This is a genomic window from Paenibacillus sp. FW101-FHT12H11, assembly GCF_058790355.1.
Genome location: NZ_JBYTCO010000006.1, coordinates 460,082 through 517,752, shown reverse-complemented (window position 1 = coordinate 517,752; position 57,671 = coordinate 460,082). Strand labels below are relative to the sequence as shown.

At 45.0% G+C, this 57,671-nt stretch carries 52 protein-coding genes and 1 other RNA gene (1 of these 53 cut by a window edge); 16 read left to right on the top strand and 37 right to left on the bottom strand.

The window, feature by feature from the left end; translation table 11 throughout:
• From AC3WTJ_RS22155 to AC3WTJ_RS22140, 4 genes are all read right to left on the bottom strand, one after another.
• Window positions 1–4,653, bottom strand: partial view of a PKD domain-containing protein gene (locus AC3WTJ_RS22155; protein WP_492523683.1) — the 5' portion only. 2,301 nt of this gene lie to the left of the window's left edge; only the first 4,653 of its 6,954 coding nucleotides appear in the window; it begins with the start codon at window positions 4,651–4,653; its stop codon lies off the left edge, out of view.
• 66 nt (window positions 4,654–4,719) lie between these two features.
• Entirely contained in the window at window positions 4,720–5,763 is a 1,044-nt protein-coding gene (locus tag AC3WTJ_RS22150) for an S-layer homology domain-containing protein (RefSeq protein ID WP_492523652.1), read from the bottom strand.
• A gap of 179 nt (window positions 5,764–5,942) precedes the next feature.
• The gene (locus AC3WTJ_RS22145; protein ID WP_492523651.1) at window positions 5,943–6,695 is read right to left on the bottom strand and encodes a pseudouridine synthase; all 753 of its coding nucleotides are present in this window, start codon (window positions 6,693–6,695) and stop codon (window positions 5,943–5,945) included.
• A 6-nt stretch (window positions 6,696–6,701) separates the two neighbouring features.
• A complete protein-coding gene (locus tag AC3WTJ_RS22140; RefSeq protein WP_492523650.1) occupies window positions 6,702–8,213 on the bottom strand; it encodes an RsmB/NOP family class I SAM-dependent RNA methyltransferase in 1,512 nt (503 codons plus the stop codon).
• A 146-nt stretch (window positions 8,214–8,359) separates the two neighbouring features.
• On the opposite strand from AC3WTJ_RS22140, the gene AC3WTJ_RS22135 reads away from it, so the two are divergent.
• Window positions 8,360–8,869 (top strand): thioredoxin family protein, encoded by a 510-nt coding sequence (locus tag AC3WTJ_RS22135; RefSeq protein WP_127454514.1) that lies wholly within the window; start codon window positions 8,360–8,362, stop codon window positions 8,867–8,869.
• A 42-nt stretch (window positions 8,870–8,911) separates the two neighbouring features.
• Here the strand turns inward: AC3WTJ_RS22135 and AC3WTJ_RS22130 are convergent, their stop codons facing one another.
• From AC3WTJ_RS22130 to AC3WTJ_RS22060, 15 genes are all read right to left on the bottom strand, one after another.
• The gene (locus tag AC3WTJ_RS22130; RefSeq protein WP_492523649.1) at window positions 8,912–10,009 is read right to left on the bottom strand and encodes a GerAB/ArcD/ProY family transporter; all 1,098 of its coding nucleotides are present in this window, start codon (window positions 10,007–10,009) and stop codon (window positions 8,912–8,914) included.
• An 11-nt stretch (window positions 10,010–10,020) separates the two neighbouring features.
• A complete protein-coding gene (locus tag AC3WTJ_RS22125) occupies window positions 10,021–10,254 on the bottom strand; it encodes a hypothetical protein (RefSeq protein ID WP_492523648.1) in 234 nt (77 codons plus the stop codon).
• A 4-nt stretch (window positions 10,255–10,258) separates the two neighbouring features.
• Window positions 10,259–11,458, bottom strand: a complete 1,200-nt coding sequence (locus AC3WTJ_RS22120) for a Ger(x)C family spore germination protein (RefSeq protein WP_492523647.1) — start codon at window positions 11,456–11,458, stop codon at window positions 10,259–10,261.
• Window positions 11,459–11,472: 14 nt separating this feature from the next.
• Window positions 11,473–13,068: a spore germination protein gene (locus AC3WTJ_RS22115; protein WP_492523646.1), complete on the bottom strand. Its 1,596-nt coding sequence runs from the start codon at window positions 13,066–13,068 to the stop codon at window positions 11,473–11,475.
• 157 nt (window positions 13,069–13,225) lie between these two features.
• Window positions 13,226–14,011 (bottom strand): ABC transporter permease, encoded by a 786-nt coding sequence (locus AC3WTJ_RS22110; RefSeq protein ID WP_492523645.1) that lies wholly within the window; start codon window positions 14,009–14,011, stop codon window positions 13,226–13,228.
• Between the two features lie 19 nt (window positions 14,012–14,030).
• Window positions 14,031–14,846 (bottom strand): ABC transporter permease, encoded by an 816-nt coding sequence (locus AC3WTJ_RS22105; RefSeq protein ID WP_407871489.1) that lies wholly within the window; start codon window positions 14,844–14,846, stop codon window positions 14,031–14,033.
• A complete protein-coding gene (locus AC3WTJ_RS22100; protein WP_492523644.1) occupies window positions 14,843–15,847 on the bottom strand; it encodes an ABC transporter ATP-binding protein in 1,005 nt (334 codons plus the stop codon). Before AC3WTJ_RS22100 ends, AC3WTJ_RS22105 begins: the two co-directional genes overlap by 4 nt.
• Entirely contained in the window at window positions 15,840–16,265 is a 426-nt protein-coding gene (locus AC3WTJ_RS22095) for a DUF309 domain-containing protein (RefSeq protein WP_492523643.1), read from the bottom strand. The genes AC3WTJ_RS22100 and AC3WTJ_RS22095 overlap by 8 nt, the downstream gene beginning before the upstream one ends.
• 3 nt (window positions 16,266–16,268) lie before the next feature.
• Window positions 16,269–17,066: a GTP diphosphokinase gene (gene yjbM, locus AC3WTJ_RS22090; RefSeq protein WP_127454532.1), complete on the bottom strand. Its 798-nt coding sequence runs from the start codon at window positions 17,064–17,066 to the stop codon at window positions 16,269–16,271.
• Between the two features lie 26 nt (window positions 17,067–17,092).
• Window positions 17,093–18,190 carry a quinone-dependent dihydroorotate dehydrogenase gene (locus AC3WTJ_RS22085; RefSeq protein WP_157322616.1) on the bottom strand — a complete coding sequence of 366 codons (1,098 nt, stop codon included), beginning with the start codon at window positions 18,188–18,190 and terminating at the stop codon, window positions 17,093–17,095.
• A 152-nt stretch (window positions 18,191–18,342) separates the two neighbouring features.
• Window positions 18,343–19,176 (bottom strand): PRD domain-containing protein, encoded by an 834-nt coding sequence (locus tag AC3WTJ_RS22080; protein WP_157322619.1) that lies wholly within the window; start codon window positions 19,174–19,176, stop codon window positions 18,343–18,345.
• Between the two features lie 58 nt (window positions 19,177–19,234).
• Entirely contained in the window at window positions 19,235–20,683 is a 1,449-nt protein-coding gene (locus AC3WTJ_RS22075) for a PTS transporter subunit EIIC (RefSeq protein WP_492523642.1), read from the bottom strand.
• Between the two features lie 138 nt (window positions 20,684–20,821).
• Entirely contained in the window at window positions 20,822–21,661 is an 840-nt protein-coding gene (locus AC3WTJ_RS22070) for a carbohydrate ABC transporter permease (RefSeq protein WP_492523641.1), read from the bottom strand.
• A 46-nt stretch (window positions 21,662–21,707) separates the two neighbouring features.
• Complete coding sequence (locus tag AC3WTJ_RS22065) at window positions 21,708–22,613, bottom strand: carbohydrate ABC transporter permease (protein ID WP_127454540.1); 906 nt, start codon at window positions 22,611–22,613, stop codon at window positions 21,708–21,710.
• 87 nt (window positions 22,614–22,700) lie between these two features.
• Entirely contained in the window at window positions 22,701–24,065 is a 1,365-nt protein-coding gene (locus AC3WTJ_RS22060; RefSeq protein WP_326061632.1) for an ABC transporter substrate-binding protein, read from the bottom strand.
• Window positions 24,066–24,434: 369 nt separating this feature from the next.
• On the opposite strand from AC3WTJ_RS22060, the gene AC3WTJ_RS22055 reads away from it, so the two are divergent.
• Entirely contained in the window at window positions 24,435–24,569 is a 135-nt protein-coding gene (locus tag AC3WTJ_RS22055; protein ID WP_258567649.1) for a hypothetical protein, read from the top strand.
• A 163-nt stretch (window positions 24,570–24,732) separates the two neighbouring features.
• On the opposite strand, the gene AC3WTJ_RS22050 is transcribed toward AC3WTJ_RS22055, so the two are convergent.
• The 7 genes from AC3WTJ_RS22050 to AC3WTJ_RS22020 form a co-directional block, all read right to left on the bottom strand.
• The gene (locus tag AC3WTJ_RS22050) at window positions 24,733–26,292 is read right to left on the bottom strand and encodes a L,D-transpeptidase (RefSeq protein WP_492523640.1); all 1,560 of its coding nucleotides are present in this window, start codon (window positions 26,290–26,292) and stop codon (window positions 24,733–24,735) included.
• Window positions 26,293–26,418: 126 nt separating this feature from the next.
• Window positions 26,419–28,038 carry an NHL domain-containing protein gene (locus tag AC3WTJ_RS22045; RefSeq protein ID WP_492523639.1) on the bottom strand — a complete coding sequence of 540 codons (1,620 nt, stop codon included), beginning with the start codon at window positions 28,036–28,038 and terminating at the stop codon, window positions 26,419–26,421.
• A gap of 23 nt (window positions 28,039–28,061) precedes the next feature.
• Entirely contained in the window at window positions 28,062–29,849 is a 1,788-nt protein-coding gene (locus AC3WTJ_RS22040; RefSeq protein ID WP_492523682.1) for a FecR family protein, read from the bottom strand.
• 32 nt (window positions 29,850–29,881) lie between these two features.
• Complete coding sequence (locus AC3WTJ_RS22035; RefSeq protein WP_492523638.1) at window positions 29,882–31,729, bottom strand: CHASE2 domain-containing protein; 1,848 nt, start codon at window positions 31,727–31,729, stop codon at window positions 29,882–29,884.
• Between the two features lie 164 nt (window positions 31,730–31,893).
• Window positions 31,894–32,127 (bottom strand): ferredoxin, encoded by a 234-nt coding sequence (locus tag AC3WTJ_RS22030; RefSeq protein WP_127454548.1) that lies wholly within the window; start codon window positions 32,125–32,127, stop codon window positions 31,894–31,896.
• A gap of 66 nt (window positions 32,128–32,193) precedes the next feature.
• Window positions 32,194–32,700 carry a molybdopterin-guanine dinucleotide biosynthesis protein B gene (mobB, locus tag AC3WTJ_RS22025; protein ID WP_492523637.1) on the bottom strand — a complete coding sequence of 169 codons (507 nt, stop codon included), beginning with the start codon at window positions 32,698–32,700 and terminating at the stop codon, window positions 32,194–32,196.
• A gap of 7 nt (window positions 32,701–32,707) precedes the next feature.
• Window positions 32,708–34,009, bottom strand: a complete 1,302-nt coding sequence (locus AC3WTJ_RS22020) for a DNA polymerase IV (protein ID WP_492523636.1) — start codon at window positions 34,007–34,009, stop codon at window positions 32,708–32,710.
• Window positions 34,010–34,222: 213 nt separating this feature from the next.
• Between AC3WTJ_RS22020 and cimA the strand changes: the two genes are divergently transcribed.
• Complete coding sequence (cimA, locus tag AC3WTJ_RS22015; RefSeq protein WP_492523635.1) at window positions 34,223–35,842, top strand: citramalate synthase; 1,620 nt, start codon at window positions 34,223–34,225, stop codon at window positions 35,840–35,842.
• Between the two features lie 61 nt (window positions 35,843–35,903).
• Here cimA and AC3WTJ_RS22010 read toward each other — a convergent pair whose 3' ends face one another.
• The gene (locus tag AC3WTJ_RS22010; protein ID WP_492523634.1) at window positions 35,904–36,437 is read right to left on the bottom strand and encodes a TlpA family protein disulfide reductase; all 534 of its coding nucleotides are present in this window, start codon (window positions 36,435–36,437) and stop codon (window positions 35,904–35,906) included.
• A gap of 133 nt (window positions 36,438–36,570) precedes the next feature.
• Here AC3WTJ_RS22010 and AC3WTJ_RS22005 point away from each other — a divergent pair, with 133 nt between their 5' ends.
• Together AC3WTJ_RS22005 and AC3WTJ_RS22000 are read left to right on the top strand one after the other, a co-directional pair.
• Complete coding sequence (locus AC3WTJ_RS22005; RefSeq protein ID WP_492523633.1) at window positions 36,571–37,890, top strand: MFS transporter; 1,320 nt, start codon at window positions 36,571–36,573, stop codon at window positions 37,888–37,890.
• Between the two features lie 43 nt (window positions 37,891–37,933).
• Window positions 37,934–38,359: a M67 family metallopeptidase gene (locus AC3WTJ_RS22000; protein ID WP_492523632.1), complete on the top strand. Its 426-nt coding sequence runs from the start codon at window positions 37,934–37,936 to the stop codon at window positions 38,357–38,359.
• Here AC3WTJ_RS22000 and AC3WTJ_RS21995 read toward each other — a convergent pair.
• The 3 genes from AC3WTJ_RS21995 to AC3WTJ_RS21985 are packed head-to-tail and all read right to left on the bottom strand — an operon-like array spanning window position 38,353 to window position 41,638.
• Complete coding sequence (locus AC3WTJ_RS21995) at window positions 38,353–39,087, bottom strand: exonuclease domain-containing protein (RefSeq protein WP_492523631.1); 735 nt, start codon at window positions 39,085–39,087, stop codon at window positions 38,353–38,355. The genes AC3WTJ_RS22000 and AC3WTJ_RS21995 overlap by 7 nt on opposite strands.
• Window positions 39,088–39,131: 44 nt before the next feature.
• On the bottom strand, window positions 39,132–40,214 hold the full coding sequence (locus AC3WTJ_RS21990) for a DUF294 nucleotidyltransferase-like domain-containing protein (protein WP_492523630.1): 1,083 nt from the start codon (window positions 40,212–40,214) through the stop codon (window positions 39,132–39,134).
• A gap of 38 nt (window positions 40,215–40,252) precedes the next feature.
• Window positions 40,253–41,638 carry an ammonium transporter gene (locus AC3WTJ_RS21985; RefSeq protein WP_407871471.1) on the bottom strand — a complete coding sequence of 462 codons (1,386 nt, stop codon included), beginning with the start codon at window positions 41,636–41,638 and terminating at the stop codon, window positions 40,253–40,255.
• Between the two features lie 311 nt (window positions 41,639–41,949).
• Between AC3WTJ_RS21985 and AC3WTJ_RS21980 the strand changes: the two genes are divergently transcribed.
• Both AC3WTJ_RS21980 and AC3WTJ_RS21975 read left to right on the top strand, forming a co-directional pair.
• Window positions 41,950–42,390: a MerR family transcriptional regulator gene (locus AC3WTJ_RS21980; RefSeq protein ID WP_127454568.1), complete on the top strand. Its 441-nt coding sequence runs from the start codon at window positions 41,950–41,952 to the stop codon at window positions 42,388–42,390.
• 21 nt (window positions 42,391–42,411) lie between these two features.
• Window positions 42,412–43,104, top strand: coding sequence for a zinc metallopeptidase (locus tag AC3WTJ_RS21975; protein ID WP_127454570.1), 693 nt, complete (start codon window positions 42,412–42,414; stop codon window positions 43,102–43,104).
• A 53-nt stretch (window positions 43,105–43,157) separates the two neighbouring features.
• On the opposite strand, the gene gltC is transcribed toward AC3WTJ_RS21975, so the two are convergent.
• Window positions 43,158–44,042, bottom strand: a complete 885-nt coding sequence (gltC, locus tag AC3WTJ_RS21970) for a glutamate biosynthesis transcriptional regulator GltC (protein ID WP_492523629.1) — start codon at window positions 44,040–44,042, stop codon at window positions 43,158–43,160.
• Window positions 44,043–44,202: 160 nt separating this feature from the next.
• On the opposite strand from gltC, the gene tpx reads away from it, so the two are divergent.
• Complete coding sequence (gene tpx / locus AC3WTJ_RS21965) at window positions 44,203–44,721, top strand: thiol peroxidase (RefSeq protein ID WP_492523628.1); 519 nt, start codon at window positions 44,203–44,205, stop codon at window positions 44,719–44,721.
• A gap of 48 nt (window positions 44,722–44,769) precedes the next feature.
• Here the strand turns inward: tpx and AC3WTJ_RS21960 are convergent, their stop codons facing one another.
• Complete coding sequence (locus AC3WTJ_RS21960; protein ID WP_127454576.1) at window positions 44,770–45,159, bottom strand: DUF1499 domain-containing protein; 390 nt, start codon at window positions 45,157–45,159, stop codon at window positions 44,770–44,772.
• Window positions 45,160–45,304: 145 nt separating this feature from the next.
• The gene (locus AC3WTJ_RS21955; RefSeq protein ID WP_492523627.1) at window positions 45,305–46,654 is read right to left on the bottom strand and encodes an Nramp family divalent metal transporter; all 1,350 of its coding nucleotides are present in this window, start codon (window positions 46,652–46,654) and stop codon (window positions 45,305–45,307) included.
• Between the two features lie 161 nt (window positions 46,655–46,815).
• Here AC3WTJ_RS21955 and AC3WTJ_RS21950 point away from each other — a divergent pair, with 161 nt between their 5' ends.
• The gene (locus AC3WTJ_RS21950) at window positions 46,816–47,316 is read left to right on the top strand and encodes a GNAT family N-acetyltransferase (protein ID WP_492523626.1); all 501 of its coding nucleotides are present in this window, start codon (window positions 46,816–46,818) and stop codon (window positions 47,314–47,316) included.
• Window positions 47,317–47,450: 134 nt separating this feature from the next.
• Window positions 47,451–48,983 carry a xylulokinase gene (gene xylB, locus AC3WTJ_RS21945; RefSeq protein ID WP_492523625.1) on the top strand — a complete coding sequence of 511 codons (1,533 nt, stop codon included), beginning with the start codon at window positions 47,451–47,453 and terminating at the stop codon, window positions 48,981–48,983.
• Between the two features lie 71 nt (window positions 48,984–49,054).
• Here xylB and ssrS read toward each other — a convergent pair.
• The 3 genes from ssrS to cshA all read right to left on the bottom strand — a co-directional run bounded on the left by ssrS (window position 49,055) and on the right by cshA (window position 51,942).
• Window positions 49,055–49,236, bottom strand: a non-coding RNA gene (ssrS, locus tag AC3WTJ_RS21940) — 6S RNA.
• 50 nt (window positions 49,237–49,286) lie between these two features.
• Window positions 49,287–50,126, bottom strand: a complete 840-nt coding sequence (locus tag AC3WTJ_RS21935) for a YesL family protein (RefSeq protein ID WP_407871465.1) — start codon at window positions 50,124–50,126, stop codon at window positions 49,287–49,289.
• A 208-nt stretch (window positions 50,127–50,334) separates the two neighbouring features.
• Window positions 50,335–51,942 carry a degradosome RNA helicase CshA gene (gene cshA, locus AC3WTJ_RS21930; protein WP_127454586.1) on the bottom strand — a complete coding sequence of 536 codons (1,608 nt, stop codon included), beginning with the start codon at window positions 51,940–51,942 and terminating at the stop codon, window positions 50,335–50,337.
• 291 nt (window positions 51,943–52,233) lie between these two features.
• On the opposite strand from cshA, the gene AC3WTJ_RS21925 reads away from it, so the two are divergent.
• The 5 genes from AC3WTJ_RS21925 (at window position 52,234) to AC3WTJ_RS21905 (ending at window position 55,174) form a co-directional block, all read left to right on the top strand.
• Entirely contained in the window at window positions 52,234–52,770 is a 537-nt protein-coding gene (locus AC3WTJ_RS21925) for a DUF4178 domain-containing protein (protein ID WP_315954173.1), read from the top strand.
• Between the two features lie 51 nt (window positions 52,771–52,821).
• Window positions 52,822–53,511, top strand: a complete 690-nt coding sequence (locus AC3WTJ_RS21920; protein WP_492523624.1) for a DUF4247 domain-containing protein — start codon at window positions 52,822–52,824, stop codon at window positions 53,509–53,511.
• Window positions 53,512–53,660: 149 nt separating this feature from the next.
• Complete coding sequence (locus tag AC3WTJ_RS21915; protein ID WP_127454592.1) at window positions 53,661–54,485, top strand: YitT family protein; 825 nt, start codon at window positions 53,661–53,663, stop codon at window positions 54,483–54,485.
• Window positions 54,486–54,611: 126 nt separating this feature from the next.
• Complete coding sequence (locus tag AC3WTJ_RS21910) at window positions 54,612–54,806, top strand: hypothetical protein (RefSeq protein WP_079413795.1); 195 nt, start codon at window positions 54,612–54,614, stop codon at window positions 54,804–54,806.
• Between the two features lie 131 nt (window positions 54,807–54,937).
• Window positions 54,938–55,174 carry a Sec-independent protein translocase subunit TatA/TatB gene (locus AC3WTJ_RS21905; protein ID WP_407871463.1) on the top strand — a complete coding sequence of 79 codons (237 nt, stop codon included), beginning with the start codon at window positions 54,938–54,940 and terminating at the stop codon, window positions 55,172–55,174.
• A 44-nt stretch (window positions 55,175–55,218) separates the two neighbouring features.
• On the opposite strand, the gene AC3WTJ_RS21900 is transcribed toward AC3WTJ_RS21905, so the two are convergent.
• Window positions 55,219–56,376 (bottom strand): MFS transporter, encoded by a 1,158-nt coding sequence (locus tag AC3WTJ_RS21900; RefSeq protein ID WP_492523623.1) that lies wholly within the window; start codon window positions 56,374–56,376, stop codon window positions 55,219–55,221.
• A 103-nt stretch (window positions 56,377–56,479) separates the two neighbouring features.
• Here AC3WTJ_RS21900 and AC3WTJ_RS21895 point away from each other — a divergent pair, with 103 nt between their 5' ends.
• Window positions 56,480–57,664: a putative glycoside hydrolase gene (locus AC3WTJ_RS21895; RefSeq protein ID WP_407871461.1), complete on the top strand. Its 1,185-nt coding sequence runs from the start codon at window positions 56,480–56,482 to the stop codon at window positions 57,662–57,664.
• Window positions 57,665–57,671 lie beyond the last annotated feature (7 nt).

Below are 57,671 nucleotides of genomic sequence, written 5' to 3'. Positions count from 1 at the left end.
ATAGCTGGACAAGCCACTTTTTCCATCACCGGCATCCAAAAATTTCACCGAATTCGTGTGCTCATATTTCCATTTGTCTTTAACAATCAGATGCGGGTCGTTCTCTGGGTCCTCATAAGTTGTCCCATACGTCAGTTCTTCCCCTGCTATTCCTATATCGCTTATTATCGTATTATCAGCGATGGGTATTTTCACATAAACATTACGAAAATGAGAACCAAAGCCACCGATAAAAGCTCCATAAGTCCCTGAAGTGAACGTAGAGTCCGACGTTTCAAAAATGGGAAGCTGACCTAATCTAACCTTCAATTTCGACCCTCTAACTGAAACTTTGACGTTTACAAAATCTTTCGTGCTCAGACTAATAGGGCTGCTTCTCAGGACTGTACGATCCCCGTTCACTATTTTGCTAAGAGAAATCCAATTTGATGTAAATTCCAGCCTATACATATTTCTATTGTTCTGTGCCCTAAAAATAAACCCCGACGGTGAAATCATGCTGTAATTCAAATTCGTTTGCATAAAGTCAAAGGAGTAATCCCCATCACTTATATCCGTATCTTTCTTTAAAACTTGGCCGACCTCAGATGATGCATACAATCTGGGACTGGCAACGGCCCCCTTTATGGTGTAAGAATAATACTTATTAAACGAACCTGATGAATCTTCGTCATAATTTGAGACGTAACTGCCAACACTGCAGCTTCCACAAGATTCCCACACAAAATTATACCTTCGCAGCTTATGATAGCGTTCCTGGAGCTGCAGATAGTACTCACCGTCAGCCCCAAATCCTGATGATGCAATCGTAAACTGCCTATTTTCATATAAAGATTGTTCATTACTTGAGTAGTACATGGGACGTAAATTTGCCGTCGTGAATTCTGCAACTTTTGTGGCAAATTTATCAGCGACTGTTATTTTATTAAACCCATCTACGATGTATATATAGCCATCCTCAGAAACATCCCATTTTACTTGCACGATCGAGCTTGTTGTATGATCTGAGCCTTCTCCTCTAATGATACTGCCCTCTCGGGATTGGCTGCTGTCGTCTCGACTGACCGTACTGATATCTAATCGCTTCGTAACACCCGTTTGTTTGTTGTATGAAGTCAGGTAATTGGTATAAATCCCTTTGTGAGCTGAGTTACTGCCACTATTTGAATTGCTAGAATTACTATAAGTGCTCTTATAATCTTGATGCACATAAACAGCTGCCTCGGAATCTTCATAAACCGCTCCATCTCCCGATTTTGGCCTTGTTATTGTTGCCGAAGGCACTTCAAAACCCGTTTCCACATCATACCACTTTGAAAGATCAACACCACCGCAATAAGAGCAATAATTAGGATTAAAAAGTACATAAGGTATTTTTATTTTCGTGCCATCATCATTAATTTCCATGTTATTTGCATTGCCAATATGATTAGGCTGTGTTGGTAGAGCAAAAAAATTGGCAACCGAAGAACTGTTACTCTCGAAGCTTTTCACCCACGAAACTTGACCAGATACATTTTTCCTCGTATAGTCGCACCACCAATGATAAACATCGTCATCGCTTGGGTTGTATTCATAATAATATTTACAGGATAAACTATAGCTTCCTCCTTTGGCGTCAAATGTTAAATAATTGCCCGTATTGCTTGCTGTCGGCGTCCCAATACCACTGAGTTGGGTAGTTGTAGGTTGACCATTCAAATTACCTTGCCAATCAATCATTTGCTCTGTGTAGGGGATTGCACCGCGAACGGCTACTCCGCTTTTATTACCTAAATATTGAGTACCAAACAAAGGTGGCATGCTAAAGCTGCTTCCCACGTCAAGTCCAACGGTTGCTACAGCCTTAGTAAAAATTAAATTACTGGCAGGCGCTTTATAGGGCGACTTTCCAAAATGAGAAGTGAAACCTTTCGTAATAGGATTGTACGTGAAACCAATATCCTTTGTTTTATGTAAATTCGAATTTGTAAGTGTCGAACCTTCCCATTGATCCCCAAACGCCATAAACAATTCGTTCTCAGTTACGGTTTGAAACAAGGGAGGTTCTGGATTTGCGCTAGTTACCGTGAATGCGACCTCAGGCGAGTCATTTTTGATATCGATCACAAAAAATTTAGTATCAGTTAGCCCCCAATCTTCCTTGGTTTTAACGGTAAGTTTATACTTCCCTATCTTCGCAGCCGGCAGCTGTGCCGTTCCACCTACTGCAATAGGTAGATTGAGTGGCATGTGATCATTAAAAATTCCATCATTATTACTGTCGTAGACATAGTTAATCGTAGTTTCAACAATGACATCCCCATCAGGGCTAAATGAAATATCCCGAAATGGAATGTTTCCACGAACCGCGAAAAGCGGAAGGTTAATGACGGCAACAGGAGGTTTATCCTCGACGACATTGATGTTTTTGATCGCTTTATTTTCTGGTAGACTCCGTACGCCATAGCTATCTTTGACTTCCAGAGTAACGGTTTCCATACCGACATTAGGATAAACTGAAAGATTATTCGTCCAAAAATACTCTGTAATTGTCCTGTTCTTAGCCGGTCGGCTGCAAGCGCCATTGATGGCATTAGGCGGAAGCGGCCGATTTTGCACGACACGAGTTGGAACATTTATGCAAGGGACTGGCTCCGGACGCATGATTGTTATCGTCGTTTCATTTTGCGTACAGGCTCCTTTGTCATCGCACATTTTTGCCGAAATTGTATGATCTCCGGCTGTTGATGCCGTAAGCCATGTGAGTTTATCCTCTCCTTTTAAATAGCCCATGGAAGGAAAACTTTGGATCCAAGGACTTGAGCTGTTCGCGAACAACCACTCAAAAGAAACGGAATCATCATCAGGATCATAATGGTTCTGCGCAATTTCCGGCAGCAATCGTACATTCAGTTTGTCTCCAACTACCGCTTCTGACAGGGATGTGCGAGTGTAATAATCGTTGACCGGAAACCATCCGATTTCGAACTGTGGCGGTCTATTGGGAGGCTTAGGACCCACTGTAAATTTCCCCCGATAAAAATAAGAAGTTCCTCCACAACTGTCCTCAAGCTGGTAAGCAATATCGACTTGCCCGCTTTGCATGTTGCCAGGATAACCAATGAAACCCATCATCCCATAAGCAAAAATAGACATATCATTCACTGAAGTACTGCCTAGTGTACTCCAACCATATTGAACATTCTCCCCGGTTGCTTGGGATAAAATAAAACGTCCTCTAACCGGTGTACAACTGGACGGAATTGTCCAATCGGCTTTTATCATATTGGAATCTTTCCATGTAATTGTAGGCTTGTCTGCCGAGGTTTTTCCGGAGTAGCCACCGCCTTTAGGCGCGCAGCTAACTTGTGGGGTAACAATCTGGGAAAGCGTATTATTCGTGGAAGAGGTTTCTGAGATATCATCATTGGCATCTACCGTTAACGTAATGCTCTTTATACTGTTGAAGGTGTAAGGGACTATCTCGGTTTTGCTCTCCCCTGGCGGAAGTCCTGCCGTGTAAGTGAAAGTCTTGAACACTGCGCCGTCAGCAGCTACTGTTACTTTAAATGTGCTACCATTGGGGATAGCCACACCAGCGTTTTTGAACTTGATGGTGAGGTTCGTGCTTTCACCCGAGAGAACACAACTGCCGGCATCAATTAATACTGCGGCTAGATCGGGTTTGTTTGGTGGGGTGTAGGTGACTTCGATGTAGGTTTGGTATTTGTAGGTTTCTCCTTTCCATAGGCCTATGGCGTACATGTAATAATTTCGGAGCAAACCGTAAGGAGGCGTTTGGCCACCTGTTATTGCGTCCTGTTCTTCGTAGTAAAATGAGTCTACTGAATTATCTAGAGGTAACATCGTTCTGATCATTCCTTTGCCATCTGTTTTTCCTTTACCGTAAGATAGAGGGAGGGCTTGGGAGGCTGGATGTTTCTTGGCATCAATAATAGCTATACTATTTTGTACTAACTTGTCCCCATCAGTTATTTCAGGTGTTCCGTCATTTAAAACCACAGAAGACTCATTGATAAACCAACGATTTGGACGATCAACTTCATAAGCAGTTGTTACCGCCCACCCTTCCTTACCAAAGTCTTTAACTATATCTCCACTTGCAGGTGCATCAATTCTCCCGGATATTTTATATTGGTTTGAATCATAGCTATAACGTAAATCAGGTCCATTATTTGAACCTCCAAAATCTCGATAGCTGAACGAATTAACTGTATATCTGTATCTTCCAATATTAGGTATTAGTCCAGGGTATGGTGAAGGTATTCCTGATTTCCCATCAAATTCTATAACTGGCGTTTTCTCTCCCTTATGTTCCCAAACTTTCCCTGTAGGTTGTCTATAAATTTGATGTCCTGGCTTTGTTTCTGTCATTCCAAAAACTGATACACTTTGACCGCTTATATTGGTAATATTTATCCTAGTTCCAATAAAACAATTTGAGCATAACATTATAGAGCCATTATTAATAATTCTTAGAGAAGTAATTTCACCATTTATATAGGAAAATATTTCCCCATTTATTTGTTTAGTTGATGATGCCGAGTATTGTGCATTTACTATTGAATCTTTAAACTGTCCCTTCTCATAATCATAATAAAGTATCTTAGAACCGGATGCTTCAGAAGGGAGTTCTACAAATGGTAGCATCAATTGATAAATTGCAAGAAATAGGAATACTCTTAAAAAGAATTTTCGGATAATATCCCCCCCCCCTTATGGCTTTGCAATTCCGACATCATTTCCTATAATATCCAGAGTTAAACCCGTTCTAGAATGATCTTTCATTACCCCATAAGCTACATTCCCTACATATGTTCCTGGGACAGCGAATCTTATAACTCTAATTAAACCTTCTTTAGCAAGATGCAAAGGTCCAGTTTGATCATACAATGTAAGATACTGATATCCACCTAAACTAAAACTATCATCAGCTGTTTCATCCACCTCCACAGTGAATTTAGCCATCACCACAAAATCCCTCTGTTTATCCACTCTAGAATTCCAATGCGAAGTATCAATGTACTCCATATTAGGATCATTCTCGTCAGACGGGTCAGCTATGATTACCTGGTTTAACGTAACAACTGCTCCCTGACCTGCACTCCAGGAATTTCCTATATTTCTCGCCTTCAACCCCAACATAGTCCCCACATTACTCCCAGTTTCAGCAATCTCAGCCGCACTCGCCGCATACTTATCAACCGGCAGCTTCTCCCCATTCTTGGCAGCAAGAATCCGCTCTATGATCGTAATTGCCTGAGCACGCGTACTAGTCCCATACACGTCCAGATCTGTCCTACTTACGCCATGAATTAGTCCCAATTTCGTAGAATCAACCATAGATCCTTTCAATGTCTTATCGACACTTCGCACGCTTAAAATAGACATCTCATACCTTTGCAGCGGTTCGTTGTAACGTTCTGGAAACTCAGCAGGAATAATTCCCTGCGACTTTAAAAGATCTACATAGGGCTGATACCACGCATCCCCATCAATTTTGTTGATCTTCTCCCCTGTAGCCACCGCCACCATTTTAATAAACTCAGCATGACTAATTGGGGCATCAGGTTTAAACGTGCCATCCTCGTAACCGTCAACGTACTTCTTTTGAACGGCATTTTGAATAGAAGATTCTGCCCAGTGCTGGTATGTGTCTTTGAATTGCGTAGCGCTCTGTGCCGAAGAATTCATGACATCATAGCCAACAGATATTGCACAAAGTACTGTCATTCCTAATACAGAAAATCTTTTTCTCATAAATAACCCCTCTCTCATCACTAACAGGATACAAATTTGGTAGTATAATCCTATAAAGCAACATAAAAAACCACCCTGCCATCGCAATGAACGAAACTCAACGATGACATGGGCGGTTCTTCCGCGCGAAATATTTGTATTACTCCAAAAATACCATATACTAGTATTTTTGTAAATCACTAATTTTGAGACTCGTGGGCATTTCTCAGAGCAGTAAGCTCCTCGTCCGTTAACTCTCTCACTTGGCCTAATGCTAGGTTTGGATCCAAAGCAAGCGGGCCCATGGAAATGCGTTTTAAGTAGGCAACTTTCTTGCCTACGGCTTGAAACATTCGTTTCACTTGATGAAACTTACCTTCCATAATCGTTAACTCAATCTCGGAAAGCACTCCACTAGCTTCGTTACCGACACTCAGAATTTTTAAGATACCAGGCAGCGTCTCATATCCATCGTCCAAGGTCACTCCATGCGAAAATGCCTCGATATCCTCCTCAGTAACCTCCCACTCGACCTTAGCAAAATAAGTCTTAGGGACGTGCTTACGTGGAGAAAGCAGGTTGTGCGCTAGCTTCCCGTCATTGGTAAGCAAGAGAAAACCTTCGGTATCTTTATCTAATCGACCTACTGGAAAAACTTCAAACGGCGCATATGCCGCGTCCAATAAATCCACTACGGTACGATCACGATTGTCCTCAGTAGCGGAAACTACGCCCTGCGGTTTATTCATCATTAGGTAAACGAACTCCCTGTAACGCACGGTTTCACCGTTTACCTGGATGGTGTCCTTATCGGGATTGACCTGCATCCCGCTGTCTTTGATTTTCGCGCCGTTCACATAAATTGCGCCTTCCTTAGCAAGGCGTTTGAGTTCAGAGCGCGAAGCGATGCCCACGTGGGCGAGTATTTTATCGAGCCGTTGTGTTTGTTTCATGACCGCTTAGGTCCACCTCCAGCCGGGCGGGTATTCGTTTTTCAGCATCCCGTCGATCCATTTGCCCCAGCCGACGGGATGTTCGTCAATGCAGACAAGGCAGTAGCCTTTGGCTGCCTTGGTCACTTCCGGGTCGCGGATAATCTCGCTCTCCGCGACTTCGAGCGTCTCGCCCTTCAGGTACCGAAGGGCTCGCTCGTCGCTCGAAGCCAAGTTCAGCGCTCGCTTGGCTTCGCGCAAACGCAGTCCCATGGCTAGCGCATGGGACGGCTCAAATCGGCCGCGGTGCAGCGCGCCGATGTACCAACCGGGCCGCACGACTTTCAGTCCGTGCAGCTCCGGCAAACCCGCCGGCGACGCATACGCGTACTCGCCGTAACAGACCAGCCGCATAGCGGCGAAAGGCTCGCTGCGCAGCAGCTCGTCCTCGAACGCCTGAAGCGGCTCCAAGCTCACGCGGGACTCCGTCCCCGCGCGGCCCTTCCCACGCAGCGCGTCTCGACCGCTGCGCCCCGCTCCTGCACCCGCCCTTACGCTCTCTCCGACTTCCGCCCTTCCCCCGACTCCAACATCCGCCGCAACCCCACTCTTCAACACAGCAACATAATGCCCCTCACCGCGCAACCGGTGCGGCCAAAGCCGCGCAGTCCCAGCGACCGCTTCCCGAGCCTGAGCCGAATAAGTCTCCTCACACCAAGGTTCACGCAGCCAATCCGGCTGTCCATGGTCGAAACGATCAATCGGCACCACGTCAAACGCAGGATGTTTGTCCAAAAACTCCGCAATCTGCGCCTCGTTCTCCTCCGGTGAAAACGTACAGGTCGAGTACACAATGGTTCCCCCAGGTGCCAGCATTTGCGCCGCTTGTTCAAGCAATTCCCTCTGCATAGCGCCAAATTCCTGCACAGAATGGCGCTCCCACTGCTGCATCATATCCTCTTCCTTACGGAACATGCCTTCCCCTGAACAAGGAGCATCTATTAATATTTTATCGAAATAGCCTTGAAACACATTCAGCATCCGCTCCGGCCGTTCATTCAAAACAATAGCATTCCGAACGCCAAAAAGCTCTAAATTTTTGACCAGCGCCTTCACCCGATCCGAGTGGTTGTCATTCACGACAAGCACTCCCTCACCCTGAAGTTTTGCTGCAATTTGAGTAGACTTCCCGCCGGGAGCGGCACACAAGTCGAGCACTTTTTCGCCAGGCTGAACCTGAAGAAGCTCTACCGGCGCCATGGCGCTAGGCTCTTGAATATAATAAAGTCCTGCATGATAATACGGATGTTTGCCAGGACGTTCTCCTTCTTCATAGTAAAACCCTTCGGACGCCCATGGCACGGGTTCCAACGCGAAAGGACTTTTATCCAGAAAATCCGCTTTGGTGATTTTACTTGTATTTACCCTCAAACCATAAGATCTTGCTTGGTCGTAAGAGGCCAGAAAGCGTTCAAACTCATCTTCCCCTAATAAATCAATCATTTTATCCCTAAATAAGGGCGGCAGCTGCTTCGTCATCCGACATCTTCTCTTTCCTCTTTTATCTTCGCTATTATAGCTGAACTGTCACGAAACAGCCAATTATTTTCAAAATCTGAACAGGATATGCTATACTTTTTATCGAAATTACTAGTTAGTATACAAGACAAGATGAGGTGCATGAAATGAAGAAGCTGCTTATTTATCTAGGCATTGTCGTTATTTTATTCGGGGGTTTATATTTCGTTAATCAACAGTCTACCAAATCATCGGATCAAGCCAATGCCGGAAATCCTTACGGTGTTGCGGCATCCAAGCTAAATCCCGAAACGGTGAAACAATTAAATGATCCGAACTACCAGAACCTGATTCTGCCTAAAGATCTTGATCAAAGGCTGAAGAACAAAGAAACATTTTTCCAATACTACTATGCATCCACTTGCCCGCACTGCAAAATAACGACTCCTGTCCTTGTTCCTATTGAAAAAGAGCTCGGTATTGATGTCAAACAGTTCAATTTGGAAGAATTCAAAGACGGTTGGGAGAAGTACAAAGTTGACTCCACACCAACCCTTATTTACTACAAAGACGGCAAAGAAGTGGATCGCATCGTAGGCGGTGTTCCTGAAGCCGGGGCAACAGGCGGTAATACACCTGAAATGTTCAAAGCTTTTTTCCAGAAATACAAAGGTTAATAGGTACGGCAAAAGCAGCGGATAACGCTGCTTTTTTTCATTTTAATGGCTGCCCGTCTTTTTTCGAATCACAGCCAGGCCTAAGAGTAGTAAAGGGATGACGAGCCCAAACGTCCCCGAGTAAAACAGCCATATTTTAGAAGCAAACTTAATGAAATAGGCGACATTCGGATAGGCGACGACCGAAAGTACAACTAAAGTCATTCCCAAAGGAATATAGAGCTGCCGGATTTCATTCAATTTAAAAATCTCGCCCAAGGCCACAGCGGACGCATATAGGCATAACGTTAGCTTAAAGTAAATGGTAATGAACCAAATCCCCGCCATAACAACCTCAAGACGTTCAAGAAAGCTGCCAATCGATATTCTTCTGGCTAAGGAAAAGCTGGGATACATCTGGGCTGAAGTTAAATCGTCCCCTAACACAAGGATAGAAAGAAGCGAGATGATAACAATCAAGGAGCCTCCGATGGACACTCCTGCAAGAAACGATTTTCCCAACTTTTGCGTTTGATTGACGAAAGGTAGAATCATTAAAAAGACAACCAGTTCCAAATAAGGAGTTCCAATGAGGGGAAGGGAAGCACGTACAATCGGCTTGAAGCCATATCCAAATATCGGTAATATATTATTTGCTTTCATTTGCGTCGGCAGCAGGATGAACATGAGGAAGAAAAAGAGCAGCACCCATGGCAGGAAGATTTCCGATGTACGCGTAAAGGTTTCCAGTCCGTTTCGAATGCCCAAAATGACGATCGCCAAAAAGAAGATATGCGTAAATTGCAGCGGGGTATCCACAAGGACTTGGGTTGAAATAAAATCACCCAGATTACGAAGCACCAATGCAGCTAAAATGAAAAAAAAGCAGAAATAGAGCAAGCCGACGGCTTTCCCCACCCATTTTCCCATTAACTCCTCAGAGTATTTAACCAATGTTTGCTGAGGAAAACGTTGACCAAGAGCCAGGTATAAGATAACAAGCAGCAGACCTGCTAGAAGTCCTAAAATGGCGGCAATCCAAGCATCCTGTTTGGCATCATAGGCAAGTTCCGAAGGAGCAATGAGGATAGCGCTGCCAATCGTAAATAAAATAGTCAATATCGTAAACTGGTGAACGCCTATCCTACCCTTCTCAAACATGTAATTCACCTCTATTTTAGAATGCCAAAAACAAATCGGCTGACCGGTTGATAGACGTATGTAATCCATTCCAACGGATTCGGAAGCTTCACTCTCTCAAATTGCAGAATGCAAAGCACAGATCCTATGAATAAAAGCGTTAAAAATACCCAGATTTCCGCAATTTGTCGTTTGCGCATTAGCTGCGGGAGTTCAATCAACCCCGCGAGAGTCGCAATGATCAAAACCGAGATGATAACTCCCATGTCTTCACTCCTCTTCGCGGCGCATGATGATGGAGTTATTCGTTGTGCCTAGACGGCGTATGTGTAAATCTGCTGAGATATTTACTTGAAGCTTGGTGAATTCATTCTGCCAATCGGGTTCCATCTCTTTCCACAACTTAGGGGACACATCTTCAATCACCTCACCAAAACCGAAAATATCCGCTTTATTTTCTTTGGCTTTGTTAATGGAAGCATACATCACTTTTTTCAGGGATTTGACTGCGGTTTGCTCAAGCTCATGAATCGTCTCCGGGTCCAATAAATCGATTTCACACTGAACTTCACTGACATTTTCCTCTAAAATGACATGCAAATTGATTTCCGGCTTCCCGTTTTTCACTACTCCTTTCATCATGGTTTTTGAACGGATAATTTCTACGGTTAACGTTCCGCCTTTGGGACATTCCAAATGCCCCATCGTGCTTTTGACGTTACCAACAATATAGTTGTAACCTTTGCTCTCATCTTCATTAAGCCAATCAACCAATTTATCTTGCTTAAACAGGGCTAACCCAGTGTACTGCAAGTTCGTGATTGGTTTCGTTTCCGCTAGAGACGATTTGGATCTTCCCTTCTTGGGATCCCCCTCAATTCGAATACCGGTTAACACCGATTCGGTCGTCGGCTCACTGAGCTTCGTGATGAACTGATCGATACGAACACTGACCGTTGGCGCCCACGCCTTCTCTGAAGTTTCTAATGTCTTGAACATTTTGTTCGCTGGAATCCTCTCAATTGGTGTCAATATTTGCAGCACTTTGGAGGCTGTCGTACCACGGGCAACGATGAGGTAGAAATCAGATCGGATTTCATGATCTCTGGTGATGCCGTCCAGTACTTTAGCAACCCCTTCACGCGCAAGTTCCTCGCCGATTACGATAATGCGCAAATGGGATGCGAACAATTTACGCGGAGCTGAGGTTGTTAATTTCCTTGCCGCTTCAAGAATTGAAATTCCTCTTGCTGACAGAGTTGTGATAGGCGTGCTGTAGCCTGCCCCTTTTTTCGATGCTACCTCATTAGGGTTCACAATTTGTGCGGTTACCAAATATTCGTCTCCGCTTTTATCCAAGCCCACGCCAACCGTAATGGCCAAATCATTTAATTCATGCCGATCCCAACACCCTGAGAGCACAAGACCAAGTAAGCTTAGCGTACACAGAATACGACCTAATCTTTTCATTGGCTGATCCCCCTTTATCTTCGTTTTGGTTTGGTTGTCGGGGCATTGTTTTCGCGAATCATATTCTTCTGGTTAATAAATCGTGGTCTGGAGAACAGGCTCCATTGCGGCAATCTGAGAATGGTGTCCTTCTGATCATCCATGACGAACGGAGCCATCGGAGACATGTACGGAACCCCGAAGGAACGAAGGGAGCATAGATGTTGAACCATCGCGATTAAGCCAACGGTAATGCCAAATAGGCCAAAAGTAGCCGCAAATATCATCAAAACAAACCGGATCATGCGAATTGGAATCCCCATACTGAAAGCAGGAATAACAAAGTTTGCGATCGCTGTAATTGCTACGACAATAACCATAGCCGGTGAAACCAATCCTGCATCCACGGCTCCTTGCCCAATAACAAGTGCACCTACGATAGATACTGCTTGGCCTACCGTTTTCGGCAGTCGAACGCCGGCTTCACGCAGGATTTCAAACGTCACTTCCATCAATAAGGCTTCTACAAAGGCAGGGAAAGGAATGCCTTCCCGCTGCGCCGCTAAATTAAATAATAGCGAGCTGGGCAGGAGCTCTTGGTGAAATGTGGTCATCGCAATATAAAACGAGGGGGCCATCAAAGAGATAAAAAAACACACATATCGCAGCATGCGAATCAATGTTGCAAATTCAGCCCGTTGATAATAGTCCTCCGAAGATTGAAAAAACTGCGTAAAAAATACGGGAGCTTCGAGCACAAATGGGGTTCCATCCACCAATATGGCGACGCGCCCCTCCAATAAGCCAGATGCAATTACATCTGGACGCTCGGTATTGTAGACCGTTGGGAACGGCGTGAACGTTTCATCCTGAATCAGTTCCTCGATATTGCCGCTTTCAAGAATACCATCGATATCAATGCGCTCAAGCCGTTGCCGTACCTCAGCTACAATTTTGTCATTTACAATCCCTTTGATGTACATCATCGAAACTGTTGTTTGTGTAACTCGACCTATGGTCATGCTCTCCAGCCACAAATTTGGGCTCTTGATACGCTTACGAATAAGCGAAATGTTCGTGCCTATCGACTCCGTAAAACCATCACGTGGTCCTCTCACAACAGACTGAGTCATCGGCTCCTCTACCGATCGCTGTTGTTCAGAAGCAGTATTCACGGATAATACCTGTGTATAACTATCGACAAAAATGACGGTTTCGCCTGACAAAATCCGATAACATACCTCTTGGTAGTCATGAATCGTTCTGACTTCCCCTAAGGTCTGAAGAATATTCGTCATCAAATCAGGCAGCTCATAGAAACCTGTTTCCAGCGCTTCCACGATTTCAGCCGATCTGGCGGTTAAGCCGTTCATGATATCCTGAAATAAGTTTTTGTCCACCATCTGCTCAAGAAAGGCGAAACCAACTTTGATGTTGGCATCCAGTTCCAGGTACATTTCCCCCGTCTTAAGATCGTCGCTGTTGCCAAAAGTCGCTGTGATCTGTGCGATATTCAATTGGCTGTCGCTAAGAAGGCTTATATGCGAAAGAGGATTCTCGTGCTCTTGGGATCGTGTGCTTGGAATTCTTTTATCATTGAATAGTTGATGTAGCGTCTTGGACCAAAACATGTTAAATCGCCACCACCAAGCTCTTTTTGAAATCCGTTCATCTTGTGGGAAGTTTTCCCTTCCACGCTCAAAATTATGTATGAAGGACCGAGACAATGGAAAAAGGACCTCTGCCGCCCTAAGGGGAGAAGTCCTTTAATTTGTTGCTTCAATTATTTCAACTGCTCGCACTTGTATAATGCCGCAAGGCGAATTTCCATAAAATGCGTGTCAGCATCAAACAAATAGCTGCAATCGCCACACTCGAGGCAACTTGCCAAGGGCTGATACGTCCAATTAGCGCGGAAGCAGGAAAGGTTGTGATAAAAGCAATCGGAAATATATACGTTAACGTGAAGCGTAAAAAACCTTTATACACAGAAACCGGAAACCTTGCCGTTTCAAAAAATGAACTGAATAAATACGATAAATTATCTACTTTGACAGCCCAGAAAGAAAACATCATCATCCCCATCCATAGTGAATATACGACGACAAGAGCTGCTAGAAATACAATAGCAAACTGGATCAGCTCGACGAAAGTTGGTACAGCATTAAGCTGCCAAAGTGCATAAGCAACTAAACCAAATCCGAGCACAACGTCAGATAAACGCCAGAAAACAAGATGCCTGAAACTGATATAAAACTGGCTATCTACCGGCTTCGTCAGTACAAAGTCCAGTGTTCCTTTGCGAATATGATTAACAAGTCGCGACATATTAGGCTGCAGGATAAATTCGATAAAACCATGCACCGCATTGAATATACCAAGCAAGACAAGCACTTCGTAGAAATCCCAACCTCCAATTTCCTGTGTCCGATAAAAATATAATTGCACCGTCAGGATCGCCATCACCAGCCAAAATACCGTTGATAACATATTCGCTGCAAAATTAGCGCGATACTCAAACTCCTCCACCAAACACGCACGCATAAATTCGCGAAATAGCCGAACATATTTCATCTCAGGCTCCCTCCCCTCCTCATCCGCCTACAGCGCCATATTTCTTAATCCCTTTTCTCCACAGCAATCGAAATGTTACGAATAGCAGGATGAGCCATGCAAGTTGGATCGCGAAGTTCTGAAGGATAACAGGAGACCCCACCTCGATTTTGCCGACCAGGAGTTCTACAGGAAAACCAACAGTACCGTAGAAGGGCAACCAAGCAGCAACCTTTTCTACCCATGAGGGAAACATGCTTAGAGGCGCGATTCGGCCTGCAAGAAAGAGATGAAAACCCTCGTAAAGGCTGTAAATCGCCGTGGCACGATTCGTCCAAAAGGCAAACAGGCCAAACTCAAAGCCGATCAGAAAACGGATGGCTGAGGACACCACGATAGCGCATAAAAAAAGTAGAATTATTTCCAAGGAAATAGTCAGCCTTAATATAGGGAACAAAGCTGCGGCAATCACCCACGCCGGGATTAAGAGAAACGCAAAAAACAGTTTGTACACAAGATTTTGCGAGATGCTCCAATGCACCGGGTGGAAAGGGCGAACTAGTTTTGATGACAAAGATCCATCTTGAATACTGGCGTCTAACTCCCATACATCCCAAGTGCTCGTTAAACGGTCAACGACAAGAACACCAAGAAAATACACCATATAATCATGAGCATCATACCCGCCGATAGCTTGATTGTTGCTAATGGACAGCCACACCGCCATAGAGACAAGGGGCTGTATAAAAGCTCCGACCATCCAGATCAGCGACTCACTGCGGTACGCAAACATCACCGCCCATTCCACGCGAAGCAAGACGCGATATTTTTGCCAAAATAGTGCTAATCCCTTCATGCTCCGGCGCTTCCCCCTTCGGTCCTTGCCTCAAACGCTTGAGCAATCACCGATTCCATGGATGGATCCTCGATCGTTAAATCCAATACATTCAGCTTGGATAAAAGCCTTGCCGAAAGCTCCGAAACTTGCTCTCTTTGTACATCCACTTCAAGATCCGGAAACATATAGCTGACTATCGTTCCCATCCCGTGGACAACATCCTCAAGCTCTCGCTCATGCGCACGTTTAGCCAATTGAAGACGAATACGCTTGTTAGGCGCGTACTTATCTATCAATTGATGAATCGCCCCGTCATATAAGAGACGGCCTTTGCCGATGACTAGCACGCGCTCGCATAAGGCTGTAACATCGGCCATGTAATGGCTGGTGAGCAGAATAGTCGCTTTATATTTGCGGCTGTAATCCTGAATGAACCGGCGCATGACTTCCTGCATATTCACGTCCAGCCCAATCGTCGGCTCATCGAGAAACACGATTCTTGGCCGGTGCAGAAGCGCAGCAGCCAGCTCACATTTCATTCTCTCTCCTAGCGAGAGCTGCCTAACCGGCTTGCGGATAACTTCCTCCAGCTCGAGAAGCTGGACCAAGTCGACCAAGGTTTCATCGTAGATTGAATCGGGTATTTCGTAGATAACTTTGTTAACAAGAAACGTTTCTGCTGCGGGAAGATCCCAAATCAGCTGGCTTTTCTGCCCCATGACCAGAGAAATCTGCTTCTTGAACTCTTTTTTATGCTGAAAAGGAACGAAACCGCCGACATTCACTTCACCACCTGAAGGATGCAGCAGTCCAGTGAGGACTTTCATCGTTGTTGTTTTGCCAGCCCCGTTCGGTCCAAGAAAGGCGACGATTTCCCCCTCAGGAATGAAGAAGGATACATCATCTACGGCTTTAACCGTGCGGAACTTACGGTGAAACAAGCTTTTAAGCGAAGCGATGAAGCCAGGCTCCCGTTCGTGCACTTGATACCATTTGCTCAGCTTACGAACCTCAATCATGGCCTTCCTCCTCATGCTGGGGTGGATGCTGTTTCATTTCAACCAGAAGATCACGTAATTCCGGGTCTATGAGATGAATGGTCAGATCATACGGTGCGAAAGGCTCTTCCTTGATCCGGTGCAGTTTCGATACATAGATGTTGCTTTCTTCCATCAATTTTCCTAAATCGATACCAAGGGAATCCTTCGGGTAAGGAGCCAACTTATCCAATCCTGCGCTAAAAAGCTTAATGGAACCGCTTACGTTTCCATTCGCATGATGATAAAGGCCCACTGCAATCTGCAGTAGACCTTGATATAGAGGGCTCCGGCCTTCTTCCAGCCAAAGCTCCTCCATCACTTCATGGCATTCAAAATAATCGCGCAGCTCGTTAAAATAATATAAGTAAGCTACATATAATCGATCGTAAGCAGCCATAGATCAGTTTTGATCTCCTTTTTTCGCCCGGGCGATTGCGGCTTCAAGATCGGAGGACAAGTCGCTTAAACCGTCCTCCGTTTCCCAAATTTCGTTAAATCTCAGCTGAAATTGCGCTGCTTCCCGAACTCTGTGATAGAAATAAAGTTCCTGAATGTTGCTGAGCACTTTATTGACTAAATTCGAGTTATCCTCAAACATTTTCTGCGATTCAACGATTTCCCCGCGAATGCTGGACATTTCCTGATCCAACAAGTAAGCAGCCTCTGCCGCCTTGCTCAAACGTGCCCTAACATCAGCCGGCAATTGCTCTTTATATTTATAATTCAAGGAATGTTCGATGGTCGCCCAGAAGTTCATGGCAAGTGTTCGAATCTGCACCTCGGCTAGTATTCGCTTCATGCCTAATGCCGTTTGTACCGGATACTCAATAATGATATGAAAGCTTCGATATCCGCTTGGTTTCTTATTGGTAATGTAATCTTTCTCGTAGACAATACTCATATCCTGCCTGCTGCGAATGAGTTCAGCCAGACGTTCGATGTCCGCAACAAACTGACACATAATCCGAATACCGGCAATGTCCTCAATGCCGGATTCCAATTGATCCATCGGTACGTTCAAACGTTTCGCTTTTTCCAACATGCTGGATATTTTCTTAACGCGGCCTGTTACGAATTCAATGGGGGCATATTCTTCCCTGCTTTTGAGTTCGCCGCGCAGCGTTTTGAATTTTACCTTTAACTCTTCTACCGCTTGTTCGTAAGGCAGGAGAAATTTTTTCCAGTCTCGTCCATCCATTGATTTTTCCTCCATTCCGAATGAAGTCAGTTGTGATCTGCACCGATTGCCTGGGAAATATGAGTATACCCATCTTTTTTGAGTAAATCTTGAAGTCCACGATTAATGTTCGTAAGAATGCCTGGACCTTCATAGATTAAGCCTGTATAAACTTCAACCAAGCTCGCGCCGGCACGAATTTTGTCATAGGCGTCTTTCGCCGTAAATATCCCGCCAGCCCCAATGATCGGTAGCTTGCCTTCCGTCAGTTGGTAGACGCGTCGAATGACCTCCGTGGAACGCTGTGTGAGCGGACTTCCACTAAGCCCGCCAGCTTGCGAACGGTTCGCATGCACGAGTCCTGCTCTGCTCAGCGTCGTGTTCGTCGCAATGATTCCGGATACTCCGCTGTCCTTGATCGTATGCACGGTCAATTCCAACTCATCATCCGTAAGATCCGGCGCTATTTTCACAAGAACGGGCTTACCTGCATCGCCATTCTTTTTCTGTTGAAGCTGCATTTCGGCCGTAACCGCATCAAGCAATCGCTTCAAATCATTCCCATGCTGTAAATTACGCAAGTCCGGCGTATTTGGTGAGCTAATATTGACGACAAAGAAGTCGCCGTATGTATATAACTCCCGGATGCAAGCCCGATAATCCTCTTCGGCCTGCTCATTGGGAGTCGTTTTGTTTTTGCCGATATTGATGGCAACTGGGATATCACGCTTGCCTGTCTGTTGCAGATTGTACGCCATCTCGTCCGTCCCAACATTGTTAAACCCCATCCGATTGATTAGCGCCTTGTCCTCGGGTAAACGAAATAACCGCGGCAGCTCATTGCCTGGTTGCGGCTTAGGTGTGATCGTACCAACCTCCATGAATCCAAAACCTAACTGTGAAAATCCTTTAACTGCTTTTGCATTTTTGTCTAATCCTGCGGCCAAACCAACCGGATTGGCAAACTCCAGTCCCCATATACGCTGATTCATAAGTGGAGAGTTCTGCACTCCGTACATGGATTTAAGTAATTGCGCTCCGCCTGGGAAACGAGTTACCGCACTTAGACCGTCAATGGTCAGATGATGCGCCTTCTCAGGGTCCATTCGAAACAAAATTGGTTTGGCTAACTTCTTATACAGCATGTCCTATGCACTCCGTTCTCTAATGACTCTAACAGTCAGTTTAGCTGACAATGTCCAATTATGCAATCCGAAGTAAGACATAAACTTATTTTTTCAAACAAAAAATCCCTGCTCCATGAAGGTTGCAAGGGAATAGATTTCACAGCCAAACTCTATACTTCCGAGCGCAGAAGCAGCCGTTCCAAATGCATCGTAAGATAACCGGTTTCGTCGTCCGGCACTTCCAATTGAAGTGCATCGCTGAGCATAAGCGACAGGACCTTCGCCTTCACATAGGTGTCCCCGTACTCTTCTTTGATTTTATCCAGCAGCGTATTTTGAAGTGTCTTTTTTTGTTTAACCCGCTCAATGACACCTTTCAAATGACTGATGAAACGCAATGTGGAGAAGGAGTCATCGAAGTTAAAGCCTAACTCTTTGGCCGATTCAATCGTTTTCGATACGATTCTGACGACCGCCAAGGAATCCGAAGCCTGCTCCTTTTTGCGTGCGCTATTAAAGTGCATCGTCAAAAAAGCAACCTCATCTTCCGGCAATTTGACATCAAGATGATCGTTAAGGAATTCGACTGACTTCTTGGCGACTTTGTACTCCTCCGGGTACAGATAACCAATTTCATAAGCGAAGGGATTCGTGATGAAAATGCCTCGTTTCTGCCGCTCAACCGCAAAATTGATATGGTCTACTAAGGAGGCATGAATCGTCTCCGAGAAATCACCTTCCAGCATGCTTTGCGCGTAAGCGATAACCTCTTCGGTGATCCCGATAATTTTCACGTCAACGGCGTTAAGAATTTGTTCGTAATTCCTGAGCACCTCTGAGGTATGCAAGAGGAATTCTTGCGTGATCTCCGCTTCATCTATCGGCATGCCTGGTGTCTTTTTAAAGCCGATCCCCTTACCGAAAGCTATCGAGTTTTTCCCTGATGTCAAATGCGCCATCACCACATTGTGTGAGAGTACATGAATGATCGTCCGTTCAATCATAAGACACCTCCCTTTCTTTGTTTCGGGGTCCCCCTCATAAGTCGCCTTCCGGGGATATTTAGGCTTGTCCTGATTTGTCTTTGTGGATGTGAAGCATAGGTTTAATGCTTTCTCGAATTTGTTCGGACTCCGTTCCGAATACAACGTGTACATTCCCTTTTCCAAGCCGGATAACGCCTATCGCCCCGAGCTCCTTGAGTTCATTGTCCAACACAAGCTTCTCTTCATTAACCAATAAGCGAAGTCGCGTAATGCAAGCGTCAATTGAAATGATGTTGGAAGGACCACCGATATGTTTTAAAATGCGGGTTGGACGATCTTCTTTCGTCTCAATTAACGGAATTGCTTCCTCCGTTTCTACCTCAGCCGTTTCATCGCGAGCGGATACTTTGATTGGGAAGAAATACAGATAAACCCGGAACGTTACATAATAGAGAAGAAAGTAACCTACACCAACAATAAGAATGAGATAAGGGTTCGTGGAGATATGCCAATTCAGCACAAAATCAATGAATCCTGCTGAAAAACCAAAGCCCATTTTGACTTGAAGCACATTCATAAGCAGCATTGAAATACCCGTTAAGCAGGCGTGGATGACGTATAAGCCAGGAGCAACGAACATAAAAGCAAACTCGATCGGCTCCGTCACCCCTGTTAGAAAGCTGGTCAAACCGGCGCTTAGCAAAACAGGGACAACCAATGGTTTATTGACCGTTGGTGAACTTTTAATCAAAGCCAAGGCTGCTGCCGGAAGTCCGAACATAATCACGGGATAAAATCCTGTCATAAACATCCCAGCTTCCGGGTCGCCTGCGAAAAATCTGGAGATATCGCCATGTACGATTTTGCCCGTTGCGGTGCTGTAATCCCCTATTTGAAACCATGCGATATTATTAATGATGTGATGCAAGCCGGTAGGAATCAGCAGACGATTCATCATGCCATAGATGAGCACACCGATATTCCCATTATCAACAATCCATAATCCGATAACGCTAATCGATTTCTGCACCGGAGGCCAGATGGAGCCCATCAGCAGCCCTAGAAAAACCATAACCATTGCTGTTAGCAAAGGAACAAAACGTTTCCCGCCAAAAAAACCTAATGCTTTAGGCAGCTGTATATGCTGAAAACGATTAAAGAGAGAGGCAGACAGGATGCCGACAAGCATCCCTCCGAGGACCCCCATATCCAAGCGTTCAGCCGAGTCCGTACCTGTATGAAAAAGCTGCAATACATTATTAAACACGAGATACCCTACCGTTGCCGCCAATGCCGCGACGCCATCTCCGGACGTCAGTCCGATGGCAATGCCAATCGCAAAGATTAAGGGTAAATTGTCAAAAATCGCGCTTCCGCCTGACTCAAAAATATGAGCCACCTGCATGAGAAAAGGATCACTGAACGTCATTTTGCCTATACGCAATAGAATGGATGCCGCCGGCAGCACCGCAATCGGAATCATTAAGGAACGTCCCATTTTTTGCAAAAGATACATCGATCTCATTCTGTCTCACCTATTAAGCCCACAAGTTTGGCCGTTTCTTGTTTGCTCTTTCCTATCCCAATTATAGTAGAAAGAACACCCTCCCGAAAGGATAAAATCCTCTAGGATAAGGTGTTTTTTCTATGCAACAGTGTGCTGTTATTTCACCGCTCCCGCCGTAATCCCGCTTGCGATTTGGCGTTGGAAGATGATATACACAATCAGGGTTGGGAGGGTCGTAATCAGAAGACCTGCGAACAACGGCCCCCACTCCACACGATACTGCATTTCAGCTTGCATAACGGCTAAACCGATTGGAAGTGTATACTTCGTTGGCTCATTCGTTAAAACAACGCCCAAGAAATATTCGTTCCAGTTATTGAGCATATTCGTAATCATAACCGTAATCAGACCAGGCTGTGACAACGGCAGCATGACTCGGAAGAAAGTACCGTAATGAGAGGTCCCGTCAATGATAGCGGCTTCTTCAATTTCTTTCGGCAGCGATTTGTAGAATCCGACCAGCAAGAAAATTCCGAATGGCAAGTTCAGCGCTGCGTACACAAGTATCAACCCCAGCCACGTATTGATCAACTGCAAATCATTGAGTAAGAAGAACAGTGGGATCAAAGCCAACGCGAAAGGAATCATCATCGATGAGATGTAAATCGTAAAAATAATTTTATTTCCTTTAAAATCATACCTCGCTAAAATATACGCCGTCATCGCCGCAAGAATCATGCCAAGCAGGGTGCTTCCTGCAGTGACAATAATGGAATTCAGAAAATAAGTGCTGAAGTTATATTTGCTCCAGACATAGGAGAAGTTGGACCATAACAGTGGATATTTCGGCAGCGCCCAAGGGGCGTTCAAGAAAAATTGCTCATTATTTTTGAGTGCGTCGAGCAGTGTCCATAACAAAGGATACAGGACGGCAACGCCCCAAATCAGAAGAATGATCCAGACAATCGTTTTGGCTAACGGATTTCTAATCTCCATAAGATGGTTCCCCCTCCTTCAGAATCTTTCTTTTTCTAAGATGGCCTTAATGCATTTCGATGGTTTCCTGGCGCATAACGCGCTGCAGAATAAGGGTTGTGATCAGTGAGACGATCAGGATCATCACACCGATGGCCGCTCCATAACCGAAATGATACTGTTGAAAAGCCATCCGATACAGGTAAGATCCCATCACTTGGGTTGTATTGTCAGGCTGCCCGCCGTTCGTCATGAGCTGAACAATGACAAAGGAACCGTTGAGCGTTGTGATTACAATGTTAACAACCGAAACTTTAATTTGCTCCCAGATGAGCGGCATCGTAATGTTGCGGAATTGCGACCATTGACCGGCTCCATCTATATTAGCTGCTTCGTAGTAGGAAGCAGGAATATTCACGATTGCAGCAATCATCAAGATCATGTAAAATCCGATGCCAGCCCAGATCGTAGGCGGCAATAGCATCCAAATCGTATGCTGAGGAAAACCTAGCCAAGTAATATCAACCTTTTCACCTGTAAATAGCGATAGGAAAGCATTCAGGAATCCAATTTGCGGATTGTAGATGAAGTTCCAGAGTACGCCGATAACAACGACTGAGATGACATTCGGGATAAAAAAGATGGCTCGGAAAAAACCGGATCCTCTCACTCTGAAACGTGTCAAAGCGACTGCGAAGAACGTGGCCAGAATCATAATGCCAATCACTTTACCAACGACTAAGAAATAATCATTCCCAATGGCTGTAAGGATAATTGGGTCTTTAAATATCTCTTTGAAATTGTCAAAACCGATAAATGTACTGTTCTCCGACATTCCTGACCAATCGTAGAATGACTTCTGCAAGGCCTGTATAACAGGATAGATCGTGAACACACAGAAGAATAAAAAAGTCGGAATGATGAATGAAGCGATGAACATATTCCTTTTCCACACTTTTGACTTGGCCTTCATTCTATCCTCACCGTCCTATCATTAAAATGGCGGAGAACGCCTAGGGCACTTAGCCTTATTTGTTCTCCGCACTGCCTCATACGGTTGCTATTTCTTCTGCTTGGCGACGACATCCGTTACACGTTTTACCCACTCTTCAGGGGTAATGGTTCCGATTGTCAAGGCAACACTCGCATCTTGCATAGCTTTGTCAACGTCCGCTGCGAAGGAAACCGTAGGTACGACCACTGTGTCCGGTGAAGACAAGAATTTGGCAGCGTCTTTAACGAAGTTAGGTGCTTTGGAGGAAGAGATGTCACCTTTAACGTTAGAAGGAGCTCCGCTCAGCTCAGCCCATTGGGAAGCTTGCGTTTTGGAGAATACGAACTGCATGAATGCTTTTGCAGCATCTTTGTTTTTCGCTTTTTTCGCGATGGCAAATGTCGCTGTGGACGTGTTCGCTACCACTTTTCCACCTTTATCTTGCGTGATGGAAGGGATGAATCCGAAGTCGAAGGAAGCTGGAACGTCTTTCGCCATTTCGTTTGGCAGCCACAACCCGTTCGGGATGAAAGCGTCTTTGTGCTGCAAGAACAAGGATTGGGAATCCGTGTGGTTGATTTGAACGGATGCTTTATCGATGAATCCTTTATCGCGCAATTGAACGATTTTGTTCAGACCTTTGATGATGGCAGGGTTTTTCCAAGCTTCAAGATTGTTTGTGGACATATCTTGCAGCAATTTGTAGTCATTGTTATTCGCCGATACGATGGCAGGGAATAGTACTGCACCATTGATGTAATAAGGGTATTTACCAGTGTGAATGAAAGGATTAATGCCAGCGGCTTTAATTTTCTCGCTTACTGCCAAGAAATCTTCAAAGTCTTTTGGCTCCGCCCAAGCTTTTTCTTTGAATAGGGCTTTATCGTAGAAAATACCCCATGAGCTCATAACGAAAGGAACGTTATAGATTTTGCCGTCAAATTCTTGTGGCTTTTGAGCAAGCAAATCGATAATTTTGTCGCCGTCAACGTTTTTCGCGTCTTTGATCCAATCTGTCAAATCTTCCAGTTGACCGTCTGTCACCATTTGGCGATCGAACAGTTCAGGTCCATCAATATATACGAAATCAGGTGGGTTACCAGCGATCCAACGGGGTTTCATTTGTTCGTTGATTTTTGGTCCCGCACTTTCTTTAATTTTCAGATCCGGGTTTGCCGCTTGGAAATCAGCAATAACTTTCTTCCACCATTTGTCGCCGTATCCGCCAACAAAGTATTGGATTTCAAAATCACCTGTTAGTTTTTTTGCTGCTGCCGCAGTAGGCGCAGCGCTTGCAGCGGCTGTGGCTGCTGGTGCTGTTGATGCAGCGGGTTTTGTCGTTTCTGCCGGAGCGGCGGTTTTACCACAACCTGCTGCTACAAGTACCATAGATGCAGCGAGGCCCATTGTTGACCATTTTTTCATGTTCATGTGTTCATCTTCTCCCTTTTTTAATAAATCTGTTTGGTTATTTTGGAGTAGCGAATTTCCATCATCCTGTCCATCCGACGTTTGTACGACCAACCCCTTTCAGCAATCCGTTATTGAAAAAAAATAAAAGGGCATAGTTATAGAAGAAGACTTGCTTTCTTCTAATAACTAATGCCCTTACGGTAACATGTTATTAAAACTAACATATTAAATTATTTTTGTTGCTTTGTGTGACTAAATCTTACAACATAATGACATGATCGTCAATACCTGTTACAAAAATTTCCTTGTGGCTACTATATTCTATGATCGACCCATCTTATGATATGATAGATCATATCGTTTAATCCTAAGTAAAGGGTGATTCCTATGTCCAAACGCAAACCAACAGCTGTTAATCGTAGAGTCAAAGAGGAAGTCAATAAGAAAGCCATCATTTGGACAGGCGCCATTTTGCTTGTTGTCATAATCGGCATGACATTACTGCTCATTTTGGACAAATGATTACAACTGAAATGATTGAATTTATCACATTTTGAATTGTAATCGCTTTCTTTGCGATTGTCAATACAAATCCTCAGCTGCTTGTATGAACAGCAAATAACCCCGTCTGAATCTGATTCAGGCGGGGTTTACTTCAATCATTTATAAGGCTGACAGGACAGGGTTAATCCAACCATTTATACTTCTTACCTGGATTGCTGTCATTTGTCTGCAGCGGCAGTCCGAAGGATTGATTCGGCTTCCCTCTCCCAGCTCCACTGCCAGGGGATCCTGCTCCCGCTCCTGATCCGTCGCCTGAACCCGGCTCAGGCAAAATCCCCTTGCCAATGGTTACTTTCGTTTGATGTGTCACCATGTCATAAAGCTCTTCAACATCCGCCTGCTGCATCCTGACACAGCCGTGAGACTCATCTTTGCCGATGCTGGAAGGTTTGTTCGTCCCGTGAATAGCATACAGCGTATCGGATAACGTCATACCTCGGCTCCCGAATTCTCCATTGGATTTGCCGTTTGGGTTGCGCACCTTTTCGCTAATGATAAAATCACCCTGAGGCGTTTTCTCGCCGCCTAACCCGACAGGATAGCTGCGAATGATCTTATCTCCGCTAACCAAGGCAAGTAGATGCTTATCTGTGTCAATCATGATGCTGAGCGGTTCACGCAAAGGGTCGCTTGATGTTTTAGGCTGCGAGCTGCTCGGCATAGCCGCCCCTTTGCCCTCTGGACCAGATTGCGCTCGTTCCTCTGCTTGCTTCGTCCCCTGAGCCTGCCCAGGTGGGGCAGGATTGGCTTTCAACATCTTGAGCGTTTGTGGAAACAGCTCCTTCATCTCCGGCGTAAGCCCCGGAAGCAAATTGTCCGGGTAGGGCTTGGCCAGCTGATCAGGCGCCTCAGGGAGCGAACCCGTTTTCGCTTGATAAGCCTTCATCGCGCTCTGCAGCACTATCGCCTGTTCACGATCCTTCATCCATTGCTCAATGACAGGAACAAGCGCTGTGCTGTCAGCAACTTGGCATGAGCATATTTGCGACTGATAGTATTTCAAAGCAGACGAATTCCCGCCTCCACCATCAGACGTCACACTTAACAGCGGACTCACTGATCTGTTCCACTCGATCCATTTGCCATCTGCACTGCGCGGCGCTTGCATAATAACCGATTCTCCGGCGCTCAAGCTGGAAGTAGCAAGGACCTGCTGAAGCCCTCTCCCCCAATCCCCTTCCGAGAAATATAACTTCGTCCCTGGCCCTGGCACTTCTCCCTGTATTTGAGCGGATTGAACCTCGGCATTAGCATTCGCGTTTTTGCCAGGTGCTGTCTTTGCAGCTTCATTAGTCACACCGCCATTCGCAGAGTCTATTGCGGCTGGAACTGCCAAAAGCAGCAAAAGCACCAAGAGCGGCATCCACTTCCCTTTATTCCTCACCCGGCTCGAACTCTCTGCCCCCTTAGCGTTCCTAGAGACGGTAGATGGATCTGTAGGAAGCGGACCTTCAATTATTATTTTTTGACGCTCAAAAGCCTCATAAATCTCGCCAGCTTGCGCAAAACAGTAGGCTGCCTTGCCTTCTTTCCCTTGCGCCGCGTATTCTCTCCCCAATAAATACCAAGCCATTTTATGATCAGGATGCTCTTTGACATATTTCTTAAGATACAGCGGATCTTCGATCGGATTATGTTGGAAGAATCGTTCCAACTGATCTTGGCGATGATTATTTTTCATCCCGGACACCTCCCCGCACGAACTTCGAGATTAACTCTCTCAAATTTATCGGCAGATGAAGCTTGGAGTTGAAGCTCAAATTAAAACAAGCCCAACAAGGTTCCCCTCGCTAGGCTCGCTTATTTCTTATTTCACAAATGATTTAGTGCGTAAAATCGCTGTATGCGTCGCTTCATCCCACTGAACATCCAAACCGATTTGTTCCGCGAAGAAACGAATCGGCACATACGTCCTGTCCTGCTTCACATAAGGCGATACATCCGTAGATTGCTTCACATCCGCTTGTCCCGATTGTTTAAGCACAATGCCAGTTTCACCAATGGTTAGCTCCACAGTCGTGGTTCCTTTATTCAGTTGTACAATCTTTTTGCCGGCTTGTTCTGCATACTTAACTTCGAAACCAAATGTTTCGCTGATTGCTCGAACCGGAACCATCGTCCGTCCATCCTGAAGCTCAGGCTGAGCATCGAAAACAATCACTTTATCGCCATGTACGACATTAATTCCTTGGCTGGCTAAATTTGACGGTAAATGATACGGCGTTATTTTACGGATTTTATTATTCGAAGAATCTGCAACAAGGATATTTCCTTGTTCCGTTACCATGACATCACTAGGATTATAAAATTCAGCTGCCCGCTCAACCCCATCCGTCTCACCTGTTTGCACCGTGCCGGATATCGTTGTAACCTTACCATCCAATAAATAACGAATCGCATGATTTAAGCTGTCTGCTATCAAAACTCCGCCTTCTGAAGTCACGGCGAGTCCTCTTGGAAAATCAAACTTAGCTTTCAACGCTTCGCCATCAGCGAAGTCACCTCCAGCATACAGCTCATTTTTTTCATAAATCGTATTATTGCTTAAAAGTGCCGTAGATCCAGCTACTGTCTTTACGCTGCCAGCTTGCAAATCGATGTACCGTATGCGTTGATTGCCTGTGTCGCTTACGTACAGATTTCCTTTGCTGTCCAGAGCAAGACCGGAAGGCTCATTGAACTTTGCTTCAGCTAAACTACCGTCTTGGTACTCACCAGCAAATGATGCCTCTCCGGGACGAATCAGAATTGCACGAGTAGAGGCTGCATTCAATGTTGAAACCGTTCCGTCCGTAGAAATTTTACGAATCACATGATTCAGCGAATCCGCTACGTATACAATTCCATCCGCCGTTACCGCAACATCACTCGGATGATAGAAACTCGCGTCCGCTCCTTTGCCATCCTTCTTACCCGGAACACCGTTTCCTGCAAGCGTAGTAACTTGTCCGTTCGTGTCCACTTTACGAACCGCGTTATTCGCAGAGTCGGCTACATATACATTCCCCTTGCTGTCAACGGCCAAGCCTGACGGAGCATTAAAAAATGCTTCAGAGGCTTTGCCATCCAGGAGCCCTCCCGTTGGAAATCCTTGGCTGTTCGTCGTAACAACAACCTCTGGTCCTGCGAACGTCGTAACTTTGCCTCCCGATACCTTACGAATAAGATGATTGCGAGTATCTGCAATCAGAATGCTGCCGTCAGGCAGTTGAAGAACACTGCCCGGCGCACGAAATGCGGCACTTAAGGCATCGCCGTTTACATCTTCAAAATCCCCAATCCCGGCGAACGTCGTAACATCCGCTAGAATTTGGCCATTGCTCGAACGCAGCGCATCTGCTGACAAGCCCGCCGCCCACGCGGACGAACCTATAAGTAAAGTCGCAGCCGCAAACGTAGAAATAAGGATATATTTTAAGGGTTTCATAGGTTTCTCCTTTAATAATTCGATTAAACACCCGTATGGAGATCTAGATCTAAAGTTACCGGCTGAATACTCGATTCAACAATGGGGATGGTTTGAACGGACGTGCCATTTTTCCGTACAATGACGATCTTCCCAACACTAACTTCTTGATGCCCATAACCTTGCAAAGGAATTGTCACTAGCTTTTGAAGATCAGAAACCTTGATATTGCCTGCATCCCCATAACCCGTGACCGCGTAAATCAGTTCTTTTTGACCATCGCCCACATGTTCTTTGATATGTTCGACATAATTGGTACTGTTTTCCCGCCCAAAAATCGTTCCATTAACAGGCGGCATGTCATCACTGTAATAAGTATCTTCACCATAGAACAGATGGACCTCTACACCATAAATATCATTAGATTCAACGAAATTTTTCAAATTAATATCCAAGTTGTATGTATTGGGATTTGGACTTGTTTCGTTTAATGTCGCTGTTAGACTCACAGCCGGCACTGGTGTATCAGGATTACCTGGATTTGTATTTCCACCGGAACTTCCTCCGGAATTCGTACCTTCAACGATCGGTGGTGTCACTGGTTTAACGGCTTCCGACGCCTTCAACTTCGCCAATGCATCTGCTTTAGCCTTTTCCTCGGCGGCTTTCGTAGCTGCCTCCAGCTTTTTCTTCTGCTCTTCCAACAGTTTAAGCTGCGCCTCCAGCTGCTTCTTCAGCTCAACTTGCTTTTTTTCCTGTTCGAGCTTCTTTTTCAGTTTTTCAGCATCAAGTTTCTTTAGAAGCTCTTGTTTTTGTTTCTCTTTTTCAGCGTCTACACCCGCCGTTTTATCCAAATCCTTCACTTTGCTCAAATCTAATTTCTTGTTTTCCTCAGAAATCTTTTTATTGGCGTCTGCAATCACTTTATCCATCGAAGATTGATCAAGTTTCTTTTCAGCCAGAGCTTTTTTGGCAATGTTTCCGATTAAATTATCGAAATTTTGTTTCACTTTCTCGAGCTCATCCTTGCTCTTTACGACTAAATTCTCATCATCGGTTACATTGCCCTCAGCAAGTTCCGTTGCTTTCTTGGCGATGAATTCCTCATTTTCTTTATCGATTTCCGCTTTGTTCAGGATGAACTCTTTGATAACTTCAGGCGACGCCTGCTTGACGAAATCATCCAGATCGAGGAAATCCACTTTCAATGCCAAATCCTCAGTTTCATCTCTGCCATCAAGTGAAATTTGTTGCGTGGGATACAAGTAGGTAACAGCTGTTTTCTGCTCCGAATCCTCGCCCGTTGTTACCGTAGAAGCGGACACTTTACCTGCCCCAACCGCCATTTTGATGGCACCTGTTACCGGATCAACCATCACAAAGAACTGCGTTCCCCGGACACCCATGACGGCAGTCGGTGTTTCAACTTCAAATTCATCATTGGAACCGGCTAATGATTTCACTTTGACCCACAAGGAACCTGCCCATACTTTGAGCTTGGACTTCTTGTTTCCATCCGAAGTATTGAGGTCGGACACATTGATTTCCGCATTTTCCCCCAAGGTTACATCCGCATCTCCGTTGCTCAAATTAAGCGTCACAGATGAGCTCGCACCCGTATAAACGGTATCCCCTTGATTTAAACTCATGTTCTCATAAGCATCGTATGTTTTGGAGCCTCCGCCTTTTTTGACAGTTACTTCTCCTGATAAGACCGATACAACAGCAACCCTAACCGTTTTGGCATCTACAGGCTTAACAAGCAGCACGGATATCAAACTAAATATCAAACTTAAGCTTAAACATAATGAGACAAATGATTTCTTGGACATCCCCACACCAGCTTCCTCCCTAGTTTCCAACTTTACAGATTCCCGATGACTTCATATACCGCTACGGGTTTTTCTTTCCCTTTAACTTTGATTTCACCGATAGACGCAATTTCAAAAAGGTCTTTGACCCGCTCATACGTTTGCTCACTAATGAGAATTTGCCCTGGTTTTGCATTCGATTCCAGACGTGCTGACAAATTCACGGTATCTCCGATCGCCGTATAGTCCAGACGAAGGTCTTCGGAGCCAATGTTCCCGACTACTGCAGGTCCGCTATTGATGCCCAGACCGAATTTCACGCCGATCCCGTACTTCTCGATCAACTTCTGCTCAAGCACATTCGCCTGCGACTTCATTTCAATCGCTGCGCGAACAGCCATTTCCGGGTGATTGTCATATTCAATAGGAGCGCCGAACATCGCCATAACACCATCACCTATGAACTTATCAAGCGTTCCATTGAATTTAAAAATCGCCTTCGTACATACATCCAAATATTCGTTCAAAACTTGAATGACTTGTTCGGGCTCTAACCGTTCTGACATTGGCGTAAATCCGCGAATATCAACGAAAATCAGAGATATATCCTTACGGCTTCCACCAAGCTTGACATCTTCTCCAGATTGCAACAGCTCGTCTACTACCGACTTTGAAACAAATCTGCCGAAGATCCCTGTTACCCGATTACGCTCTTTGCGCTCATCCAGGTAATGACTTACCAATGACCATATGTATATAGTGACTAGGGCAAATTGCGGATAAACGAGTGGCGCAAAAGTTGAACCCGCAATATAAAAGGCTAACCACACGCCTCCATAAACAACGAACATGCCAATGAAAATAAATAGTGCGGTTTTCCCTTTAAATCTCTCAAATAAGTAAATGGCTAGTACGGAAATAAGTAGAATAAGACCAATTCCTACAGGCGTACTTGCGTCTTTATAAAATTTGCTTTCCAACAAAGTTTGGATCATATTGGCATGGATTTCGATTCCAAACATTTTGACAGAACTGATCGGCGTAGGATATTCGTCCTGCATTGCCGTCACGAAAGGCCCAACCAATACAATGCTGCCTTGCAGAGGCAAAGGATTTTTGCTATTCAAAACATCCACAAATGACAGCATCTCGTAACCGGTAGTAGCATCCACTTTCTGCCTGGGCAGCGTGAAAAACTCCGTCGTTACCTGATTTCTTTCATTTGTCGGCAAAACGGCACTGCCGCGTTTCCATTCTCCCGTCGCCTCATCTCGTTTAACCTTCTCATTGTCGTCAAGTACGAGATTGGCAAGGGCAACGCTGAAAGCTGGTATGAAAGTCCCATTCTCATCCGGCAATCCCACCGGAAGCTTTCGTGCTTTTCCATCTTTATCGACAAACACATTAATATGCGCCATTTGCTGCTTATTAGTTGTTAAGGTTGTCGTTGGGTAGTCAACTCTCTCAGGCACAAGATCTCCTGCTTGCTGCTGTTTGGAGGGGTAATTGATTTGAACGGGCAGGATAACATTATGATATTTGGCCAGAACATCAGCCAATGCCTTATCGTCTGCGGGGTTTTTGGAAGGTTCAGCTAAGACCACGTCTATGCCGATTGCAGCTGCGCCGGATTGTTCCAGCTTCTCTATCAATTGCGCGTAGGTTGTTCGGTCCCACGGGAATTTCCCGATTGCTTTTAACGATTTCTCATCAATCTTGACAATTTTGATCCGATCCTCCGGTTGGCGTTCTTCCACAGATTTGGCTTTACGCAACACATCTTGAAGGGGACCCTCAATAAAATAAAATAACCCGCTCGAGTTCACCGTGTAGAAATATGTCGACAACAGCATCAACACAAGTCCCGCTGCCAACGTATTGATCCATTTCTTTTTACCCATAAGAGCCTCCCCATGCATACTAGCTTCATTGTAAGATGGAGGAAAACAATTGGCAATGAATTGTTACAAAAAAATACAAATTGTAGCAGAAAAAAAGCCCGATCCCTTTGCAGGAACCGAGCTTTTTCGACATATTGTGGAACGCGCCACAAGTTGGGTTATGATTAGTTAAAAGGTGAATCCGCAACTTTGATGGAATCAGTTGGGCAGCCATCTTGTGCATCCTGTAGATCATCGAACAGATCTTCAGGGATTTCAGTTACCCCTTTGTTACCATCTCCATCAAAAATCACTTCTGCCAAGCCCTCATCATCGTAATCATAGATGTCTGGTGCTGTAGCTCCGCAAGCGCCACAAGCAATACAAGTATCTTTATCAACGAATGTATACTTTGCCATAGTTTAACTCCTCCTCATTTTATCCTCATTGTAAAATATAATATAAATGAGGACAAAGTTCAAACCTTAAAATTGTTCTGCCTTAAAATACCTTTCAACAAAGTCTGCGAGAGCAACAATGTCATTCAAATCAAGCTTTGGCAGGGTTGAGAACCGAGAATCCAGCGCCTCCATATCCGTTGCAATCGCTATAGGCTCGTGTTCTAGAGCTTGAATAATTTCACTCTGCTCTATTGTACGAAAGACAGCGATCTTTGGATGCTTTTCCCGCTTAAATCCTTCAACAAAAACATAATCCATGTGAGCATAAGCGTTGATTTGCTCTTGCAAGTCAGGCTTGCATTTTTTTTCATAGACATGAATAGAATCAGTAGAGATTGTTACGACAGCTTCCGCACCGGATTGCGCAAAAATTGTAGAATCTGCTCCGGATGCTTCCTTATAGTGTCCATGTGCATCATGTTTCAATACAGCGATCTGCTTGCCGCGGCGTTTCATTTCAATGACTAGTTTAGCAATCAAAGTCGTTTTGCCGCTGCCGGAATATCCGGCAAAACCGATACAATGTGCCATAATCCCCTCACTTCTCCTCTTCCTTATGAAGCGGATTATTTTTCAAATGATCCATCTGCAAGGAAGTTCCTCTTGACTTATGATTTCTAATAAAAGCAGAAGGGTCGTCACTCATCATACCCGCGGTCAGAATCGCGTTCTCGCCAAACTTATCCCGGAGTCCATCCATGATTTTATTTAAATTTTCGCGTTTTGGCTGCTTCTCGTAATCAAATAAATCAAGCTGCACGAACGTCTCTTCTTTGCTCGTTAGATTTTGCAAGGTAATCCCCAACAACCGGACCGGGTTGCCGTCCTCCCATTGATGATCGTACAGTTGGCAGGAAGTTCTGTAGATGTCATCCATATGCTCCGTCGGCGTAGGCAAAGTAACGGATCTCGTAATCGTCCTCATGTCCGGATCACGAATGGTGATTTGGATCGTGGACGTCATCAATTCCTGCTTCCGAAGCCTTCTTGCCACCTGATCGGCAAGATTCAAGAAAACGCGGTGAATCTCTTTTCTTTCTATATAATCCCGAGGCAGTGTTGTCGTATGGCCGATAGATTTACTTTGCTCTTGCTCAGGGTTAACCAGCGAGTTATCGATCCCATTCGCCGAACGCTTTAGATGTGGGCCCAAAACGCCAAAATGCTTACTTAGCAGCAGCTCGTCACCCTCCGCCAGTTGCCCGAGTGTGAAGATGCCTAGCTTTGTCAGCTTGTCCGCCGTCTTTTTGCCAATCCCGTATAAATAGTTGCACGGTTTGTCCCATAAGACAGTTGGCACGTCCCGGAGGCGCAGAACAGAGATGCCATTCGGTTTTTTCATATCCGAGCCCATTTTAGCTAATAATTTATTTGGTGCAACGCCAATGGAGCAGGGCAGCTGCAGCTCCTTCATAATCCTTTGCTGGATTGTCCCGGCAATTTCAAGAGGGGTACCAAACTGTTTGGATCCGGTAATATCTACAAAACACTCGTCAATCGACATCGATTCGACCATGGGAGAATAGCTGTAGGCGATTTGCATAAAACGTCTTGAAAAACTGCGGTACAATTCAAAATCAGGCCGGATAAGCATCAAATCAGGGCATATTTTCAAAGCCTGTCCGACCTGCATGCCTGTCTTAATTCCCATCGATCGGGCCACATAAGAGGAAGTTACAATGATCCCTCTGCGGAGCTCCACACTTCCGGCAACTGCGATGGGTTTCCCTCTATATATGTCTGGCTCGACAGCCTCATGGACCGAACAATAAAATGCATTCATATCAATATGCAAAATAACTCTGCCTTGCTTGGGATAGTGATGCTCGACCGTCGTCATTTCACAACCCCTTCCATATTCAAAAAACTAGATGAAAGTCATTTTCAGCATACAAAAAAATATGGGTTCAAGCAAACGCATTTTTGAGTTATGATGTCTTTACCCGTAATATTATGTTATAATCGTAAATTATACATTAGCGCTTTAAAGCAAGCATATTAACCTACACATACGTAACCAAGTCATTTTTGCCAGCTTTTGAAGGAGGAACCCATGCCAACATCAGTCAAAATCTTCGACACTACCCTACGAGACGGAACTCAAGGAGAAGGCATCAGCTTATCTGTTGAGGATAAAATTAAAATTGCCCGGAAGCTCGATGAGCTTGGGGTTCATTATATTGAAGGCGGATGGCCGGGCAGCAACAGCAAAGACATCGAATTCTTTGAGCGTGTCCGCGATATGAAGTTCACCAATGCCAAGATTACCGCCTTCGGAAGCACAAGACGCAAAGATTCCGTTGCTTCAGACGATATTAATCTGAACAGACTTGTTGAATCAGGTGCGCAGGTAGCAACCATCTTCGGGAAATCTTGGGACTTCCACGTGCATACAGCCATTCAAACGACACTCGAAGAAAATCTGGCCATGATCTATGACTCCGTACTTTTTTTGAAAAGCTCCGGATTAGAAGTCATTTATGATGCAGAGCATTTCTTTGACGGTTACAAAAACAATCCTGAATACGCTTTGCAAACGATCAAAAAAGCCCAAGATGCCGGTGCAGACTGGATCGTATTGTGTGATACCAATGGAGGTTCGCTCCCTGGTGAAGTAACCGCAATCGTGACCGCTGTGAAGCAGCATGTATCAACGCCTGTTGGCATTCATGCGCATAACGACTGCGAGTTAGGAGTAGCCAACAGCCTCGCTGCCGTTCAAGCCGGTGCCGGACAGGTTCAAGGTACGATTAACGGCTATGGCGAGCGCTGCGGGAACGCGAACTTGAGCTCAATTATCCCTAACCTTCAATTGAAGCTGGGATACCACGTAATCACCGAGGAACAATTGAAAACATTAACACCGGTTTCCAGGTATATCAGCGAAATTGCCAACATGCATATGCCGATTAATCAACCTTATGTCGGTAACGCTGCATTCGCCCACAAAGGCGGTATTCACGTATCTGCCATCCTTAAAGATGCAAGCACGTATGAGCACACGAAACCAGAGCTAGTCGGCAATAAACAGCGCGTCCTTGTCTCAGAGCTTGCCGGCCAAAGCAACGTGCTTGTCAAAGCGCAAGAACTCAACTTAGACTTCGATAAAGAGCCTCTGAAAACCAAACAAGTGATCGAGAAGATCAAAGATCTGGAACATCAAGGCTACCAGTTCGAGGGAGCGGATGCGACACTTGAGTTGCTGCTGCGTGAAGCATTTGAAGGACTTGAAGAAATTTTCACTTTAGAATCGTTTAAAATGCTTGTTGAGAAATCCGCGAACCAATCCGTCGTATCGGAAGCCATCGTCAAGGTTAAAGTGCATGGCGAAACGATCTACACCGCGGCAGAAGGAAATGGTCCCGTCAACGCCCTGGATAACGCTTTACGCAAAGCGCTTATCCAATATTACCCGGATATCAAGAACATCCACCTATCCGATTATAAAGTTCGTGTCCTTGACGAGAAAGACGCAACAGCCGGTAAAGTTCGCGTCCTGATGGAAACGACAGACTTTAACACGACATGGAACACGCTGGGGGTATCCAGTAACATCATCGAAGCCAGTTGGTATGCGCTTGTTGACAGCTTGCGCTATGCGCTGATCAGCAGACAACGTGTTGAGCCGGCCAACAGAGAGCAGAACGAGCGACTTGGTTTGATCAATCACTAAGACTAACACACAGACAAAAGCTGCAAATTCGCCCTATGAGGCTAACTTGCAGCTTTTTTTGTCATCCCTTGATGAGACCCGCGATCTTCTTATCCAGTTCTTTTGGCGAAAGCACGTGAATAACTTCGCGGACGACACCATTTTTATCAATCAGAAAACTCGTTGGAATCGCAACAACCCGGTACGCATCCGCGTTCGTTCCCTGCTTGTCCAACAGCACCGGGAAAGGGTATTTATACGTTTCCACGAACTTTTTGATATTCTCCATTTTATCCCCAGGCGTCACATTCACCGCATACAAGTCAAACAGTCCTTCGTATTTGTTATATACATTCACCAGATCCGGCGCTTCTTCCTCACACGGACCACACCAGGATGCCCAGAAATTAACGAGCAAAGGTTTCTCGCGCGGACCGCCAATCGTGTACGCTTTTCCATCAAGCCCAGTTAAGGTAAACGAAGGGGCAAGGAAATTCACCTGAGGCGCTTGTTCTGTTGGCATTAGGGTCTGTTTATTCTTATGCTGGGCGTTTTGATAAATAGCTATCCCGGCTAATACGACGACCAATACAATCACAAATACATTCTTCTTCAAAAATGTGTTCACCTCCATTGTCTATATTATCTCCAATCCAGCCTAATTTCCAACATCGGCAAATCAACAAAGTATGCTTTCCCCATTTACGGGAAAAGTAAGTCTACCAATTGCGATGAAAGGAATAATCAAAGTGAACAAAGTTGCAACATCCAACACCAGGACCAAAAACAGATTTAGTGACCATGCCAGCAACGGTTCAAACAACCCATCAAATAACAAATCGAACAGCAAGTCCAAAGATAAGTCAAGCAAAGGCTCCATATGGGAATACATTGCGTTAGCAACAATTCCTTTGGTTCTCGTCCTAGGGAATTCGATGCTAGTCCCTATTTTACCTGATTTACAGGAAAAGATGGGCATCTCCCGCTTCCAAAGTTCCCTTGTCATTACACTTTTCTCGATTGCTGCAGGCGTCATCATTCCGGTATCCGGCTATTTGTCAGATCGCTTTACGCGGAAATCCGTCATCATTCCATCGCTTATCGTTTACGGAGCAGCTGGTGTTCTGGCGGGCTTCGGGGCTGTCTGGCACTCTTACCCCATCCTGATCATCGCACGTGCCATACAAGGCCTTGGAGCGGCTGGTACAGCCCCTATAGCCATGGCATTAGTTGGCGATCTGTACAAAGGCGGAGACGCAAGCAAAGCACTAGGCCTTATAGAAGCCTCAAATGGAGCAGGCAAGGTGGTTAGTCCGATATTAGGCTCATTACTTGCCATGATCGTTTGGTTTGCCCCCTTTTTCGCGTTTCCGATCTTTTGTGTATTAGCTTTGCTGGCCGTTATTTTCATGATTAAAGAACCTCCGAATGAGAAAAAAGCAGAACCTCTCGGCACGTATTTAAAGCAAATCAGAGATATCCTGCGAGAAAAAGGACGTTGGCTTATCCCTGCCTTTTTTGCCGGGGCGATCACTTTATTCATTCTGTTCGGCGTTCTCTTTTATCTATCTCAAATCCTAGAGGAAAAGCCCTACAGCATCGAGGGAGTCCGTAAAGGGCTCGTACTGGCCGTTCCCTTGCTTTGCATGGTCATAACCTCCTACACAACCGGCGCGAAAATCAAACAAAATGGCACTTTGATGCGATGGTTAATGAATATCGGACTGATTTTGATGACAGTCTCCTTAACATTAGCGATCTTTCTCAATACGAACCTGTATGTGTTCATAGGACTTCTATCGCTTAGCGGAATAGGCACAGGACTTCTCCTACCCTGTCTAAATACCATGATCACCGGTTCAGTAGAACGCGATCAGCGTGGTATGATCACGTCTTTGTACAACAGCCTTCGTTTTATCGGCGTGGCATTCGGTCCGCCATTATTCGGATGGCTCATGAATATGTCGCATAAAACCTTGTTCATAACAGTAGCCTCCATGGCTCTCCTGATGTTAGCACTCGTCTTTTTCTGCATCAAACCGAATGAAGAATTGAAAGGAAAAGCATGATATACTAGCCTCAATCTTAGTCTCATTTTAAGGCGGGGGCGCAGTGATCGTATATTTAAAAAAAGAACTCTACAATAAGCTGCTGCAATTCAGCCAACAAATGATGCCGGAGGAAGCATGCGGCCTCATTTTAGGTAAATCTACGAGCCCAAACGAAGAGCTTCTAGCCTCTTCGTTTGTTCCCATGCGGAATTGCTCCACCAACCCTCGAATTCATTTCGAGTTGAACCCGGCGGAGATGATTCCGTATGTAACAAACAACCAAAATCCTGTGTTGGGCTTATTCCACTCACATCCAACAGCTTCCGCGGTTCCATCCGCCGCGGACCTGCAAACCCTTTGGCATACGATTCCTACTCATTGGATCCTCTCTTTGATGAACCCAGATAGCCCTGAGTTAATGGTTTATCAAATAAAAAAAGCCCCATCGACCGGTTATCACAAACTCGCGTTTGTAATCGGTCAATGATGGCTTAAGAGGGCGTATAGATCACCCAGCGTATCAACATTCCTCGCTTTGATCTCCTCCATGAATCGAGACCACAGCTCTGCAGTCATCAAGGAATCCTCTAGGGCATGATGGCGCTTAGTAACGGGTATATCATAGGCATGAAGCAGGGAGTCCAAGCTTAAATTTTTTCTTTTTGGCATCAGCCACTTCGCAATCATCATCGTATCCAATACACGATGAGATAAACTGACCTTAGAAGTTCGCCAGAGCGCAGAATTCAGAAAGTTTTTATCATGCCCGGTTGCATGAGCTACCAAAATTCGCTGTTGGACAAATTCCAGAAAATCGCTCAAAACGCCGATCAATTCAGGAGCATCCGCTACCATTTCATTCGTAATCCCTGTCAATTCAATGATGTCTTCTGGAATTTTACGTTTCGGATTTACCATACTATAGAAAGTATGATTCCTCTGAACTTCACCACCAATGACGGAGACGCCGCCGAACGAAATAATTTCATCACCATTATAAGGAGAAAATCCTGTCGTTTCCAAATCAAAAACTACAATTTCCATCGAGTGCAGCGGTATTTCAAACAGGGAATCCTTCCGCTGTTCCTTTAACATCGAGCGAATAAAAGCCATCTGCTGGGCACTTTGCACATCAAACATGGAGGTTATAGCCGGTGTCAACCCCCCCATTTTGTACAACTGCCACATACGTCCGCCAGGCCGCATATCTTTCATCCCAATTCACCTCTCCCACACAAGAAAAATGTATTCCGATCCATCTAACCCTTTTCTCTCTCTATATGTGAAACAATCGACCTTTTAACATACTTTTGCAGTTCAATCCCGGCACGTAAACATTGTTTCAATTCCTGTTTGACTTCCTTGGTTAATTGATCAGCCGCCAGCCTCCCGCGGGTTGTGTACATCTCATTTTCTAATTGGAATGGTGTCAAGTCCCTGAGTTTAAGTGCTACGCAGAATGCCTCTAACCACTCATCAGCTAATTGATCTGATATAAAACCACTTTCCTTTAGTAACTTTATCCTTTGCAAAGTCGATGAGTGCATAATGCCAGCTTGGATAGCGAGTAGACGTATACCATTCACGATAGGAATATAAGCACCATATTTGATATCAAAACCACCAGCATCTTCGCCGTACCTCTCCGTAATCAACTGCCCAAAAACACCTAACGATATTTTGTGGTGGAGCGTATTCGATAATAAATCGTTCAGAATGCCCGAGTTCTCCCGAACATAGGTTAAAAACGTATCCTTCAGTTGATCGACCAAATTTTGCGATCCGTATATACACCGCATATCCGCCATGATGAGCAGGTAACGGATATTTTCCCACTCCGGTTCCCTCAGCCATTCCAGCATCATTTGGGTATACTCTGATAACGGCTTACGCCATTGTATATTGCTAGAAACAACATTACCTTCACACGGCGGGTATCCTAACGCGTCTAGACCTTTCAAGATGCATTCAACTAATTTAATAAAGTATTCTTCTACTTCTTCCTTTGGATGCTGGTCGCTTTCCCCATATACAAGCCCGTTATCCTGATCACTCCAAAGCGTTTGTTCACTTCGTCCTCCGCTACCGTACAGAATAAAAGCATACGGCACAGGCGGTTTCCCAAAGCCTTCATCTTCTAAAATGTGTTCAGCAAGCTCAATCGTTCTCTGTATAAAAGCATCGTGAACAGCGTTCACTTTTCGACCTAATTCAGGTGTATGAGAGAAAAGGAGATGCTCCCGAAACATCTCATGCACCTGATCTCTGGTTATTCGCATCTCATCGAACTGTTCCGATAGATAGATACGCTCCAGGATCTGTTCCATTGAGAGATGTTTCATGTTGCATCCCCTTTGCCCAAGTAAAAAGTTATGTGATATTAAACGGACACGCCGTTTTGAGCTGCTTTTTTCATTTGCTCTGGGTAACCGTATGAACCATGTTCAGACAAGTCCAGACCAATGATTTCTTCTTCTTCCGTTACACGCAGACCAACTGTAGCTTTAAGAATTCCTAAGATAATGAAGGATAAAACAAGTACGAATGCCAATGCTCCGAAAACGCCAAGCGCTTGAATACCTAGTTGGTGCAAACCGCCGCCGTAGAATAACCCCGCGCCACCGACACCAACTTTAGCAGACAGTTCAGGAGTTGCGAACAGTCCCGTGGAAAGCGTACCCCAGATACCAGCAATACCATGTACAGAGAAAGCGTAGATCGGATCATCGATCCCAGCTTTTTCAAACCATTGCGCCGTGAAGAAAGTAACAATACCCGCTACCGCACCGATAACAATTGCAGCCCAAGTATCTACGAACGCACACGCTGCTGTAATTGCAACAAGCGCTGCTAGAACACCGTTCAACATGCTAGGAATATCCGCTTTACCAAAGTACATCCAGGAAATGATCAGTGCAGCAACACCACCTGCCGCAGCAGCCATGTTTGTTGTCAAAGCGATGTAACCGAAGAATCCATCTCCCATTGCACTTAGCGTACTACCTGGGTTGAATCCAAACCAACCGATCCAAAGAATGATAACACCGAGAACAGACAACACTTGGTTATGACCAGGAATCAGATTTGGCGTTTTATCTTTATTATATTTGCCAATCCGTGGTTTTAACAAGATTGTAGCTACCAGAGCTGCTGTCGCACCTTGTAAGTGAACGACCGTTGAACCCGCGAAATCTTGCATACCAAGCTTACTCAACCAGCCGCCACCCCATACCCAGTGAGCAACGATTGGATAAATCACAACGGTGAACAAAATTCCGAAGATAAAGTAAACAGGAAGCTTCGCTCTTTCTGCGAATCCCCCCCAAGCAATCGCCAAGGATACACCTGCGAAAGCCAGTTGGAATAAGAATTTGATTCCGATAGGTACATCAGATGCAGATAGCGACCCGAATGCCGCTGTAGCTTGATCTTCCAATCCTGTAACGAAGAACCCTGTTGTTCCGAAGAAGGCATTGCCATCACCGAAGGCGAAACCGAAACCAACAGCCCAGAATGCAATGGCACATAGTCCGAAGGTTAAGATTGTTTTACCGGCTACGTGACCGGCATTTTTCATCCTAGTCGACCCTGCTTCTAATAAGGCGAAACCAGCTTGCATGAAGATAACTAAAATTGCGGCTAACATGACCCAAACGGCATCGATTGCACTTTGCAATTGGGGAACTGTCGCTTCATCTGCAGCAAATGCGAGAGTAGGGAACAGCAGAGCCATGACACCAAAAGCTAACAACAACTTCTTAATCATACGACCACTTCCTTTAATGTTAGATTAAATAACATGTAATGAAACTCTTAATGTCATTATATACAGGTTATATGGGTTTGACAATAGGATTTTCTCTAAAAAAATGAAAAAAACGAAAAATAACCTGACATCGAACAGGCATAATTCGTGTTTTCATTAATTTATTGTGAAAAATGTTAAGATTCCTATCTTTGAACCCTTGTCAGGTATGATAGCATAAGCATCACGTTTGACTGTACGGTTTGTAATCAGGTATCATTATTATATAGAAGGAATTTATTATATGACATTGGAGTAGAGGTGAATGAAACATGGAAAATGAGAAGCTATATAAAATCGGGGAACTTGCCAAACTTGCCGATGTTAGTTCTCGAACCATTGATTACTACACCAAGCTTAACTTGATCGAGCCCGAGAAAAGATCCGATACGAACTACCGACTTTATAGCGATGAAACTTTGAATCGACTTAAACGTATTGAAACTATGAAGAACGAGAAATATACCCTAGAGGAGATCAAAGCAAACTTACAGCAATGGAGCAAGGTATCCCAAGATGACACAGTGAGAGATAAGCTGACATCAATTCAGCTTCATCTTGAACAGTTAATGAAGGAAGCCAAAGAACTCGGGCCTATTATCCAACAGTTGAAGCCAAATCAGCTCAAAAAGCTCTATCGCATTCTCACGCAACCAACTGCAGCATGCATTGAAGCATTAATTGTTCTTCTAGGTAAAAATCCGTTCTCATAACGAATTACGGAGGCATGTGAAATGTTATTTTTTCACCCAATGGATTTTCTCATTATTATTGCATTCGCTCTTTCTTTGTGGGCTTCGTTCAGAGTTCGCGGAACATTCAACAAATGGTCTAGTGTCCCTGTCTACTCAGGCATGACAGGCGCCCAGGCCGCACGTCGGATGCTGGATGCCAACGGGCTCTATGATGTCCCTGTTGAAGCCGTACGAGGCACGTTAACAGATCACTACGACCCGACGGCTAGGGTAGTTCGACTATCAGAGCCTGTCTACTATGAAAGCTCCATATCCGCCGTTTCCGTCGCCTGTCACGAAGTCGGGCATGCGATTCAACACAAAGTACATTATCCTATGCTCGTTGCAAGACATTACATGTTCCCTGTTGTAAATTTTGCATCCGGTGTAGCTCCACTTTTAATCTTAGCGGGGTTCTTGTTCCAACAGATTCCATGGCTTCTCGGTCTGGGCATTATCTTTTTCGCAGCAGCCGTCGCCTTTCAACTGGTCACCTTGCCGGTAGAATTCAACGCTAGCTCCAGAGCCCGCGATTTGATGGTTTCCGAAGGATTCATCTCCAATCAGGAAGAACGCGGGGTAGCCAAGGTCCTTAATGCAGCAGCACTTACTTATGTCGCGGCAGCGTTAATCTCCGTGCTAGAGCTACTGAAATATATCATGATATTTACAGGCCGCAACAACGACGATTAATCCAAAAAAGCTCTCCATGCGCTGCAGCACAAGCAGCACACAGGAGAGCTTTTTTATTGAAAGTATTCTTGCAGAAAGCGTCTGAACACTTCAGCTACTAGCGGAAGCTTTTCACCTTTCCGGCTTATTAAACCTATAGTACGGGTTACTTGCGGATCGGTAACACGGATTTTGGCAGGCTGCATCTGGCCGCCTTCAATCAGCGCCATCGCAGGCAGCAAGCTGACCCCCATTCCCGCGGCAACTAGACCACGAATGGTATCTGTCTCTTCTCCCTCGAATTCGATTTTCGGGATGAAACCGGCCTTCAAGCATGCCTCCATGACAATAGAACGCAGCGTATACTCTTCACTAAACATAACAAAGTTCTCATGTTTCAACTGTTCAAGACGAATCGACGTATAATCAGCCAGGATATGATTGGCCGGAATAATCGCATATAATTCTTCCGTCAGCAGTAATTCACCTGTCACATGCTCATGGGACTCCGGAAATGGCGAAATAAATGCAAGATCGATCTCACCTTTGCTAACATCTCGAATCAAAGATGTGTACGTCCCTTGGCGAAGCCGGAACTTCACATTAGGATGATCCTTCTTAAAAGAGGCAACGACAGCTGGAAGTAAATTAATAACTAAGCTGTGCGGGAAACCAATACGAATTTCCCCCGCCTCCGGATCTAGAAATTCATGCATCTCACCAACGGCTCGCTCTAGATCCGTCAATATCCCCTCGATGCGGCTTAAAAATAAATGACCAACCGAAGTGAGATGCAGGTTACGCCCCTTTTGAACGAATAAATTCACGCCAAGCTCTTCTTCTAACAGATGAATTTGGCGGCTAACAGCCGACTGAGCCACATGCATTTCTTCTGCGGCTTGAGTCACGTGCTGCTTCCTTGCAACTTTCACAAAATACTGCAATTGTCTTAATTCCACTTGGATGAATCCCCCGACTTTTCTTACAGGATTACGAATCTGTCAACATTTTATGCATTTAAATTATAGCCTCACAGCTTCAATTGGACAACCTAACTTCAAAAAGCTTATAATGAAAAAGTTGTTAAATTGCATGGAAATCAAAGGAGGAACTGTTCAAATGGCTCAAGACCGTACTGGTGTTGCTACAATCAAAGGCAATCCAATCACCTTGGTGGGACCTGAAATTAAAGTAGGTGACAAAGCACCTAACTTCACTGTGAACAAAGACTTGATGACACAAGTAACCTTGGCAGATTATGCTGGTAAAGTAAAGCTGATCAGCGTAGTTCCATCCTTGGACACAGGTGTTTGTGACGCACAAACTCGCCGCTTCAATGAAGAAGCAGCTGGCCTAGGTGACAATGTCACTGTACTTACAATTAGCGTTGATCTTCCTTTCGCACAATCCCGTTGGTGCGGAGCAGCTGGAATCGACAAAGTTATCACCTTGTCCGATTACAAAACAAAATCCTTCGGTGAAGCATATGGCGTATTGATCAAAGAGCTTCAACTTGATATGCGTTCAATCTTCGTTATCGACGCTAACGACACCGTTCAATACGTGGAATACCTGGGCGAAATGACAGCTCACCCTAACTACGAAGCAGCTGTAGCAGCTGTTAAAAAATTAGTTTAATAGAAACAAATAAAACAGCAAGGAGGCCACGCTTCCCTGCTGTTTTTATTATCCTTCAATTTTATATTGAGCTAGTTTACGGTCTAATTGTTTGTAAATATCTATAATTGTACGGTAGTTGGAACCAAGGTCCCCCATTGAGCCTCGGGATGCTGAATAAATATCCACTGCCGTTTTGACGGGATTAATCGCGAACAGTGTCAAAGTAACATCCTGTGTTCTGCCTGTCATTGTTTTGCGTTCTGCGAGAATTTCGCCTACACTTTGGACTTCGTGGAGCAGCTTATAACCCGGTGTCTTCTTCAAAACTGCCGTAACCTCTTCCCATACCTGCTCTTTGGGAAGCTTGTAATACCTTGTTTTCAGCAAAGGATCTTTGGCTTTATCTCCGGTCGTTTCGTGACTGCGAAGTAATCCGATTAAAGTTCTCTTAAGCAAAAGCCTTTTCCCCCTTCAATGAAGTGCATTTAGACCGCTTGCCTTCTCTACACTGCTCTCTATATTACCACTGTTTGGGGATAAGAAAAAGAGGGAAAATGAAATCGGTAGGATTACTCCACAGTTATTTAGACAGAATTACTCATTAATTTCCAAAAAAGGTGCTATACAGCAAATAGGCATTTAGAACTGCAATTAAGACCGCTACGATCCAACTAAGCACAATCATCCACTTCGGTGTGATAAGTTCACCCATTTTTTTACGGTCAGAAGTAAACTTCACTAGCGGAATGACAGCAAAGGAAAGCTGAAGCGATAAGATGACTTGACTTAGAATAAGCAAATCTGTTGCGCCACTTTCTCCATAAATGCCAATCACAATGACCGCTGGAATAATCGCAATCATACGGGTGATTAAACGGCGAAGCCATGGTGAAAGACGGATATTTAGAAAGCCCTCCATAACGATTTGCCCGGCTAATGTCCCAGTGAGCGTTGAATTTTGCCCTGAAGCTAGCAACGCAACAGCGAACAATACACTCGCGGCGCCGGTACCTAACATAGGTCCCAGCAAGTGGTAGGCATCCTGTATTTCAGCTACTTCTGTACCTGCTGAGTGAAAAGCTGCTGCAGAAAGAATAAGAATAGCCGCATTGACGAATAAAGCCAGCATTAATGCTACAGTAGAATCAATCGTTGCGAATTTGATGGCCTCGCGTTTTCCTTGAATCGTTGGTTCAATTTTACGCGTTTGAACGATTGAAGAATGCAAATATAAATTATGAGGCATAACCGTGGCTCCCAGAATACCAAGAGCTATATATAACATAGCAGGATTGGTTACAATTTCAGTTGTCGGAATGAATCCCGCTGCTACAGCCGCGAAATCAGGTCGAGAAAAGATGAGTTCCATAACAAAACAAAAAGTAATAAGTGCCATCAAGCTGATAACCATGGCTTCAATGTAACGAAAGCCTCTTTTTTGAAGCATCAATACGAGTAGAACGTCAATCGATGTTAATATAACACCATAAATTAAGGGAATACCGAACAGCAAGTTCAAGGCAATCGCTGCGCCAATGACTTCCGCTAAATCACAGGCTGCAATTGCTAATTCACATAGAATCCATAATGCGAACGATACAGGTTTACTGTAATGATCCCGACAAGCTTGCGCTAAGTCACGCCCTGTTACAATGCCCAAGCGGCCAGCCAAGGCCTGCAGGAGAATAGCCATGAGGTTCGAAATTAAGATGACAGACAAAAGGGTGTATCCAAATTTGGAACCTCCCGCTAAGTCAGTCGCCCAGTTCCCAGGATCCATATACCCAACCGCGACGAGATAGCCGGGGCCTACGAATGCAAGCAGTTTACGTATGAAGCCTGCCTTCTTGGGTACTCGCATACTTTGATGAACTTCAGGCAAACTCGGCATCGAGGATTTACCTTTCCAGCCTTCACCTTCATGCTCAGCTTCTTTATATGCTATTGACATAGATATCTCCTTCTTTCGTAAGACCAATAATGTTGTCCTAAGGAAACATTTTATTTAGAATTATACTATATAAACCCATACTATGCTATAGGCAAACACTTATGTGCATACGAAATAAATTTTCCCATGGGAAAAACCAACAATGAGGAGTTAATTTCACAATGAAAATTCGTCCAATCGCCAATGATTCAGAATTGAAAGCAGCTCATAATATTGAAATGACCGTGTACACAAAAGAATCCGCTGCATCGTTGGATGCTTTTCAGATGAGGATGGAAGTGTTCGGGCGCTATTTTCTGCTAGCTGAATCCGATTCAAGTTCTGAGCAGCTAATTGTTGGTGTAGCCAATGGTGTGCAATTGAATCACAGCGACCTCTCGGATGAGAGCATTAAACAGGGTGTTGATTATGATCCTAACGGCCGTTATTTTTGCCTGCTGACGATCGCCGTACATCCTGATTACCAACGGCAAGGGATCGCCGCCAATCTCCTGCAAGAAATGATACGAAAGACCAAAGATGATGGTTTAAAAGGCATTATTTTAATGTGTGAAAAACATTTGATTTCATTCTATGAAAGAAATGGATTTCGGTACATTGGCCCATCGGCATCGGAGCATGGCGGAGTCCAGTGGTATGAAATGAATTTGATATGGCAATAGACGAAAAAAATCTTATCAAAAGAAGGATTTTTGTGTTTTCGTCCGAATAATATAGATGATCCATCTTTGTATATTTATTAAACAAACAAAGATAATGAAGGACTAATTCTATTTTCAACAAAGGGTGAATGCATATGTCGTATTTTATGGGGTTAGATCTAGGAACTTCTGCAGTTAAATGTATACTTGTAGATAACTCAGGAAATGTCATTGGGAGCCATAGCGTTGAGTATCCGCTTCAGCAGCCGCATCCCGGTTGGGCAGAGCAGCATCCTGAAGACTGGTGGAACGCCACCGTCGAGGGTATCCGCGCGCTCTTAACGAAAACAAACATCCCTGGCAGCGATGTTGCAGGTATTGGCTTTTCCGGCCAAATGCACGGGTCGGTCTTCCTTGACGAGGCGCAGCAGGTCATTCGACCTGCGCTGCTCTGGTGCGACCAGCGCACGGCCGAGCAGTGCGCTTACATCGAGTCGACCGTCGGCGAAGCCGAACTCGGCCGACTTACGGGCAATCGGGCGCTAACCGGTTTCACCGCGCCCAAGGTCATTTGGCTCCGGCAGCATGAGCCGGAGAACTACGCACGCGTTCGGCATCTGCTGCTGCCGAAGGACTACGTCAGGCTGCGCCTGACGGGCGCGTTCGGCATGGACATGGCCGACGCAAGCGGCACGCTGCTGCTGGACGTCGCGCACCGCAGCTGGTCGCAAACCGTCGCCGAGCGGTTGGAGATCCCGCTCGAGTGGCTGCCGCCGCTCTTTGAGTCCGGCGACGTAGCCGGCCACCTGCTGCCGGAAGCAGCCAGCCTGACCGGCCTAGCCGCAGGCACGCCGATCGTAGCCGGCGGCGGAGACCAAGCTTGTGGCGCCGTTGGTGTTGGCGTCGTCCGCCAAGGCATCGCGTCGGTGGCGCTCGGCACTTCCGGTGTCGTCTTCGTTCACGACGACACGTATCAAGTGGATGAAGCGTACCGGCTTCATTCCTTCTGTCACGGCGTGCCTGGCAAATGGCATCGCATGGGGGTTATGCTGGCGGCCGGCGGCTCGTTCCAGTGGTGGCGCAACCACTTTGCGCACGAGGAGCTCCAGCGTGCGCAGCAGGAAGGCAAAGACGTCTACGAGATCTTGACGTCTGAGGCGTCTACTGCTCCCTTAGGCAGCGAAGGCTTGCTGTTCCTGCCTTACTTGTCCGGGGAGCGGACGCCGCACCCAGACCCCAAAGCCCGCGGCGCCTTCATCGGCCTGAATCTCAGACACGGCAAAGCGCATCTGACCCGCGCCGTTCTTGAAGGCATTACGTTTGGGCTGCGCGACTCTCTTCAACTAATCAGGGAGTCCGGCGTCGAGGTGACCGAACTTCGCGTGAACGGCGGCGGCGCTAGAAGCCCGTTCTGGCGTCAAATGATTGCCGACATCTTCGGCATCCCTGTTGTCACCGTTAACTCTACAGACGGGCCTGCTTATGGGGCCGCCATCATGGCTGCTTCAGGGGTCCTTGGAGAGGACATCACCTCGCTTTGCGAGAAATGGATCCAAGTTACAGATAGAGTAGAGCCGAATCTAGATAATCAGAATAAATATGAAGCTTATTATCAAATTTACCGTGGCCTATACGGTACACTTCAAAACACTTTCCACCAATTAAGCGACCTTGCAGGTCAATCCTAATTGAACTAAAAAAGCGGTTGAACAGGAAACTTTCCTGATCAACCGCTTTTATTAATAAGTATGAAGACGCAAAGAAACCCGCCTATGCCGTCCGGTTTTTGTGCTTCAAACCCGCTCTCGCAGGTGGGTGTCCGCAGAAGTGTATTTGAGGTCCCCTTTCGAGGGCATGTCAGCCACACTTCGATTTAGGTCTCCCTAGAAACAGTCATTGGTTTAAAACAACTTAAAACCGTTACGTACATCGCAGGATTCTTTTGTAGTTCTTATTATAGTGCTGTACCGGCTGATAATCAACTGGTAGCTTTATTCTCTATTCTTTTCGTCATTTTTATGCAGACTAACCGTAGAATTTTTAGTTTCTGTTTCTTCTTCGACCAAATCTTCCGAGTTCGCTTCAGCTTCAGCCTCAGCTTCTTCAAGCTTCTGCTGCTCTTTCTCTTCGAGTTCCTGCTGCTTAATTTGCAATTTCGTGAAACTGCGATTAAACTGCCAGAATGAAAAAGTTGCCATAATGCTTCCCATGAAGAATACAACAAGGAAGAAATTAAACTTCGTAACACAAATGTAGAAAATAGCCCCATTACAAAGCAGCAATACGATGGAGTTGATTGGATTTCCAATTGAAATCAAAACGGAATTTTTCAAAATTTGAAAAATCTTCATATGCAGGTGAACCATGATGGAAAAGAAATTAAATAAGGAAATGATCATGATGACCGTGAATGCAATGAACAAAACGGCCAATATTTTGAGCGAACTTCCTTGTTTTAAGTAAAAGAAGTAATTCACGCTAATGATGACGAAGATGAGAACAAAGAAAATACCGCCAACCATACTTTGCACGTAATTTTCTTTATATCCGCGAAAAAATGTTTTCAACAGAGGCACATCTTCTTCTCCAGTAACCCATTTCCTAGCAACCGCGAACATCGCAGTAGTCGCCGGAAATAAAGTAAACGGTGCCAAAATTGCGATGATCGGTAACATGGCTTTCAGTCCATCAGGAGATGGACTAACCAAACCCATAAAACCAAAAAAGAAAACCGGAATTGAACACAAAATCCATAAAAGATTGATCACCGATAAACGCATGATCCATTCTGATATTTTGTAAAGTCCTCCCATTACTCCTCTAAACTCCAAACCCGCTTCCTCCTTAGCGTTTCCTTCAGGAAACTTTCTACGTTGATAGTCCATAAGTCATCAAAAAGCTTGTCTCGCCAACCTTGGTTTAATTATAGCCTATTTTTGAACATTAAGGTAGACGTCTAGTCATTCTAGGTTCTTCATCGATTGAAAAAAGGCGAAGATCCTTCAAGGATCTCCGCCATTATTTTGTGGGTGTAACCCCTTATTTATTTACCAAAGTGTCTTCGCTTTTACGAGGAGCTCTGGAACGATCGCGGTTGCCCGGATTGTTGCTTCCGTATTCACGGTTTCTGGAAGAGGAGCTGCGTCCTTCTCCACCTTCTCTGTTTGAACCGTAATCTCTGCCGCCATCTTTACGCGGGTAACGGGAGTTGGAGCTGCCGGAACCGGAGCCGTATCCGCCACCTTGGCGACGATCCCCTGAACCGGAACCATATCCGCCACCAACGCGTCGGCCTGAGCTGCGCACGTCGAATTTTTTCTTTCTAGCACGGATTGGATCTTCCGGAGTCAACTCGATATTCAGTTCTTTTTTGTCGCCTGTCAGAAGCTTCATAGCCGCTGCAAGCAAGTTAACAGAATCATATTGCTCAAGCATTTGAATAGCCAAACCTTTGAATTCGAATTGTGCATCATTTTGAAGCACATCAAGAATACGCTCAGCTGTCATTTTTTGCTTGCCTTCGATCGCTTCTGCCAAGCTAGGCAATGGCTTTTTGCTAATTTTATGACGAGTAACTTTCTCGATGAAGTGCAAGTGATCGATTTCTCTTGGTGTTACGAACGTCCAAGCTGTACCTTCTTTACCAGCACGTCCTGTACGACCGATACGGTGAACGTAGCTTTCCGGATCTTGCGGAAGGTCAAAGTTGATAACATGCGTTACGCCGGACACGTCAAGTCCACGAGCCGCTACATCCGTAGCAACGAGCACGTCGATGCTTCCGTCACGGAATTTTCTCATCACATTATCACGTTGATTTTGGGACAAATCACCGTGTAAACCTTCTGCAGCATAACCTCTTTTTTGTAGAGCTTCCGCTAATTCATCAACGCGGCGTTTTGTACGTCCGAAGATGATGGCCAGTTCCGGAGCTTCCATATCAAGCAAGCGGCTTAATGCTTCGAATTTTTGTTTTTCGTGCAATTCGATATAGGCTTGATCAATCAGCGGTGCGCTGACTTGTTTCGGGATCACCGATACATGCTCAGGATTACGCAGGAACTGCTGTGCCAATCTCTGGATGTTCGTTGGCATTGTTGCTGAGAACAGCATTGTGTGGCGCTCTTCCGGAACAAGCTTCAAGATGGATTGGATATCATCCATGAAGCCCATGTCAAGCATTTCATCTGCTTCATCCAAGATAACCGTTTGAACATCATCAAGCTTAATCGTTTTGCGATTAATGTGGTCAAGTAAACGACCAGGTGTACCGATAATGATTTGAGGTTTCTTTTTAAGTGCACGAATTTGTTTTACAATATCCTGTCCACCATAAATAGGTAAGGAACGAATGCCTTTGAAACGGCCGAGTTTCTCAATCTCTTCCGCAACCTGGATGGCGAGTTCCCGTGTTGGACACATAATAAGAGCAGAAATACGCTCTTCTTTCATATTAATTTTGTGGATTAGCGGGATACCGAAAGCTGCAGTTTTACCAGTACCGGTTTGTGCTTGACCGATCAAATCTCGGCCTTCCATGGCTAACGGAATCGTTTTTTCTTGAATCGGTGTGGATTCTTCAAACCCCATCTCCGTTACCGCACGTAGAATCGCCGGCTCTAAACCAAACTCCTGAAATGTTTTCAAATAAATTCAATCTCCTTTTGTACAGGGCAGGCTAATGCCTTGTATCTTTTTTACCCTTAAGTACGACTTCCTATCCGTGTCTATAGTTTCTTGGTGGATAACATTTCGATTCATCATCTTCCATGATCCAATGGGCCGCCCTTAAGAACATCTAAAGTATTATAGCACAAGTTATATGCACAATGCCAGAGGCTGCTTTCATGAACACAACGAATGATGAGAACGAAACCTTAAGCATAAGCTAAACGTATTACTGGTTAGAACAACATTCGGAACAGAGGAGAGTTTTCAATGTCCATATTTAAACGTGTAAGCAGCATTTTGCGAAGCCAGAAACAAATACCGGAAACAACCCCTGCCGGCAACCCGCTTGAAGACGCCAAAGTTGGGGATATTGTAAATGTAGACTTAGAGGAATACGTCATATCCGGTAAAGTCGTTTATTTCGACCGCGGTTTTGCTCCGCACCGCTACGCCTATTATTTGCAAAGCGGCAGAAATATTCAGTGTCTGATTGTGGAAAAAGGACGAACCTATGATTGCTTCCTATGCAGCTTTGTCGAAGGCGCACTCGATGACCCTAATGATGTCCCCACACGGCTTGAACTAGATGACGATTTGACGTTCGACTTGGAGTTTCATCGTAATGATGTTACGCGGACGGAAGGAAATACCGATTTCCGAAGTGGTGATGACATCATCTTCTGGCGCTACTTCGGCCCCGATCGCAGATTCTTCTTCCTTCAATGGCAAGATGGCAAGTTTATCGCCCTCGAAGGGGAGAGAACGCCGGGGAATCAGATAAAATTTTTGAAATCGACGCATTAATCCACCTGTGATATCATTTAGTCATACTCCAAAAGGAGGGTTTACTGTAAAGTGAAAAGATGGACCTCATGGCTTTCCTTCTTATTGATCATCGCCCTTCTGACCGGGTGTGGCGCTGATGCCGTACGATATATCAAGGATGAGTACCCGCTTGTCAGTGTAGAAGGCAAAGGCACTAACCTTTCTAAAGTATATTTGGTTGAAGGAAAAAATGTCCCTGCTGTTGCAACTGAATTAGCCGCGAAAGAGTCACCGAAAGAAAAAAGCAAGGAATCGGAAGATCAAATGTTCCTTGTTTATAGCGATAAAGTCATTAACATTCAGAAAGATCCGAATGAGAGCAAGAACACCCTGGTTCAGGTAGATAGTATTGAATATGCAAAAACGCATTATGATTCTTCCTTCTTACAAGGTTTTTTGACAGCGGCCTTACTGCAGAACCTCTTCGGAGGAAGCTGGTACAATAATAAAGGATCTTACGATTATCGAGGCTATACGAAGACACCGACCTATAATGCAGGCTCCGGCAAAGCGACTACGCCGGCTACCGATACCTCCAAGGATAAGAAACCTACTACGTCGGATCGAACGGGAACTTTCAAGAGCGGGACGGCAAATCCCAGCTCAGGCAGCTCCTCCACGTCTCGTAAAAACGACGGGTCAACACCTAGTAAGGTAACGAAGCCTTCAACCAGTAAGCCAAGCACATCAAAGAAAACAGGCTCCTTCAAAAGGCGCTAGTCACTTGGGAAAAGCTGTTGTCCACGAAATGGACACAGCTTTTTTATTTCTGTTTATTTTAATTGAACAACGGTTAAATAATGATTGAAGTTTTGAAAGAATGAATTATACTTGCATTATGCTGCATACTATTTTAGAGGTGATTTTTTTTGAAAAAAGCGCTGGATGCCATCATCATTTTAGTTGGCGCTCTGCTTGTCGCGGTTGGCTTCAATATGTTTCTCATCCCTCACCAGCTGCTTAGCGGCGGGGTGTCGGGATTCGCCATGATTATCGGGTATTTTACGAACTGGAACATCGGCTTATTATATTTAATTTTTAACCTGCCTCTCATGATTTGGGGAATGATTGTGATCGGCCGCAGATTCATTATGATTAGCGTTGCATCTGTCATTTTAACCTCATGGCTGATGCAGATCCTGCCTACGAGTTATGTGGCACAGGAGCCTATTCTTGGCGCGGTGTTCGGCGGCGTATTGATTGGGATCGGAAGCGGTATCACCTTAAGGATTGGCGGTTCCACCGGCGGCTTTGATATTGTAGGCTTGATTTTAACCCGCAAATTTGATTTTCCACTGGGTACGATTATCTCCGGTATGAACGGTATCGTAATTGTCGCTCTCGGTTATTTTAAAAATAATTGGGACCTCGCCCTCTTCTCCATGTTAGCCATTTATATTTGTGGGAAAGTCGTCGATACGGTACATATTCGCCATGTTAAGGTGACAGCGTTCATCGTTACGAAACAGAAGGATGAGTTGACTCATGAGCTGCTGCAGCTTCCTAGAGGCGTCACACTAGTAAAAACAGAAGGCGCTTATACGAAACAACAACATGATATGCTCATGACCGTCACAACTCGCTATGAGCTCGCTGAGCTAAAACGAATTATTAAGAAGATAGATCCAAAAGCGTTCGTAAATATCGTTGAAACCGTTGGTGTCGTTGGCGAATTCCGCAAACTGAAGTCGTAAATCGTGTAACCAGCCTCTTTCATCCAGATTAAATTGTGTTATAATGATTGTAATTTCATATAGTTCTGGTTTCATCGTGAGTGGTTCAGGCGTAGTTCTTATTCTAATCTTATGATTGGAAGGGTGATGCTTGTGGAAACAGTCAAATTATCCAGGATTGTAATGAAATTAACACCCGAGTTGTACCCCTTCTTAACCAGCTGTGAGCTGGACTCTGAGATCGTCCTTCGATTTGGTATCGAGGCGCTCGAGGCAGAAGATGTCATGGAGATTATTCAATTCAGCATTTCGGAACATCATAAAGACGCCCTTTATCATTAAGGGGCGTCTTTTTCTGCGAATGCACATTTTTTTACAACATTGTTATTCAGTTTGTAATAATTAGGCTATATAGGTTATTATAATAACATGATATAATAGTGCATAAAGATAAATTATTGGAGGTGTCTAGCATGGGAGCATTATCTCCTTGGCACATCATCTTAATCGCAATTGTTGCCCTTCTCTTGTTCGGGCCTAATAAACTGCCTGAACTTGGCAGAGGTTTTGGCAAAATGTTTCGTGAATTCAAAGATGCAACGAGTGGAAACGGCGGTAACAATACATCTGATGATCAGCCAGTACCGGCTCGTAAAGAGATCAATCCTGCTGAAGTGAAGAATGCAGAGACAGGTCAGATAAACAAATAATAAAAAGCACCCGGTAATATTTTTCTACAGGGTGCTTTTATTTTTTAACTTCTGCTGCGCATAACGGTTTGTGTTCCTAGGAACATCACCGCCGCGATAGCCGACATGACGGTCGCGAACACGTACATGCTGGCGCCTCCCCACTGCTCACTTAGCCAGCCCCCTATGGAACCTCCGATGATTCCTGCTAGCCCCATGAACACCATGGCAAGTATGGATTGCCCCGTTGATCCGAACTGCTCCGGCAGCAACCGAACGACATATTGTACGGCGACAATCCATAACACGGCGAAAGTGAGCATTTGTGTCACTTGCAGGCCGATTAACACCCAAGGGTCGGTAATCACCGAATAAAGAATCCAACGGATTGTATAAATAATCGCAACAATTCCAAGAATGGTCAGCTCATGATAGCGGCGGATGTAACGATTAATTAAGGCAAATACAGGAATTTCGCTGCAGGCCGCAATCGCCCATGCCCAGCTTACCATCGAATCCGTGGCACCCAATTTATTGAGATATAGGCCCAGTAGTGCATCATTCATACGATGCGGGATCGAAATAATCAAGATCATTAACATAAACCACAGGAAGCTTTTACTTTTAAAAATAATGCTGATAGCACTTAGGGTAATACGTTGCCCGCTGCTCTTCTCATCCTTAATAAAGGCTAGAAGCAGAAAAGGAAAAATCCACAATACCCAATAAAAATAAGGCATTTTGGCTACCCCGCCCAATTGATCCAGCAGCAGCCCCGAAATTAGTGCAACTCCCGAGAAACCGATGGAGCCCCACACCCGAACTGAGCCATAAGACATTCCACGAACAGCCGTTGACTTCACGACCAAATTATCAATGAGTGGGATTGATGGCAGCAAAAAGAAATAAAGCAGAAGGATGAAGCCTAATGTAAGTCCGAATCCACTCGTTAAAAAAAGCCCAATGCTGCCTAATAAGGATAGCACCCACAACAAAAATACGATATTTTTCACGGAATTGAATCTATCGCTTACATACCCCCAAAAGGGTTGAGCGAATATTGAGATAAAGGGGCCAATCATCATTAACAGTCCAATTTCTGCTGCTGTGTAACCTTTCGTTTGCAAATATAAGGGTAAATAAGGCATTAAGATTGCGCTTGAAGCATAGTAAAAAAAGTTAACTCCCGACAAAGATACAATTTGCTTATCAAGTTTCAACAACGACTACCTTCTTTCTACAACTCTCAACAAATTTCCTCTGTGCGGAGCTTGCTGCTTGCTTTATAATAAAGCAGAGAACAAGATTGGAGAGGACTTATACATCATGGAAATTTTACTTGCTTCACTTGCCCTGATTTGGGGCAATGTTACTGCCGCTAACCCTGACGCAAGCTTCGAGCAGCTCGTACAAGCATCTTTGGACGCTAAAAATGCCGTAGCAATCGTTCAACCAGCCCCTACAAACGATCCAACTGATCCTCTCGCCCCAGTAAACAAACTAGATCCGCAAAAAGACGCACCCAAGGTTAAAGGTATCTATGCGACTGCGCATAGCGCAGGAGGTTCCCGTCTCAATACACTTGTGAAGTTAATGGACGACACCGAGCTGAACGCAATGGTTATCGACGTCAAAGACGATTGGGGTTACATCACGTGGGAAACAGGCAATCCAGAGCTGGACGCAATGGGCACCACCCAGAAAATCATTGGCAATATGCCCGGTCTCATGACTACGCTTAATGAACATAACATTTATCCCATTGCACGCATTGTAGTTTTCAAGGACACCGTTCTTGCCAAAAAGAAACCCGAACTATCTTTTGTTAACCCTGACGGCACGGTTTGGGGCAATGGCAAAAATCCGCCGGACAGCTTCGTAAATCCATATAACAAAGAAGTATGGGATTACAATATTGCTGTCGCCAAAGAAGCAGTTAAGGCCGGTTTCAAAGAAATTCAGTTCGACTACGTCCGCTTTCCGGAAGGCTTCGAGAAAAGAGCAGACACACTCAAATACACCAAAGATGATCGTCCCCGCATCGATGCTGTAGCTTCTTTCGTCAAATATGCCAAAGAACAATTGCAGCCGCTTGGTGTACGTGTCTCCGTTGATATTTTCGGATATGCCGCATCGGTTCCGGCAGCTGAAGGAATTGGACAAGACTTCGAGAAAATTTCTCAGAATGTCGATGTCATTTCGCCAATGATTTATCCGAGTCATTACAGTACGGGCTGGTTTGGCGCTAAAGTACCAGATGCCGCTCCTTATGTGACAATTAACGGTGCATCGAAGGATACAACGAAGAAATTAGAAGCCATTGACAAAAAAGGCTGGAAACCCGTCGTTCGCCCGTGGATTCAAGATTTCACCGCCTCATGGGTACAGGGTTACATTAAATACGGCCCGCATGAGGTACAAGAACAAATTCGCGCACTGAAAGATAATGGCGTAGACGAATTCTTGCTTTGGAATGCTAATAACAACTACACACCTAATGTTAGTTATTAATCAAGGA

What these genes read in the sequence shown, in the direction of transcription:
- AC3WTJ_RS22150 (WP_492523652.1), bottom strand. Translation starts at nt 5,763, where the DNA reads ATGAGAAAAAGATTTTCTGTATTAGGAATGACAGTACTTTGTGCAATA.
- AC3WTJ_RS22145 (WP_492523651.1), bottom strand. Translation starts at nt 6,695, where the DNA reads ATGAAACAAACACAACGGCTCGATAAAATACTCGCCCACGTGGGCATC.
- AC3WTJ_RS22140 (WP_492523650.1), bottom strand. Translation starts at nt 8,213, where the DNA reads ATGACGAAGCAGCTGCCGCCCTTATTTAGGGATAAAATGATTGATTTA.
- AC3WTJ_RS22135 (WP_127454514.1), top strand. Translation starts at nt 8,360, where the DNA reads ATGAAGAAGCTGCTTATTTATCTAGGCATTGTCGTTATTTTATTCGGG.
- AC3WTJ_RS22130 (WP_492523649.1), bottom strand. Translation starts at nt 10,009, where the DNA reads ATGTTTGAGAAGGGTAGGATAGGCGTTCACCAGTTTACGATATTGACT.
- AC3WTJ_RS22125 (WP_492523648.1), bottom strand. Translation starts at nt 10,254, where the DNA reads ATGGGAGTTATCATCTCGGTTTTGATCATTGCGACTCTCGCGGGGTTG.
- AC3WTJ_RS22120 (WP_492523647.1), bottom strand. Translation starts at nt 11,458, where the DNA reads ATGAAAAGATTAGGTCGTATTCTGTGTACGCTAAGCTTACTTGGTCTT.
- AC3WTJ_RS22115 (WP_492523646.1), bottom strand. Translation starts at nt 13,068, where the DNA reads ATGTTTTGGTCCAAGACGCTACATCAACTATTCAATGATAAAAGAATT.
- AC3WTJ_RS22110 (WP_492523645.1), bottom strand. Translation starts at nt 14,011, where the DNA reads ATGAAATATGTTCGGCTATTTCGCGAATTTATGCGTGCGTGTTTGGTG.
- AC3WTJ_RS22105 (WP_407871489.1), bottom strand. Translation starts at nt 14,846, where the DNA reads ATGAAGGGATTAGCACTATTTTGGCAAAAATATCGCGTCTTGCTTCGC.
- AC3WTJ_RS22100 (WP_492523644.1), bottom strand. Translation starts at nt 15,847, where the DNA reads ATGATTGAGGTTCGTAAGCTGAGCAAATGGTATCAAGTGCACGAACGG.
- AC3WTJ_RS22095 (WP_492523643.1), bottom strand. Translation starts at nt 16,265, where the DNA reads ATGGCTGCTTACGATCGATTATATGTAGCTTACTTATATTATTTTAAC.
- yjbM (WP_127454532.1), bottom strand. Translation starts at nt 17,066, where the DNA reads ATGGATGGACGAGACTGGAAAAAATTTCTCCTGCCTTACGAACAAGCG.
- AC3WTJ_RS22085 (WP_157322616.1), bottom strand. Translation starts at nt 18,190, where the DNA reads ATGCTGTATAAGAAGTTAGCCAAACCAATTTTGTTTCGAATGGACCCT.
- AC3WTJ_RS22080 (WP_157322619.1), bottom strand. Translation starts at nt 19,176, where the DNA reads ATGATTGAACGGACGATCATTCATGTACTCTCACACAATGTGGTGATG.
- AC3WTJ_RS22075 (WP_492523642.1), bottom strand. Translation starts at nt 20,683, where the DNA reads ATGAGATCGATGTATCTTTTGCAAAAAATGGGACGTTCCTTAATGATT.
- AC3WTJ_RS22070 (WP_492523641.1), bottom strand. Translation starts at nt 21,661, where the DNA reads ATGGAGATTAGAAATCCGTTAGCCAAAACGATTGTCTGGATCATTCTT.
- AC3WTJ_RS22065 (WP_127454540.1), bottom strand. Translation starts at nt 22,613, where the DNA reads ATGAAGGCCAAGTCAAAAGTGTGGAAAAGGAATATGTTCATCGCTTCA.
- AC3WTJ_RS22060 (WP_326061632.1), bottom strand. Translation starts at nt 24,065, where the DNA reads ATGAACATGAAAAAATGGTCAACAATGGGCCTCGCTGCATCTATGGTA.
- AC3WTJ_RS22055 (WP_258567649.1), top strand. Translation starts at nt 24,435, where the DNA reads ATGTCCAAACGCAAACCAACAGCTGTTAATCGTAGAGTCAAAGAGGAA.
- AC3WTJ_RS22050 (WP_492523640.1), bottom strand. Translation starts at nt 26,292, where the DNA reads ATGAAAAATAATCATCGCCAAGATCAGTTGGAACGATTCTTCCAACAT.
- AC3WTJ_RS22045 (WP_492523639.1), bottom strand. Translation starts at nt 28,038, where the DNA reads ATGAAACCCTTAAAATATATCCTTATTTCTACGTTTGCGGCTGCGACT.
- AC3WTJ_RS22040 (WP_492523682.1), bottom strand. Translation starts at nt 29,849, where the DNA reads ATGTCCAAGAAATCATTTGTCTCATTATGTTTAAGCTTAAGTTTGATA.
- AC3WTJ_RS22035 (WP_492523638.1), bottom strand. Translation starts at nt 31,729, where the DNA reads ATGGGTAAAAAGAAATGGATCAATACGTTGGCAGCGGGACTTGTGTTG.
- AC3WTJ_RS22030 (WP_127454548.1), bottom strand. Translation starts at nt 32,127, where the DNA reads ATGGCAAAGTATACATTCGTTGATAAAGATACTTGTATTGCTTGTGGC.
- mobB (WP_492523637.1), bottom strand. Translation starts at nt 32,700, where the DNA reads ATGGCACATTGTATCGGTTTTGCCGGATATTCCGGCAGCGGCAAAACG.
- AC3WTJ_RS22020 (WP_492523636.1), bottom strand. Translation starts at nt 34,009, where the DNA reads ATGACGACGGTCGAGCATCACTATCCCAAGCAAGGCAGAGTTATTTTG.
- cimA (WP_492523635.1), top strand. Translation starts at nt 34,223, where the DNA reads ATGCCAACATCAGTCAAAATCTTCGACACTACCCTACGAGACGGAACT.
- AC3WTJ_RS21995 (WP_492523631.1), bottom strand. Translation starts at nt 39,087, where the DNA reads ATGAAAGATATGCGGCCTGGCGGACGTATGTGGCAGTTGTACAAAATG.
- AC3WTJ_RS21990 (WP_492523630.1), bottom strand. Translation starts at nt 40,214, where the DNA reads ATGAAACATCTCTCAATGGAACAGATCCTGGAGCGTATCTATCTATCG.
- AC3WTJ_RS21985 (WP_407871471.1), bottom strand. Translation starts at nt 41,638, where the DNA reads ATGATTAAGAAGTTGTTGTTAGCTTTTGGTGTCATGGCTCTGCTGTTC.
- AC3WTJ_RS21980 (WP_127454568.1), top strand. Translation starts at nt 41,950, where the DNA reads ATGGAAAATGAGAAGCTATATAAAATCGGGGAACTTGCCAAACTTGCC.
- AC3WTJ_RS21975 (WP_127454570.1), top strand. Translation starts at nt 42,412, where the DNA reads ATGTTATTTTTTCACCCAATGGATTTTCTCATTATTATTGCATTCGCT.
- tpx (WP_492523628.1), top strand. Translation starts at nt 44,203, where the DNA reads ATGGCTCAAGACCGTACTGGTGTTGCTACAATCAAAGGCAATCCAATC.
- AC3WTJ_RS21955 (WP_492523627.1), bottom strand. Translation starts at nt 46,654, where the DNA reads ATGTCAATAGCATATAAAGAAGCTGAGCATGAAGGTGAAGGCTGGAAA.
- AC3WTJ_RS21950 (WP_492523626.1), top strand. Translation starts at nt 46,816, where the DNA reads ATGAAAATTCGTCCAATCGCCAATGATTCAGAATTGAAAGCAGCTCAT.
- xylB (WP_492523625.1), top strand. Translation starts at nt 47,451, where the DNA reads ATGTCGTATTTTATGGGGTTAGATCTAGGAACTTCTGCAGTTAAATGT.
- AC3WTJ_RS21925 (WP_315954173.1), top strand. Translation starts at nt 52,234, where the DNA reads ATGTCCATATTTAAACGTGTAAGCAGCATTTTGCGAAGCCAGAAACAA.
- AC3WTJ_RS21910 (WP_079413795.1), top strand. Translation starts at nt 54,612, where the DNA reads ATGCTTGTGGAAACAGTCAAATTATCCAGGATTGTAATGAAATTAACA.
- AC3WTJ_RS21905 (WP_407871463.1), top strand. Translation starts at nt 54,938, where the DNA reads ATGGGAGCATTATCTCCTTGGCACATCATCTTAATCGCAATTGTTGCC.
- AC3WTJ_RS21895 (WP_407871461.1), top strand. Translation starts at nt 56,480, where the DNA reads ATGGAAATTTTACTTGCTTCACTTGCCCTGATTTGGGGCAATGTTACT.